The sequence below is a fragment of the Pseudoalteromonas rubra genome, assembly GCF_005887095.1.
In the GTDB taxonomy this organism is placed as follows: Bacteria; Pseudomonadota; Gammaproteobacteria; order Enterobacterales; family Alteromonadaceae; genus Pseudoalteromonas; species Pseudoalteromonas rubra_E.
In genome coordinates this window covers 1-54387 of sequence record NZ_PNCI01000023.1, presented here as the reverse complement: position 1 = coordinate 54387, position 54387 = coordinate 1, and the positions used below count along the sequence as shown (strand labels likewise).

General features: G+C 47.3%; 46 protein-coding genes, 7 tRNA genes and 1 other RNA gene. 22 read left to right on the top strand and 32 right to left on the bottom strand.

The genetic code is table 11. From position 1 onward, the window contains the following. Positions 1-145: 145 nt before the first annotated feature. The 9 genes from CWB99_RS11150 to CWB99_RS11110 form a co-directional block, all read right to left on the bottom strand. A tRNA-Leu gene (locus tag CWB99_RS11150) sits at positions 146-232 on the bottom strand. A gap of 32 nt (positions 233-264) precedes the next feature. Then, positions 265-340: transfer RNA gene (locus tag CWB99_RS11145), tRNA-Gly, on the bottom strand. 125 nt (positions 341-465) lie between these two features. Then, a tRNA-Leu gene (locus tag CWB99_RS11140) sits at positions 466-552 on the bottom strand. Between the two features lie 37 nt (positions 553-589). Further along, positions 590-663, bottom strand: a tRNA-Cys gene (locus CWB99_RS11135). Between the two features lie 33 nt (positions 664-696). Beyond that, positions 697-772, bottom strand: a tRNA-Gly gene (locus CWB99_RS11130). A gap of 214 nt (positions 773-986) precedes the next feature. After that, on the bottom strand, positions 987-1532 hold the full coding sequence (pgsA, locus tag CWB99_RS11125) for a CDP-diacylglycerol--glycerol-3-phosphate 3-phosphatidyltransferase (protein WP_138552443.1): 546 nt from the start codon (positions 1530-1532) through the stop codon (positions 987-989). 43 nt (positions 1533-1575) lie between these two features. Next, the gene (gene uvrC / locus CWB99_RS11120; protein ID WP_138552442.1) at positions 1576-3399 is read right to left on the bottom strand and encodes an excinuclease ABC subunit UvrC; all 1824 of its coding nucleotides are present in this window, start codon (positions 3397-3399) and stop codon (positions 1576-1578) included. A gap of 39 nt (positions 3400-3438) precedes the next feature. Continuing rightward, on the bottom strand, positions 3439-4089 hold the full coding sequence (uvrY, locus tag CWB99_RS11115; RefSeq protein WP_010385932.1) for a UvrY/SirA/GacA family response regulator transcription factor: 651 nt from the start codon (positions 4087-4089) through the stop codon (positions 3439-3441). 182 nt (positions 4090-4271) lie between these two features. Next, positions 4272-5438 (bottom strand): dicarboxylate/amino acid:cation symporter, encoded by a 1167-nt coding sequence (locus tag CWB99_RS11110; RefSeq protein WP_138552441.1) that lies wholly within the window; start codon positions 5436-5438, stop codon positions 4272-4274. Positions 5439-5652: 214 nt separating this feature from the next. Between CWB99_RS11110 and CWB99_RS11105 the strand changes: the two genes are divergently transcribed. From CWB99_RS11105 to CWB99_RS11085, 5 genes are all read left to right on the top strand, one after another. Continuing rightward, the gene (locus tag CWB99_RS11105; protein ID WP_138552440.1) at positions 5653-7962 is read left to right on the top strand and encodes a carbohydrate binding family 9 domain-containing protein; all 2310 of its coding nucleotides are present in this window, start codon (positions 5653-5655) and stop codon (positions 7960-7962) included. A gap of 198 nt (positions 7963-8160) precedes the next feature. Beyond that, complete coding sequence (gene cysK / locus CWB99_RS11100; protein WP_138552439.1) at positions 8161-9129, top strand: cysteine synthase A; 969 nt, start codon at positions 8161-8163, stop codon at positions 9127-9129. A gap of 193 nt (positions 9130-9322) precedes the next feature. Continuing rightward, complete coding sequence (locus tag CWB99_RS11095; RefSeq protein ID WP_171045318.1) at positions 9323-10228, top strand: substrate-binding periplasmic protein; 906 nt, start codon at positions 9323-9325, stop codon at positions 10226-10228. A gap of 100 nt (positions 10229-10328) precedes the next feature. Beyond that, positions 10329-11708, top strand: coding sequence for an MATE family efflux transporter (locus tag CWB99_RS11090; RefSeq protein ID WP_138552438.1), 1380 nt, complete (start codon positions 10329-10331; stop codon positions 11706-11708). After that, positions 11695-12669 carry an AraC family transcriptional regulator gene (locus tag CWB99_RS11085; protein WP_138552437.1) on the top strand — a complete coding sequence of 325 codons (975 nt, stop codon included), beginning with the start codon at positions 11695-11697 and terminating at the stop codon, positions 12667-12669. Before CWB99_RS11090 ends, CWB99_RS11085 begins: the two co-directional genes overlap by 14 nt. Here the strand turns inward: CWB99_RS11085 and queE are convergent, their stop codons facing one another. Continuing rightward, positions 12670-13335, bottom strand: a complete 666-nt coding sequence (gene queE / locus CWB99_RS11080) for a 7-carboxy-7-deazaguanine synthase QueE (protein WP_138552436.1) — start codon at positions 13333-13335, stop codon at positions 12670-12672. It abuts the gene before it with no gap. 230 nt (positions 13336-13565) lie between these two features. Here queE and queC point away from each other — a divergent pair, with 230 nt between their 5' ends. Both queC and CWB99_RS11070 read left to right on the top strand, forming a co-directional pair. Next, a complete protein-coding gene (gene queC, locus CWB99_RS11075; protein WP_138552435.1) occupies positions 13566-14222 on the top strand; it encodes a 7-cyano-7-deazaguanine synthase QueC in 657 nt (218 codons plus the stop codon). 125 nt (positions 14223-14347) lie between these two features. Continuing rightward, positions 14348-14578 (top strand): hypothetical protein, encoded by a 231-nt coding sequence (locus tag CWB99_RS11070; protein WP_046005768.1) that lies wholly within the window; start codon positions 14348-14350, stop codon positions 14576-14578. 54 nt (positions 14579-14632) lie between these two features. Here the strand turns inward: CWB99_RS11070 and CWB99_RS11065 are convergent, their stop codons facing one another. The 10 genes from CWB99_RS11065 to rlmE form a co-directional block, all read right to left on the bottom strand. Next, entirely contained in the window at positions 14633-15613 is a 981-nt protein-coding gene (locus CWB99_RS11065) for an ATP-grasp domain-containing protein (protein ID WP_138552448.1), read from the bottom strand. A 129-nt stretch (positions 15614-15742) separates the two neighbouring features. Further along, a complete protein-coding gene (locus CWB99_RS11060; RefSeq protein WP_171045317.1) occupies positions 15743-17536 on the bottom strand; it encodes a UvrD-helicase domain-containing protein in 1794 nt (597 codons plus the stop codon). 309 nt (positions 17537-17845) lie between these two features. Next, positions 17846-17931: transfer RNA gene (locus CWB99_RS11055), tRNA-Leu, on the bottom strand. Positions 17932-18014: 83 nt separating this feature from the next. Continuing rightward, positions 18015-18100: transfer RNA gene (locus tag CWB99_RS11050), tRNA-Leu, on the bottom strand. A gap of 12 nt (positions 18101-18112) precedes the next feature. After that, entirely contained in the window at positions 18113-18460 is a 348-nt protein-coding gene (gene secG, locus CWB99_RS11045; protein WP_138552433.1) for a preprotein translocase subunit SecG, read from the bottom strand. Between the two features lie 4 nt (positions 18461-18464). Beyond that, on the bottom strand, positions 18465-19208 hold the full coding sequence (gene tpiA / locus CWB99_RS11040; RefSeq protein ID WP_138552432.1) for a triose-phosphate isomerase: 744 nt from the start codon (positions 19206-19208) through the stop codon (positions 18465-18467). Positions 19209-19287: 79 nt separating this feature from the next. Next, complete coding sequence (gene glmM / locus CWB99_RS11035) at positions 19288-20628, bottom strand: phosphoglucosamine mutase (protein WP_138552431.1); 1341 nt, start codon at positions 20626-20628, stop codon at positions 19288-19290. Further along, positions 20625-21470: a dihydropteroate synthase gene (gene folP, locus CWB99_RS11030; protein WP_138552430.1), complete on the bottom strand. Its 846-nt coding sequence runs from the start codon at positions 21468-21470 to the stop codon at positions 20625-20627. Before folP ends, glmM begins: the two co-directional genes overlap by 4 nt. Positions 21471-21770: 300 nt before the next feature. After that, positions 21771-23705 carry an ATP-dependent zinc metalloprotease FtsH gene (gene ftsH / locus CWB99_RS11025; RefSeq protein ID WP_138552429.1) on the bottom strand — a complete coding sequence of 645 codons (1935 nt, stop codon included), beginning with the start codon at positions 23703-23705 and terminating at the stop codon, positions 21771-21773. A gap of 68 nt (positions 23706-23773) precedes the next feature. Next, positions 23774-24403 (bottom strand): 23S rRNA (uridine(2552)-2'-O)-methyltransferase RlmE, encoded by a 630-nt coding sequence (rlmE, locus tag CWB99_RS11020; RefSeq protein WP_138552428.1) that lies wholly within the window; start codon positions 24401-24403, stop codon positions 23774-23776. A gap of 83 nt (positions 24404-24486) precedes the next feature. Between rlmE and yhbY the strand changes: the two genes are divergently transcribed. Further along, positions 24487-24783: a ribosome assembly RNA-binding protein YhbY gene (gene yhbY, locus CWB99_RS11015; protein ID WP_054017088.1), complete on the top strand. Its 297-nt coding sequence runs from the start codon at positions 24487-24489 to the stop codon at positions 24781-24783. A 20-nt stretch (positions 24784-24803) separates the two neighbouring features. Here the strand turns inward: yhbY and CWB99_RS11010 are convergent, their stop codons facing one another. After that, on the bottom strand, positions 24804-25964 hold the full coding sequence (locus CWB99_RS11010; RefSeq protein WP_249331844.1) for a serine hydrolase domain-containing protein: 1161 nt from the start codon (positions 25962-25964) through the stop codon (positions 24804-24806). Between the two features lie 180 nt (positions 25965-26144). Between CWB99_RS11010 and CWB99_RS11005 the strand changes: the two genes are divergently transcribed. The 4 genes from CWB99_RS11005 (at position 26145) to CWB99_RS10990 (ending at position 30749) form a co-directional block, all read left to right on the top strand. Then, a complete protein-coding gene (locus CWB99_RS11005) occupies positions 26145-26951 on the top strand; it encodes a hypothetical protein (RefSeq protein ID WP_138552426.1) in 807 nt (268 codons plus the stop codon). Between the two features lie 145 nt (positions 26952-27096). After that, positions 27097-27804: a response regulator transcription factor gene (locus tag CWB99_RS11000; RefSeq protein WP_054017090.1), complete on the top strand. Its 708-nt coding sequence runs from the start codon at positions 27097-27099 to the stop codon at positions 27802-27804. Between the two features lie 98 nt (positions 27805-27902). Then, positions 27903-29213, top strand: a complete 1311-nt coding sequence (locus CWB99_RS10995) for a sensor histidine kinase (RefSeq protein ID WP_138552425.1) — start codon at positions 27903-27905, stop codon at positions 29211-29213. 189 nt (positions 29214-29402) lie between these two features. Next, entirely contained in the window at positions 29403-30749 is a 1347-nt protein-coding gene (locus CWB99_RS10990; protein ID WP_138552424.1) for a sodium-dependent transporter, read from the top strand. 142 nt (positions 30750-30891) lie between these two features. On the opposite strand, the gene pgl is transcribed toward CWB99_RS10990, so the two are convergent. From pgl to pgi, 3 genes are all read right to left on the bottom strand, one after another. Further along, positions 30892-31602 (bottom strand): 6-phosphogluconolactonase, encoded by a 711-nt coding sequence (pgl, locus tag CWB99_RS10985; RefSeq protein WP_138552423.1) that lies wholly within the window; start codon positions 31600-31602, stop codon positions 30892-30894. Further along, the gene (gene zwf / locus CWB99_RS10980) at positions 31602-33074 is read right to left on the bottom strand and encodes a glucose-6-phosphate dehydrogenase (protein ID WP_138552422.1); all 1473 of its coding nucleotides are present in this window, start codon (positions 33072-33074) and stop codon (positions 31602-31604) included. Before zwf ends, pgl begins: the two co-directional genes overlap by 1 nt. Before the next feature lie 488 nt (positions 33075-33562). Beyond that, positions 33563-35206, bottom strand: a complete 1644-nt coding sequence (gene pgi / locus CWB99_RS10975; RefSeq protein ID WP_138552421.1) for a glucose-6-phosphate isomerase — start codon at positions 35204-35206, stop codon at positions 33563-33565. 389 nt (positions 35207-35595) lie between these two features. Between pgi and CWB99_RS10970 the strand changes: the two genes are divergently transcribed. Further along, positions 35596-36630, top strand: a complete 1035-nt coding sequence (locus tag CWB99_RS10970) for a LacI family DNA-binding transcriptional regulator (protein ID WP_138552420.1) — start codon at positions 35596-35598, stop codon at positions 36628-36630. Between the two features lie 34 nt (positions 36631-36664). Here CWB99_RS10970 and CWB99_RS10965 read toward each other — a convergent pair whose 3' ends face one another. Further along, positions 36665-38941, bottom strand: a complete 2277-nt coding sequence (locus CWB99_RS10965) for an aminotransferase class V-fold PLP-dependent enzyme (protein WP_138552419.1) — start codon at positions 38939-38941, stop codon at positions 36665-36667. Between the two features lie 149 nt (positions 38942-39090). Beyond that, the gene (locus tag CWB99_RS10960; RefSeq protein WP_138552418.1) at positions 39091-40167 is read right to left on the bottom strand and encodes an AI-2E family transporter; all 1077 of its coding nucleotides are present in this window, start codon (positions 40165-40167) and stop codon (positions 39091-39093) included. Between the two features lie 373 nt (positions 40168-40540). On the opposite strand from CWB99_RS10960, the gene CWB99_RS10955 reads away from it, so the two are divergent. The 5 genes from CWB99_RS10955 to CWB99_RS10935 all read left to right on the top strand — a co-directional run bounded on the left by CWB99_RS10955 (position 40541) and on the right by CWB99_RS10935 (position 44227). Further along, positions 40541-41206: a hypothetical protein gene (locus tag CWB99_RS10955; protein ID WP_138552417.1), complete on the top strand. Its 666-nt coding sequence runs from the start codon at positions 40541-40543 to the stop codon at positions 41204-41206. 1 nt (position 41207) lies between these two features. Continuing rightward, positions 41208-42659, top strand: a complete 1452-nt coding sequence (locus tag CWB99_RS10950) for a M48 family metalloprotease (protein ID WP_138552416.1) — start codon at positions 41208-41210, stop codon at positions 42657-42659. 215 nt (positions 42660-42874) lie between these two features. After that, on the top strand, positions 42875-43222 hold the full coding sequence (arsC, locus tag CWB99_RS10945) for an arsenate reductase (glutaredoxin) (protein WP_138552415.1): 348 nt from the start codon (positions 42875-42877) through the stop codon (positions 43220-43222). Positions 43223-43226: 4 nt separating this feature from the next. Continuing rightward, positions 43227-43778: an NAD(P)H:quinone oxidoreductase gene (wrbA, locus tag CWB99_RS10940; protein ID WP_054017103.1), complete on the top strand. Its 552-nt coding sequence runs from the start codon at positions 43227-43229 to the stop codon at positions 43776-43778. Then, entirely contained in the window at positions 43775-44227 is a 453-nt protein-coding gene (locus tag CWB99_RS10935) for a DUF2069 domain-containing protein (protein ID WP_138552414.1), read from the top strand. The genes wrbA and CWB99_RS10935 overlap by 4 nt, the downstream gene beginning before the upstream one ends. Positions 44228-44289: 62 nt before the next feature. Here the strand turns inward: CWB99_RS10935 and CWB99_RS10930 are convergent, their stop codons facing one another. Then, the gene (locus CWB99_RS10930; protein WP_138552413.1) at positions 44290-44613 is read right to left on the bottom strand and encodes an RnfH family protein; all 324 of its coding nucleotides are present in this window, start codon (positions 44611-44613) and stop codon (positions 44290-44292) included. Next, positions 44610-45047, bottom strand: coding sequence for an SRPBCC family protein (locus CWB99_RS10925; protein WP_046004233.1), 438 nt, complete (start codon positions 45045-45047; stop codon positions 44610-44612). Before CWB99_RS10925 ends, CWB99_RS10930 begins: the two co-directional genes overlap by 4 nt. A gap of 129 nt (positions 45048-45176) precedes the next feature. Between CWB99_RS10925 and smpB the strand changes: the two genes are divergently transcribed. Next, positions 45177-45656, top strand: coding sequence for an SsrA-binding protein SmpB (smpB, locus tag CWB99_RS10920; protein WP_046004234.1), 480 nt, complete (start codon positions 45177-45179; stop codon positions 45654-45656). Positions 45657-45721: 65 nt separating this feature from the next. Here smpB and fabB read toward each other — a convergent pair whose 3' ends face one another. Continuing rightward, positions 45722-46936 (bottom strand): beta-ketoacyl-ACP synthase I, encoded by a 1215-nt coding sequence (gene fabB, locus CWB99_RS10915; RefSeq protein ID WP_138552412.1) that lies wholly within the window; start codon positions 46934-46936, stop codon positions 45722-45724. A gap of 180 nt (positions 46937-47116) precedes the next feature. Between fabB and mnmC the strand changes: the two genes are divergently transcribed. After that, a complete protein-coding gene (mnmC, locus tag CWB99_RS10910) occupies positions 47117-49102 on the top strand; it encodes a bifunctional tRNA (5-methylaminomethyl-2-thiouridine)(34)-methyltransferase MnmD/FAD-dependent 5-carboxymethylaminomethyl-2-thiouridine(34) oxidoreductase MnmC (protein ID WP_138552411.1) in 1986 nt (661 codons plus the stop codon). Between the two features lie 44 nt (positions 49103-49146). Here mnmC and CWB99_RS10905 read toward each other — a convergent pair whose 3' ends face one another. Next, positions 49147-50022, bottom strand: a complete 876-nt coding sequence (locus CWB99_RS10905) for a flagellar protein MotY (protein ID WP_138546393.1) — start codon at positions 50020-50022, stop codon at positions 49147-49149. A 278-nt stretch (positions 50023-50300) separates the two neighbouring features. Here CWB99_RS10905 and rnt point away from each other — a divergent pair, with 278 nt between their 5' ends. Continuing rightward, entirely contained in the window at positions 50301-50966 is a 666-nt protein-coding gene (gene rnt / locus CWB99_RS10900) for a ribonuclease T (RefSeq protein ID WP_138552410.1), read from the top strand. A gap of 49 nt (positions 50967-51015) precedes the next feature. Here rnt and CWB99_RS10895 read toward each other — a convergent pair whose 3' ends face one another. Next, complete coding sequence (locus CWB99_RS10895) at positions 51016-52650, bottom strand: DUF342 domain-containing protein (protein ID WP_138552409.1); 1635 nt, start codon at positions 52648-52650, stop codon at positions 51016-51018. Positions 52651-53237: 587 nt separating this feature from the next. On the opposite strand from CWB99_RS10895, the gene ssrA reads away from it, so the two are divergent. Continuing rightward, positions 53238-53594: a transfer-messenger RNA gene (gene ssrA, locus CWB99_RS10890) on the top strand. 194 nt (positions 53595-53788) lie between these two features. Here ssrA and CWB99_RS10885 read toward each other — a convergent pair. Continuing rightward, a partial coding sequence (locus tag CWB99_RS10885) for an IS5 family transposase (protein WP_138686209.1) occupies positions 53789-54387 on the bottom strand: 599 nt, incomplete at its 5' end.

The window sequence follows — 54387 nt, the reverse complement described above, 5'->3', positions numbered from 1 at the left end:
ATATTGCTTTTTAACTTAGTGGCTAAATGTAAGAGGTAATGTTGCTTCTTTCCATTCATCCAGTTGAGCTATACTTGCGTTCCATAATGTTGCTACTTTAACTTAATCTTTCTGTCATATCAAGCGATTAAGCTGTCTGTAACAATGGTGCCCGGGGCCGGACTTGAACCGGCACGCTGTTACCAGCGAGGGATTTTAAATCCCTTGTGTCTACCAATTCCACCACCCGGGCATCGGGTTTGCTAAAGCACCAGTTGTTTAAATTGGAGCGAGTAACGAGGTTCGAACTCGTGACCTCAACCTTGGCAAGGTTGCGCTCTACCAGCTGAGCTATACTCGCGTTCCGGGAACTTTCTAACTTCTAGGTAAAATGTAAGAAGCAAAGTTGCGTCTTTCCATTCATCCAGCTTAGCTATACTTGCGTTCCATAAGCAATTTAACCATTAAGTTAATTACTCTAAACAATGGTGCCCGGGGCCGGACTTGAACCGGCACGCTGTTACCAGCGAGGGATTTTAAATCCCTTGTGTCTACCAATTCCACCACCCGGGCATCGGGCTGCTTTCGCATGTGGAGTTTGTTGAGAAAATGGAGGCGGAACCCGGAGTCGAACCGAGGTAGACGGATTTGCAATCCGCTGCATGGCCACTCTGCCATTCCGCCACACTACTCTGACTAAGTCAGATAAAGAGAAATTGGAGCGAGTAACGAGGTTCGAACTCGTGACCTCAACCTTGGCAAGGTTGCGCTCTACCAGCTGAGCTATACTCGCGTTACTAGAAATTTAAAATTTCAGTTTTAAACCCTAGTTAAATTCAAAACTTTCAAGATATTGACGCGTTTTGAACTTCTCTTTTTGTTAGGCTGTTGCCTCTCAACACGGACGCATTCTACAGAAGTTCCGGGAGGCGTCAACATAAAAAATGAAGCTTTTTAATCGTTTGCTTATTTTTTATCTAAAACGCTTTGTATTCAGCCAAAGAATACTAAGATTTAATCAATTCAGTACGGGCAGCATAGAAATACTGCACCATAGAGACCACAGTCAGTAAAGTCGCAATGGCTAACAATGCATAACTTAGCGTCACCATCCAGGGTTCAAACTGCCAGATCAAACCAATGATGGCCAGCATTTGCGCAGCAGTTTTAAACTTCCCCATCCAGGATACCGCCACATGACCGCGCTTGCCCTGCTCTGCCATCCACTCTCTGAGTGCCGAAATGACAATTTCACGACTGATAATGACAATGGTAGCAATTGTCATAAACATATTTTGATAATGGGTTGCCAGTACCACCAGTGCCACACTGACCATGACTTTGTCGGCCACGGGATCCAGAAATGCACCAAATGGCGTTGACTGTTCCAGCTTGCGTGCCAGATAGCCATCCAGAATATCGGTCACAGATGCCAGCCAGAAAATAAAAGCGGCAGCAAAAAATGCCCATGAATAAGGCAAATAAAAGATCACTGCAAAAACAGGAATAAGTAACAACCTAAATGTTGTGAGCGTGTTTGGAATGTTCCACATAACTACTAAGAGAGACTCTTTTTTACTATGTTCGCATGAACGCTTAAGCTTTGTCATGCAAATGGTTAAATATCTTTTCAGCCAACTGAGGGCTGATCCCCGGCACTTGTTTTAGTTGTTGTATATTAGCGGCTTTTACGCCCTGCATTCCTCCAAGATATTTGAGCAGTGCCTGGCGTCGCTTCAGACCAACGCCTTCTATTTCTTCCAGAACGGATTGCGTGCGTTGTTTTTGACGCTTACTTCTGTGTCCCGCTATCGCGAAACGGTGAGATTCATCACGGATGTGCTGGATCAAATGCAATGCAGGTGAGTCACTTTCCAGATTAATGGTTTTACGCCCGCCATCGATCAGTAAAGTTTCTAAGCCTGGCTTACGGCTGGTGCCTTTCGCCACACCTATCAACATAGGTAGCTTATCCAGCGTCCAGGATTCAAAGAATGATTCTGCTCGCGATAATTGGCCCTTACCGCCATCTATAAAGATAATGTCTGGCACCTTGTCAGGGTCTGTGACCTTGCCATATCGTTTATTCAATGCAAATGCCATGGCCGCATAGTCATCACCAGGTGTAATACCGGTAACATTATAACGGCGATATTCCCGATTGTTAGGCCCCTGACCATCAAACACCACGCATGATGCCACGGTGTTTTCACCCATGGTATGACTGATATCAAAACATTCCATACGGTTGATATCCGACACGCCCAGCGCCGCCTTTAATTTGGCATATCGTTTATCAATAGAGTCCTGCGCATTTTGCTTCACCATAATGCTGTTCAGGGCGTTCTTATTAGCGAGCTCGAGGTACTGCGCTCGCTCTGAGCGCACATTCACCCTCAGCTGAACTTTACGCTCTGCAACCTGAGTAAGGGCTGCCGCCAGATCGTCCAGCTCTGCAATATCAAACGGCAATACAATATCTTTGGCTATCCGGCCATGACTGCCAGTCGACACATAATACTGGCCGACAAAGCTGGTCAGGATCTCTTCTCGACTCGAATCTTTGGGTATTTTTGGGAAAAAGGTTTTAGACCCCAAAACTTTATGCTCTCTGATCATCAACATGTGAATGGCACTCAGGCCATTGCGTTGCGCAAAGCCGATTACATCCATTTCAGCAAAATTGCCCGCAACAGATTGTTGCTCCTGCATTTGACGTAACAAGGCGATTTGATCCCGGAACTTCGCCGCAGCTTCAAAATTGAGCGCCATACTCGCCTGCTCCATTTTGTCCACTAAAGTAGCGATGACCTGATGAGATTTACCGCTCAGAAACTGGCGCACCATATCAACCTGCTCAGCGTAGTCATCGTCACTGACTTTCGCTACACAAGGTGCGGAGCAGCGTCTCAATTGATATTGTAAACAAGGTCGGCTTCGCGCCCGGTAATAGGCGTCTTCGCATTGTCTGACAGGAAAAATCTTCTGCATCAAGCGTAAACTTTCCGACACCGCAGCACTGCTGGGGAAAGGGCCGAAGTACTCGCCTTTCTTCTTTCTGGAGCCACGATGAAACGCTAAGCGAGGGTGACGGTGATCGGTCAATAAGATGTAGGGATAAGACTTGTCGTCACGCAGCAGGATATTGTACCTGGGTTGGTACTTTTTGATCAGGTTGTTTTCCAGCAATAGAGCTTCGGTCTCAGTATTCGTCAGCGTCACTTCAATATGACAAATATTGCTCACCAGGACCCGAGTTTTAGCATCTGGTATATTGCTGCGAAAATAGCTACTGACCCGCTTTTTAAGGTTTTTTGCTTTACCGACATAAATAACCTGATGATCTTCGTCGTACATACGATAAACACCAGGTTCTGTGGTCAGCGTTTTGAGAAACGCCTGACTGTCAAACACTGCCATGGTCGAAAACTGCTTCTAACTTAGAACAACGCGCTCATCCTAATGAGAGCTGTCGATGTCGATCATTTTGTGGCGAATCGCCAGGTGAGTTAATTCCACATCACCACTGACGTTCAGCTTTTCAAACATGCGGTAACGGTAACTGTTTACCGTTTTGGAACTCAGATTTAGCCGGTCTGCGATGTCCTGTGCTTTTTCACCTTTGGTGATCATCAACATGATTTGCAGTTCACGATCCGACAATGACTGGAAAGGGTTTTCATCGACTTTGCCGCTAAATTGAGCCAGCGCTATCTGCTGCGCTATTTCCGGCGCAATGTAACGTTGACCAGCGTTCACAGCACGGATCGCATTGATCATCTCATCCGGACCTGCACTTTTGGTTAAATAACCATGTGCGCCAATCTGCATAACCTTGCTCGGAAACGGATCTTCACAATGCACGGTCAAAACAATGACTTTCACATCCGGACAGTATCGACAAATTTTCTTAGTCGCTTCCAGACCGCCAATACCTGGCATATTCATATCCATTAACACGATATCGGGTTCGCTCTGACGGCAGTAGCTCACTGCCTCTTCACCCGTTTTAGCCTCTCCGACCACTTTAAACCCGCGCACATCATCCAGAATGCGTTTTATACCGGTTCTGACAAGTTCATGATCATCAACTAAAAGTACGTTAATCAACGGGTAACCCTCACACTAGCCTTGGTAATGGCAATTACTGCCAAATGTCATTTATTCAATCGTCTGATAATGCATGTATTATGCGCGCATTATGCTTTGCAAGAGTAACACAGAAAATTGCAAAGCATAATCAATTCGAGTTTCCACTTTAGGTAAAAACAGCCTTTAGTATTAGAGTTAGACTATGATTTACCATGCAATTTCAGATCCTGCTCAGAGAAACGGTCGACCCATAATGCAATCACACCGTCGCCAGTTACATTACAGGCAGTTCCGAAGCTATCTTGTGCCAGATATAGCGCTATCATCAGAGCCACTGCACTTTCATCAAAACCCAGCATAGTGCTAAGCAGACCCAAAGCAGACATAACAGCGCCGCCGGGTGCCCCTGGTGCTGCAATCATGACAATACCCAGCATAAAAATAAAGGGCAGCATTTGTGTCAACGAGGGCAATGTCATTTCAGGTGACAACAACATTACGGCCATAGTACAGGTAACAATCGTGATTGTTGACCCTGACAGGTGAATGGTGGCACACAAAGGGACAGTGAAGTTTGCAACTTCCTCTTTCACTTTATTAGATTTACTGGCACGCAGAGAAACAGGAATGGTTGCCGCACTGGACATAGTTCCGATTGCGGTAAAATAGGCTGGCAGCATGTTTTTAATGAGTTCCACAGGGTTGCGCTTTAGCAATACACCGGAAGTAATATACAAAAACGCCAGCCACAGCCAGTGCATGGCAACAGCTGCCAGTAACACCACACCAAACGTGCTCAGCGTATCTGCCACTGTGCCCGCAACAGCCATTTCTGCGAACACACCAGCAATGTAGAATGGTAAGGCAGGAATGATCACTTTAGCCAGCAGCGCATCAATCACATCACGACCCTGGTCAACCACTTGCTTGAGCTGAGTCAGGTGAAGTTGACTGATCCCAATACCAAACACAAAAGCCGTTGCCAGTGCCGTCATAACGCCCATCAGCGGTGGGACTTGAAGCTTAATAAGGCTTTCTACCTTAGTGGCCTCAGCAGCCTGATAAGCAACACTGCCCTCAAACAGGGGCACAGCCAAACTGACTAAGAGTACAGCCAAAGTTCCCGCAATGACCGTCGACCCGTATGCGAAACCAACAGTTTTGCCTAACAAATGGCCGGATGCCTTTGGCAACCCTGCGATCCCGGATGCGATATAAAACAGAATAATAAGTGGAATAGTAAAAGAAATCAGTTGTCCGATAATCACCTTAACGGTGTAGAGCAATTCGACCAGGAACATTGGCAGATAGAACCCCGCCAGTACACCGGCGAAAATACCAGCGACAAGTTTTAAAATAAGAGACATACAACACGCCTGAGTAAAAAACAGATGCGCCTTTTTACCATGGAATGACAATGCAGGTACATAGTTGTGCGATATGACTTGACTAACTGTTCACAAAATATAAATAAAATACCACTTAACTTGACCACCTTGCCGTTAAACGCTAAACAATTGTTCACACACCATCTCTGGTATTTAATGCGCCATCAAAGTTGTGCTATCAAACCCGATAATAATGTTAAATAAAGTTTTAAGCTCACTCTCATTCCTAGCGCCGTGCTTGTGGTTCAGCGCGACCAGCCAGGCAGCCGAACCAAGCATCCCTTATATCAATGCCAGCGTAAATATCGACGGAAAAATAGATGAGTCAGTGTGGCAACAGGCAAAACATATTGCCATCGACAATGTAACCTGGCCATATGAAAATACGAAAAGCCCGGTATCAACCTCTGTACGAGTGTTTGAAAATGGCCAGTCCCTGTTTCTTGCCTTCGATGCCAAAGATCCGGACCCCAGTCAGATAAGGGCGTTTTTCCGCGACCGTGACCGTAACTGGAATGACGATCTGGTTGGGATAAAGGTCGACTCCTTTAATACTGGCCGCAGTGCTTATCAGTTTTTTATCAATCCCCTTGGCGTCCAGCAGGATTCCATAGAAAACGTACTCAGTGGCAGCGAAGACAGCTCCTGGAACGGTATCTGGGACTCCGCAGGCCAGATTAATGACACAGGCTATGTGGTTGAAGTAGAGATCCCACTGCGTGTGCTCAACTTTGACGACAGTCAGGACACCAAAACCATGGCCATGGAATTTTTGCGTTTTTATCCGCGCAGTGAGCGACTGCGGATTTCCAGCATGCAAATTGCCCATGAAAATCAATGCTGGGTATGCCAGATGCCCGCTTACACCGGCTTTTCCGATGCCAGGCAAAGCAGCAACCTTGCGGTGATCCCCTCCATGGTGATCAGTCGCCAGCAAACTCGAGATATTGACGGCAGTACTATCCCGGACTGGGAGAACGACACTAACTATGAGCCGGGACTGGACGTTAAGTGGGCCATTACACCGGACACCACTTTAAACGCCACACTTAATCCGGACTTTTCTCAGGTAGAAGCCGACAATGGTCAGCTCAGTGTTAACAACAGTTTTAGTTTATTCTTCCCGGAAAAACGCGCATTCTTCCTTGATAACGCGGATTATTTTTCCTCCCATATCAACCTTTTGCACACCCGTAACATTGCTGCGCCGGACTATGGTGCTAAGTTAACGGGCAGCAAACAGGGCCATACCTATGCTGCCTTTGTGACTAACGATGAATTTACCAATGTCATGGTGCCAGGTAATCTGGGGTCAAGCGTGGTCTCGTTGGAGCAAAAAAGTGAAAATGCGGCACTGCGCTATCGATATGATGCCGATGAAACTTTGTCTGTAGGCGCTTTAACGACAACCCGGCAAAGTAACGACTACAGAAACCAGGTGTTTAGCCTGGATGGCAAATACGAGCCCACCGCAAATGATACCTTTAAAGCACAGATCCTGACCTCAAAAACGGACTACGACCCGGCCATGGTGAAAGAGCTGTGTGATGACGAAACCCTCGATGACTGTGAGATAGATGAAAGTGTGCTTCGCACCCAGCTGCAGGATGATAATCAGGGCCTGGGCTATATGCTTGACTACCGTCATAACCAAAAGCATTGGAAAGCCTTTGCGAGTTATCGCAACTACGATGCCGCATTAAGAACAGACATGGGGTTCTTGTCACAAGTCGACTTCAATAAGTTCATCACTGGTTTTGAATATCGCTGGTATGGTGATGACCAGACCTGGTGGAATCGCACTCGCTGGTATACTGACTGGGATATCAGCCACAATGAAAATGGAGAGCTGCTGGAAAAAGAAGTTCAGAGCAACATCGCCATCAGCGGTCCACTGCAGAGCACCATTGATTTTGGTGTCGATCATCGCAAGCGAACCGGCCTGCGTCATGACGAAACCAGCCTGGCCATAGATGGAAACACCGATCTGTTCACGGAAAATACCCAATGGATTTATCTGGAAAGTAAACCGGCTCCGGGCGTGTTCAGTGGGTTAACACTGCGTAGAGGCAACCGCGTCGATTTAGCCAATAACCGCATGGCTGATGAGCGTTATATTCGCCCTATGCTGGACTTTTATCTGGGCAAGCATTTTGAGATACGTCTGCGGCACACCTATCAAAAACTCACCGCCGATGGCATGGATGTATTTACCGCTAACCTCAGTGATGTGCGCTTTACCTATCAGTTTAACATCAATAGCTACCTGAGACTGGCGTTCATCAAAACGGACATTCGCCGTAATCAAGCGAATTACGTCGACGACGTGGACAGCCGATACAAGCGCCTAAGCACACAGCTGCTCTATGCCTACAAGCTTAACCCACAAACGGTGTTTTTCGCAGGATACTCGGACAATGGCTATCAGGATGATGACTTGACCAAGATAAGCAAAGACAACAAGACATTCTTTGCCAAGTTTAGTTACGCCTGGCTGATGTAAGCCCCTTCATTAGCCCAGTCAGGCGCGCAGAATCTGACTGGGTTTATATTGCTCTTTTATTATACATATTTATTTTTTATTCCATCAAGGCATAAGCCTTTTTAATATATCTTATAGCCATTCTTTCCTTTTGTTTTGCTACAACCCCAGTAAAGTGTGACTAGTATTAAATATCCTTAGCTCATTCAAGGGAAAATTATGTCGAACGTTTTTGCAGATAACAGCCTGTCTATTGGCAACACCCCAATTGTTAAACTTAACCGCGTGACCGGTGGCAACGTCTTTGCCAAAATCGAATCTCGTAACCCGAGTTTCAGCGTAAAATGCCGCATCGGTGCTTCTATGATTTGGGAAGCTGAGAAAGCCGGCTTGCTAAGCGAAGGCAAAGAACTTATCGAGCCTACCTCTGGTAACACAGGTATTGCATTGGCTTTTGTTGCTGCATCTCGTGGTTACAAATTGACACTGACAATGCCAAACACAATGAGCCTTGAGCGCCGCAAGCTACTTAAAGCCTTAGGTGCTAACCTGGTACTGACCGAAGGTGCCAAGGGTATGAAAGGCGCCATTGAAAAAGCGAATGAAATCCTGGCTGGCGACCCTGACAAATATGTTTTATTACAACAGTTTGAAAACCCGGCTAACCCGAAAATTCACGAAGAGACCACAGGCCCTGAGATTTTCGAAGCGATGGAAGGTGCGATTGACTATTTCGTTGCTGGCGTAGGGACTGGCGGTACTATTTCTGGTGTGACGCGCTACCTGAAAAAAGAAAAAGGCCTGAATGTAAAATCGATTGCTGTTGAACCAGTTGATTCAGCCGTTATTTCTCAAGCTTTAGCAGGCGAAGAACTGAAGCCTGGTCCACACAAAATTCAGGGGATTGGCGCAGGTTTCATTCCTGGCAACCTGGATCTTGAGTTGCTTGACGGCACTGAGCAAGTATCAAACGAAGATGCAATTGCGATGGCCCACCAGTTAATGAAAGACGAAGGTATCTTAGTCGGTATTTCTTCAGGTGCTGCCGTTGTTGCTGCGAAACGGCTGGCAGAAAAGCCTGAAAACGCAGACAAGAATATCGTTGTTATTCTGCCAAGTGCAACAGAGCGTTACTTGTCTAGCCCGCTGTTTGCCGATGAGTTCTCAGAGCAGGAGTTAGTTCAGTAATCTGGTAGTGCCAGCTCTTATTAGACTAATTGTTTAGAACAAGGCCAGCAAAATGCTGGCCTTGTTGTCTTCTTCCCTTCCTTTTAGCGTGATACTGTCTAGACTTAGTGGATAATCGATGTGGTCTCAAAACAAACTCATCGTTTTATTTTTAAACGCTTTTATCTAAACTGTGCGCACCGGGAAACACCTTATGAACACACTTACCAGGGTAGTATTGTTGCTGTTACTGTGCAGCGCTTCACTGACCACCCATGCTAGTCTGAATGTTGGCTACTTTAAGCAGGGCAAGTACGTCATGGTACAGGGTGAGCAATACCGTAATGGCTATTTGTATAACAAAAGTGGTGACAAGCCGCTACTGCATCTGGTAACACTCGACTGGCCGCCTTATATCGGCGATCAACTGTGTAATAAAGGTTGGGTATTTCAATTTACCATTTCCTTACTGGCCGATCAGGATTATCCGGTTTATGTCGAATTCCTGCCCTGGGCGAGAGCGGTCAAAGCTGTTGAATCCGGTCGCGCAGATATCCTCTTCCCCGAGTACTTTATCGAAGATGCGTCACCTTCCGATAACTATCAGGGTAAAACACGTCGTGAGCTGCTGGCACTGTCTAACGCTTACCCTGGCGGCGAGATAGCGTTACTAAAACGTCGCGGTGAGTCTGATAGCTTTGAAGGCAACCTCAATGCGCTAAAAGGCGCCACCATAGGAGTTGTACGCGGTTATCAAAATACCCCTGAGTTCGACGCTATGATGGACAACAATGAGTTTGTGATTGTGGAGGCCGTCGATGATCTGCAACTGGTAAAATTGCTGGTTGGCAAACGTGTTGACCTGATTATTGGTGACCCTAAGGTGCTGCGTTTTACCGTGAGTTACTCTGATCTGGCCAAGTCTGAAAAGGTCACTTTGCTCAGAGGCCTTGAAAATGTTGAACCCGCCTTGCGATACAACAACCTTTACTTTGCACTCAGTAAAGCCAAGCCTAACTGGCGGGGCGTGCTCAATGACATCAATAAAGGCCTGTATTTATTCAAAAATAGTGGTGAAACCGAGCGGATTATTGAAATGGGTAGCTCTGAGTGCTATTGACTGATCTGCGCGGTCACTCCCAACTGCGCAAGATTTGAATATTCTCTGTGATTCGGGGTCAATAAAATAGCCTGAAGTTAAATACGACAGGACATTTTTGATGGCCGTAAATAATAAAACCTCGCTACACAGCACTGGACACTTGGCAGTAGAGCCAGTTGTCACCTTGTTTTTTAAGCACTTTTTCCCTATTTGTTTTGGTATGCTCGTTGTTGGCCTGTTCAACTTTATTGATGGGCTCTTTATCAGCCATTTTGTGGGTGAACTGGCTTTGGGTGCCGTGGCAGTCGCTTTTCCAATACAAATGGTGATTGCTGCAGTGGCCGCCATGTTATCTTCAGGTATGGCCACCCTGGTAACACGTCAACTGGCTGCTGGCATGCGAAAAAAAGCAGGATTGATCATCGGTCATACCCTCCAGATTGCCTTTGTATTGAGTCTTATTCTGTTGCTTTTGGGCTGGCTTTATCCGTTGGAGATAATCAACTGGCTCAGTGTAGCCCCCTTGTTTAAAGCTGATGCCTATGCCTACCTTCGTCCCATCGTCTTGTTTAGCTTTGTGGCGATTCTGTTGCCCGTGCTTGGCGACATTTTTCGTGCCGAGGGGCAGCCGCATAAGCTTATGTTATTGATGTTAACCGCCTCGGGGCTAAACATCTTGCTGGATTACCTGTTTATTGCGGTGTTTAACTGGGGGGTAGCTGGTGCAGCAAAGGCGACAGTGATATCACAGGCAGTCACAATAGTGCTGGCTATACACATGCTAAAAAACAAAGACAGAGATACACCTATCCTCTTCACTGCTGACTGTAGAGCCTGGTTATCTATTCTGGCAATCGGAACCCCTATCCTAATCACTCAGCTGTGTCTTGGCTGGCAAACCGCCATCATGAACATTCAGCTGATGAAGACGGCGGGTGAAAACTGGGTGATTGCTTACGGTATGCTGGGCCGTGTACTCACCTTTGCAATTTTGCCGATGATTGCCATGTTGATCACCTTTCAGACAATCTGCGCTTATAATCTCGCCGCACAGAAAACAACACGCGTGCGAAAAATAGTGAAAGTGGCCTTAGTCGCTATGATGTTGTACGCAACACTCTTAGTATTGATGCTGGTCTTTTTTGCATCCGGCATTATGGCCTGGTTTACAGAGCAGTCTTTACTGATTAATCAAGGCCGGACAATGATACAATCGGCTTTATGGGGGTTACCACTGATAGCTATTGTGTTGATCGCCAGCGGCTTTTATCAGTCTATCGGCGACGCCCGCCGGGCAAGCTTTTATAGTGCGCTCAGAGTCATATTTGTGTTTACTCCTTTACTTTTGGTGTTGCCAGTGTGGTTTGATCTTCAGGGAATTTTTATGGCTATCGTCAGTGCTGACATCATCGCAGCCTTAGCAACCTGCGTTTTATGCTGGCTTCACTACAACAAGCACAACTTATCCAGGTTAGAAGGTCTCAATGCAAACCAGTAAACAGCAAGACAAACATCGTGAGCAGTACTATCAACGCCTGAAGCCAGTGCTTGCTTATATCCACAGTCAACAGGGTCAGCCGCTGACACTGGATAGCGCCGCAGCGCTCAGCCATTTTTCCCGGTTTCATTTTCAGCGTATTTTTTCTGCACTGATGGGGGAATCTCTCACACAATATAGTAACCGGGTAAGGCTTGAACGCGCTGCGTCTTTGTTATTTTTCCATCCCGACAAAAACGTGACAGAAATAGCACTGGATTGCGGTTACTCAAGTAGCGCTAACTTCGCTCGCTCTTTCAAAGATCACTATGGTATTACGCCGGTTAGCGTGAGAAAAACTGAACGACTGAGACAACAGCTTGCGCAGCACATGGCACCACAAAAGTTAAATATTGAGTTACTCCTGCAACTGCAAGCACAACGAATGTCGGCACACATACCGGACGAGACTCCCGTGCCCACCCGAATCATGAACGTCGACACCCGGGACTTGTGTACGCTGAGAGCATCAGAGGGTTATCATCTTGAGGGGATCTGGCAATGTTGGGAGCAGCTCCATCAATGGGCCAAATTACAAGGTCTCGACTCTGAATGCGTCACTAAGCTCGGATTTGGTCATGATAACCCGCTTTTTACCCCTCTGGATAAAGCGAGATACGACGGTGCACTGGTGATCCCGGCAACATTAAAAACAGCTGTCAGAGAGCCGTTTAGGCTTAGCACATTGAATAGTGGGCAGTACGCTGTTTTTAACTATGACGATTTAGCCGGTAACCTGCTAACTTTTCAGCTGGCACTATATTCGGCCTGGTTACCACACAGTGGTTATGAGCCGGACGATGCGCCCCTCATTGAGCACTACAACCGGCCGATATCAGACAGAAATGCTGAAGACCCGGCAACTCGCAGCATCGCACTGGAAATATGGCTAAAGGTGAAACCGCTGCGAGCCGGTGTCTGACTAACTTATACCAATATACTTGTGTACCTGTACTGACAGGCGCCAGTTTTTTTGTTTACAGGTATCAATAGCCAGCTTGGTCGCCTTCGCTTTTTGGCTAATTGGTTGCAAATACACCAACTTAGGGTGCACACCGGTTTTTTCAAACAAAGCTTCTAACTCTTCGATGTGTTTTTCCATTGCCACTGGGTGCTTAATTTCATCGGCTCTGCGCATGGCACTCGCCAGCACTTCATACCCGCCACGCATATTAATTTTAGGCGAAACAGTAACCCAGGTTTCAGCTGGCACCAGGATCTCAAATGTTCCACTGGTTTCAACCTGTGTGTCGTACCCCTCAGCGTGAAGCTTGTCACAAAGCGGGGTTAGGTCATACATGCAGGGCTCTCCACCCGTAATAACCACATGTTTGGCAGTGTAACCCCGCTCTTTAAATAAGGTCAGTAATTGCTCTGGCATCGCATTGGCCCAGTAATCTGAATCGGCCTTCTTCTCCACCGTTTGCTCCAGACTGACAAGATAAACCGGATCCACCTCCCAGGTCTGCTTGGTGTCACACCAGGCACACCCCACTGGGCATCCCTGTAGCCGCACGAAAATAGAAGGCACGCCAGTGTGGCTTGCTTCACCCTGGATGGTTTCAAACACTTCATTAATCTTGTACAAAACAGCTCCGAACTCACTTTACTTCCCGGGCTCAGCCCGGATAAGTGGCAATTATCTAACGTTTACAATTCACATTGACTACAGCAACTGCGCTGAAAAACTGGCATTATCTGACCCGTCGGATTGTCATTTTTTCAGCGGCCGTGTAGTATATCGCGCCCTGACACAAACCTCTATTAAAATCGAGGCCAATGTCAGTGAGTATTCGAGCACATAAACGAGGCAAACCAATGAGCGAAAAAGTCGTTGTTATTTATTCCGGTGGTATGGATTCATATACGGTCCTGAACAAAGCACTTAAGTCAGGCTATGAGGTCTATGCACTGTCTTTTAACTATGGCCAGCGCCATGTAAAAGAGCTCGAAGTTGCCCGCCAGGCCTGTGATGAACTTGGGGTAGCGCATAAAGTTGTCGATATCTCCGCTATTAACCAGTTGATCGGCGGCTCCTCTTTGACCGACGATATCGAAGTGCCTGAAGGCCACTACGAAGAAGAAAGCATGAAAAGCACGGTTGTGCCGAACCGCAATATGATTTTACTGTCTCTTGCGGTGGGTTACGCGGTTTCTCTCAAAGCCAGTAAAGTCTTTTATGGCGCCCACTCAGGCGATCACGCAATTTATCCGGATTGTCGTCCTGAGTTTGTTAAGAAAATGGATGATGTCTGTCGCATCGCAAACTACGAAGAAATCGAGATTGTTTGTCCTTATCTGAACAATACTAAGATTGAGATCCTCACAGACGGCCTGAAAATGGGACTGGACTACAGTAAAACCTGGACCTGTTATAACGGCCGTGAGAAAGCATGCGGCAAATGTGGCGCTTGTCAGGAGCGCCTGGAAGCCTTTGAATTAAACCAGGCCAGTGATCCTTTACCATACGAATAAGCCCTCCCCTGTGGGCGCATAAGTCGTCCACATTCTAAATCACATCTTGAAACAGATACGCCACAGATCTCTGCTGTATAATTTGCTACGATTGGAGTACCAAAATTAGAAATGGAGTAATACGTATGCCCGGTACCACAATGGTGTTTTTGATTGTCTTAATTGCAGTAGGATTTGGCACAGTCAGGGAAATCTATGCTAAACGCCTGGAAATGAAAAAGCTCGATGGAATGAATCAGTCTGAGAAGCAGGCTATGCAAGAAGAAATCAAACAACTTAAGTCACGGGTTGCGACACTGGAACAGATCATCACCGACGATGGTTACCAAGTTGCCAAAGAAATCAACAAACTGTGATACCAGACTGGATTTACCAGCTGGTATCTTAGTTGAACTGAGTCGTAGTAAAGGTTAAGCGGTGGTGGCAGCTACTGAGTCTGCTTTAGCAGTCGACTTTTTGGCCTCTAAAGGCTTAGACTTTTTCTTATCGAAAATCCCTAACCGAATACGGATAAAGTGTAGAATTTCCCGCGCAACATCCACATCAACAGCAGCTTCGAGCCCTTCAAAGCCTGGGCTTGAATTGGCTTCACAGATCTTAAAATGCTCTTCATCAAACAACAGGTCAATGCCCGCCATATCCAGGTTCAGGATATTTGCCGTTTGGGTAGCCAGCCATTCAATCTCAGGGGTGATCGGATGAGACGAACCTTTCGCACCGGCGCTGACATTGGCTTTGAAATTTGCACCACCCGAGTTTCTTTCCATACACGCCACGACACGTCCCCCTATGGTCAGTACTCGCAGATCGCGGCCATGACTCGATTTAATGAATTTCTGCAAAATGATATTGGCTTTCGGGCTGGTCGCTTCAATCAGTTGCATTAAATCATCGAACTCGCTACGTGTTTTTGACAGGAAAACCCCACTGCCTTGCGATCCGGACAGGGTTTTTACCACCACAGGAAATCCGATCTGCTTTTCAACCAAGTCAATATTAACCGGAAACTTCACCAGCATCGTCTTTGGTGTAGGTAAATTCTGCTGCGCCAGTATCTGTTGTGCAAACAGCTTATCCTTTACTGTTTCCGTGGCCTCTGAACTGTTAAAGCAATGTACACCAAGACGCTCCAGGTGACGAATAATTGCCAGTGCAAAGTAGGTGGTGCCAGCCCCCATACGCGGAAGTACAAAGTCTGGTAATGAAACCGGCTCGCCATCAATCAATACGCTCTGATCATCTTCGCGAGAGACGAGCAAATCAAACTGATCAGGGGAGTAAACCTGCAGATCAATGTTCTCTTCCTGAGCGGCCTCTAACAGTCGTTTGATCTCGTAAGTTTCAGGTTTTAAAAGGGTTGCTGAGTCTTTGTATATGATCCATCCACGCATCTGTGTTTCTCGTTTATCGATTGCGTTAAAACGCGGATTATGATGAGCGAGCCAGATGAAGTACAACAAAATAATTTTGTCGTCAGGATGAATCATTTGGAACCAGTCTAAGCCCAGTAAACACTGCAATCACGACTCGTTTACCAGTGCCAAGACTTCCTCGATAAAGGGGCTAGGGTCCTCAGGTACTATTAAGCAAGTCTGTAATCTGGCGCGTGTCAATGCAACATAGAACAAGCGACGCTCTTCTGCATCCGGGTACAGTTCGGACTCGGGCAAAAGCGCCTCTGTAATAGCAGCATTATGCGCTCTGGCCGGCACACTACCCTGATGCAAGCCGAGTAAAATACTGAAATCCGCCTCTTTCCCCTTGGCACCATGAAATGTCAGTGCCGTTATGCGAACTCTGGGGAAGCGCTGAGCAAAGCTTGCTATCTCCTCAGGGGATGGCAAAAATTTGTGGTTGCGTGCCAGTAAAAGCAGGCTACACGGCTCTGCGGTCAGGTCTAAAAAAGCTTCTATTGCTGTGCTAAGTGCGTCATTTCCATCTGGATGCGCCACCAGAGCCGGGCAGGTCGCCATATTGCTGGCATTGACCCTTTTAACGAGTTGACTGGGGTTCTGACAAACAAACTCGCTGGCAACATCCAGCAACTGTTGTGGATAACGAAAGGTCATATCCAGCTGTTGGATAGTGGCCTGTCCGAAGTGCTCAGCAAAGTGCGTGATCATCGACACATCTCCCCCGCTGAAGCGGTAAATCGCCTGCCAGTCGTCACCGACTGCGAACAGCGCATTTTTATCATTTTGCGCAAGCAGGGTTTTAATAAGCAGAGCCCTCAGAGGTGAGATATCCTGAAATTCATCAACCAACACATAGTGCCAGGGGCTACAAAACTGACCGCTGCGCACATAATCAATCGCGCGCGTGATCATATCGTCAAAGTCGATACACTGCTCTTTTTGCAGATAAAGCTGATAGTCAGCCAGTACGGGCCTAAAGCAGTTAGTCCAGAGCACAAATTCTTGACTTAATGCTTGTGTTTTACCCAAAAACAGAGCCTGTTTGTAAAAGCTGAGTGCTTCAGAAAACTGTCGAATGAGTTTTTTGGCCGCACGTCCCCCAAAATCGATCTCCTGGCTTTGTTGTGGATCAGCAAACTCATTTTTTAGTAGGGCGAGTAAATCTCTTTGATACTGAGGGTCCTGACACAAAGACGTCAAGGTGTCAGCAATAAACCGCTCTCTCGCACTATCATTCAGACACAATGCGGACAGTTTGGGCTTATGACCCTCAACTTGTGCAATGATCCCTAACCCGAGGCTGTGAAACGTGGCGCACTCTATGGTTACCCTGCTATGTTTGAGCCTTTGCTGCATCTCATCTGCGGCTTCTTTGCCGTAAGCCAGCATCAATACTTGCTCGGCTTCAGCCTGCTTTGAATGCAGCAGATAAGCCGCTTTTGCAACCATCACACTGGTTTTTCCAGTACCGGCTCCGGCTAATAATAGCTGACGTTCATCCTGAACAACACATGCACGACGCTGCGACTGCGTCAGCGGATGACCGCACACTGTATCAAAGAAGGCTTCATAGCGAGATAACTGCGCCTGCACAAACGCCTCTCTGAACTGAGCTAGATCTTCTTCTTGCCAAACGTGTAGCTCATTGACGGTACACTGGGCTTGCTTTAGTGTCTTGTGCATTTGAGCCTGACTTGTCCAGCCGCTCCAGCGCTTTGCCAATTCAGCTACCACAGAGCGGATTGCAGCCCAGTTACGCACCGAAAGGTAACGGCACTGCAGGAGTTGTTCTATTGCCCTGACTGACGAAAGCAGACGTGCTTTGTGAGTATTTATCCAGAGTATCTCGAGGTGGTGCTGCAACTGGAGGTGACAATGCCCCCGTAATCGAAGTTTCAAGGTCGTATCCTGTTGAAAACAGTCGATACGGGTCCCCAACCAGTCTGTCACGAGCACGGGAGGCCGAGATTGTTCAACCCAGCTAAGTAACTCTGTGCCGCCTGAGCGTCGAACGCTTATCCCTTGCGGTCCCACGTCAACGGATTTGGTGTTATGAAATACTCGTGAAATAAAGTGAGCAGGAAAAAGCATAAAGAAAAATACAGGCCAGTTTCTTATAGTGTAACTCAATGTACAGCCAATAGTGCAGCTAAGTGATTTAAATTTAGAAGCTTTTGGAAAGTAATTATGAGATATAAGATAACCGATTGGTGCGAATGGGGGGACTTGAACCCCCACGAGCTATGCTCACCACCCCCTCAAGATGGCGTGTCTACCAATTCCACCACATTCGCAATTCGGTGTAATGCATTCTGACCCGGATGGTCAGTGATTCTCGATTTAATGAGAGAGCCAGTGCATTGCTGGCTCTGAGATTTGGTGCGAACGGGGGGACTTGAACCCCCACGAGCTATGCTCACCACCCCCTCAAGATGGCGTGTCTACCAATTCCACCACGTTCGCTAAGTAATAATATTAGTTTGGTACGTCTGAGTTGTTTTGAGACTCTTCTGAAGCGGGTACATCGTCGCTAGAAGGTGCTACTGTTGCCGCTGGTGCTTCCAGGTTTTCCCACTGATCAGCTTGCTTAATTTGGCTTGCTGTCATGCTACCTAACACAATACTTAGTACAAAAAATACTGTTGCAAGTATTGTTGTTGTCTTAGTCATAAAGTTACCAGCACCTGATGACCCGAACACGGTTGCCGACGCGCCAGCACCGAATGAAGAGCCCATATCTGCGCCTTTACCTTGCTGGATCAAGATCATGCCGATCAATGACAGCGAGACAACCAAATAAATAACCAAAAGAATCTCGTACATTTACTTATCCCTTTGCACTTTCACAGATAGCCTTAAAGCTTTGTGGTTTGAGGCTTGCTCCGCCAATCAGGCCACCATCAATATCTGCTTGTGCGAATAATAATTCACTATTACTTTCATTGACACTACCGCCATAAAGAATGCGTAGTGCCTCTGCAACCTGTTCATCATAACTGCGTAACAAGTCACGTATATACTTATGTGTTTCCTGAGCTTGTTCTGGTGTGGCTGTTAAACCGGTACCTATAGCCCAGACTGGCTCGTATGCTATCACAGAATTAACCAGTGATGCTATGCCTAATTTTTCGATTACAGACACAAGCTGTTGTTTGACAACTTCTTCTGTTTTACCTTCTGTTCTCTGCTCCTGGGTTTCACCAATGCACAGAATAGGTATCAAGCCGTTCTTTTGCGCTTGTGCGAATTTATCGGCAACGTCTTCATTTGACTCGCCGTAAATGCTGCGTCTTTCTGAATGGCCGACCAAGGTATAATTTGCGCCCAGAGATTTGACTAAGGAAGCTTGAATCTCACCTGTGTAGGCACCGGCATCGAACTCTGACACAGTTTGTGTGCCACACTCTAAACCCGCTGAGATTGCTTCATAAAGCAGAACTGCCGGAGGAAAAATCAATACCTCACGCTGTTCGCCTGTGACTTGCGCATTCACCGCTGCAATTTCTTTTATCAGCTCTGGCGAGCCGTTCATTTTCCAGTTGCCTGCGACGATTGGCTTTCTCTGTCCCATGTATTACTCCGCGTCAGAAAGCGGGTGAGATACTAACGCCACTCACCCTAAGTTACAAGAAAAAATTGTGGTTTTTTGTCTAGTTGCTCACAGATTCAACGACTTGAGCTATTTTGGTGGCAAAGTCAATAACTTGCTTTTCTTGCTCTGCCTCAACCATGACGCGAACAACCGGCTCTGTGCCTGACTTTCTCAGTAACACCCGACCCTTGTCGCCCAGGTCAGATTCAACGTCTCTTACCGCTTGCTGAACAGCTTCTGCAGAGACCGGATCGGTGCCTTTGGCATACCGTACGTTGATCATTTTCATCGGGTATTTTACAAACCCAGCGCCCAAATCTTTTAGAGTTTGATTTTGCGCAACCATCGCTGCCAACACCTGAAGACTTGATACAATCCCATCCCCAGTTGGAATAAGATCCAGATTTAGTACGTGACCAGAGCTTTCACCACCAATCGTCCAGCCGTGCTCCTGAAGCTTGCTTAGTACATAGCGGTCACCAACTTTACTGCGCTCAAAGGGGATGCCCTTCTTTTTAAGCGCGTTTTCTAACCCCATATTAGACATCACAGTGCCAACGACACCGCCTTTTAATTGTCCACTGCATTGTGCCTGAGCTGCGATGATGTAAACAATGTCATCGCCGTCGAATACGCGGCCATTGTGGTCTACCATCATAACTCGGTCACCATCGCCATCATATGCGATCCCGACGTCAGCCTGGTGCTCCAACACGTGGCGTTTTAGTGCATCAACGTGCGTTGCACCGCACTTTTCGTTGATATTTACACCATTAGGTTCACAAGCCGTACATATAACCTCAGCCCCCAGTTCACGCATAACAGCAGGCGCAATGTGGTAAGTCGCGCCATTAGCGCAGTCTAAGACAATCTTGAGTCCCTCTAGAGACAGCTCGTTAGGGAATTGCCCTTTACAGAATTCGATATAACGACCATCCGCATTTTCGAGACGTCTTGCTTTACCCAGTTTATCTGAGGCAACACATGTCATTGGTTCGTCAAGCATGGCTTCAATTTCCAGCTCAACCTCATCAGGTAGTTTCTTTCCGTCACCGCCGAAGAATTTAATGCCATTGTCATGATAAGGGTTATGAGATGCACTAATCACAATCCCGGCTTCAGCACGGAAAGTCTGTGTTAAATAGGCAACAGCGGGGGTCGGCATAGGACCCAGCAGTACGACGTTGATACCCGCAGCAATTAGACCGGCCTCCAAAGACGTTTCCAATAAATACCCTGAAATGCGCGTGTCTTTTCCTATGATCACTTTTTTAGTGCCAGACTTGGATAATACCTTACCCGCTGCCCAGCCTAATTTGAGTGCAAATTCTGGCGTGATAGGAAACTCTCCTACCATTCCTCGTACACCGTCGGTACCAAAATATTTTCTTGTTGTCATTCATTTACTCCATGCGTTGCTGCGCGCCAAACCCGCAGCACATCATTGGTTTCTTTTACATCATGAACACGTATGATCTGCGCCCCCTGCTGAGCACATAATAATGCTCCACTAAGGCTTGCAGCCAGGCGCTCATCTGTATCCCGATTAAGTAATTTGCCAAACATAGATTTCCGGGATAACCCGGCCAGAACAGGAAGTTCTAGTTCAGCAAAATATGATAGCTTCCCTAACAGTAAAAAGTTATGCTCCAGCGTTTTGCCAAAACCAAAGCCTGGATCAATAATAAGGCGGTCACGTGCGACTCCAGCTTCTTCACAGCTAGCAATACGTGACTCAAAGAAAGTGCGAATATCCGCAAACAGGTCCTGATAGGTCGGGTCGATTTGCATCGTTCTGGGCTGACCCTGCATATGCATCAGGCAAACAGCAACATTGTCATAACGCGCTGCAACCTCGAGCGCATCAGGCGCTTGTAAAGCTCGGACGTCATTAATGATATCTGCACCAGCTGCTATCGCTGCGGCCATCACCTCAGCTTTGCTGGTATCAATCGAAATAACACAATCGGACTGCGCACGCAGCTTTTCTATCACTGGGATAACCCGGTCAAGTTCCTGTTCTAGCGATACATCTGGCGCCCCCGGTCGGGTTGACTCGCCACCAATATCCAGGATATCCGCGCCCTGCTCTAACAAAGCCAGGCCATGGTTGACAGCGCTGTCAGACTGAGAATACTTGCCGCCATCTGAGAATGAATCAGGAGTTACATTGACTATCCCCATTATCCGGGGCGTCGTTAGGTCAAGCCTACGACCACGAGGAAGTTTAAGCTGAAGCATAATTCGCCTGTTGAAATGCCTGTATATAAGCACATTTTAAAAAAAACTGCCACTTAAGATAGTGAGCACTCGCGGTGGAGAGCCTAACCGACACTATCTGAATGGCTGCTTACTCATACCAATGCATCTATTTTGATTATACCAATTTCACGTAAGACAGCCTGAAGGTGAAAGCAGTGTTCGTACTAATACACTAAATCACTCAGCTCTGTTACAGGCGAATTGGCATAAAGTTTTATTCTTAAAATATAAAAAACCCCAGCTAAGGCCGGGGTTTCAATCTGTTAATTCTAACTCAGGTTATGACTTGTCATCAAGCTCTGAACCCGGTGTTGATGCAGTTTCGCACTTATCATCATTACTGTTGGCACTTGCCTGGCTATCTGCATTGCCATTGTCTGATGGCTTACGATCATGGGCATCTCTGGGTGGACGCACTTCTTTTCGCTCCATCAAATCGTCAATCTGACCAGCATCGATTGTTTCATACTTCATCAATGCGTCTTTCATCGCATGCAGGATATCCATGTTATCCTTAAGAATTTGCTCCGCTCTATCGTAATTACGGGTTACAAAGTCCTTAATTTCAGCATCAATGAGCTTAGCCGTTTCATCAGATACGCCCGCCATACGAGACGACCCACCACCCATGAACATTTCACCCTGCTCTTCCATGTACATTTGCGGGCCCAGCTTAGGGCTCAAGCCCCACTGCGTTACCATCTTACGAGCAATGTCAGTAGCTCGTTCAATGTCATTGCTAGCGCCAGTTGTTACCTTGTCATCACCATAAATGATGGCTTCAGCAATACGACCACCGTAAAGGCTAGAAAGCATAGACTCAAGATGTTCTTTTGAGTGACTGACTCTATCTTGCTCAGGCAGATACATAGTGACACCCAGCGCTCGTCCACGCGGAATAATAGACACTTTATAGACCGGATCATGTTCCGGTACCAAACGACCTACAATAGCGTGACCCGCTTCATGGTAGGCAGTCATTTCTTTCTCTTTCTCAGACATGACCATAGACTTGCGCTCTGCGCCCATCATGATTTTGTCTTTTGCCGCATCGAACTCGGCCATACTCACTTTGCGTTTATTACCACGCGCAGCAAATAAGGCAGCTTCGTTTACCAGGTTAGCCAAGTCGGCACCCGAGAAACCGGGCGTACCTCGGGCAATCACTGATGCTTCGACGTTTTCATCTAGCGGCACTTTACGCATGTGTACATTCAGGATTTGCTCACGGCCACGTACATCTGGCAATCCAACAACAACCTGACGGTCAAAACGTCCAGGACGAAGTAACGCAGGGTCAAGTACATCAGGGCGGTTAGTTGCAGCAATAACTATGATACCTTCATTGCCTTCAAAGCCATCCATTTCTACTAGCATTTGGTTTAGGGTCTGTTCACGTTCATCATGACCGCCCCCCATGCCAGCACCACGTTTGCGGCCCACGGCATCGATTTCGTCGATGAAGATGATACAAGGCGCTGCTTTTTTAGCCTGCTCAAACATATCACGTACACGTGATGCGCCTACACCCACGAACATTTCTACGAAGTCCGAACCTGAAATAGTGAAAAATGGGACTTTCGCTTCGCCTGCAACCGCCTTGGCCAGCAAGGTTTTACCAGTACCAGGAGGGCCAACCATTAACACGCCTTTCGGGATGTTGCCACCTAGCTTCTGGAACTTAGATGGATCTCGTAAGAAGTCAACCAGCTCAGTCACGTCTTCTTTTGCCTCGTCACAGCCTGCAACGTCAGCAAATGTAGTTTTGACCTGATCCTCACCCATGAGGCGAGCTTTGCTTTTACCAAATGACATAGCGCCTTTGCCGCCGCCCCCTTGCATCTGACGCATGAAGAATATCCATACACCAATGAGCAGGAGCATTGGGAACCAAGATATAAAGATATTGGCCAGGAATGACTGCTCTTCTGGCGCAACGCCTTTAACGTTTACATCGTTCTTAAGTAAGTCGTTGATCAGATCATCATCGTACAATGGCATAATAGTTTGGAAACGCTCACCATTGTTTTTGATCCCTGTAATCGTGCCAGCTGTCCGGTCGATGTTTACATCGCGGACAACACCGCTGCGCACTTCGTTCACAAACTGAGTGTAACTAGTTTGGCGATCTGCTTGTTCGCCACCATTGAAGCTCTGAAATACGGTCATTAGCACGACAGCTATTACCAACCAGAGTATTAAGTTCTTCGCCATATCGCTCAAGGGGTTAACCTCTTGTATCTAAAATAATTCAAATTCGTCTTAAAAGCGTTTCAACTGTACTACAGTTTGTAACCCGTCGCCACTATATATACTTCACGAGATCGGGGGCGTGACGCTTTAGGCTTGCGGATCTTAACCACTTTAAAGGCATTACGCACGTCTTGTACAAATTGATCAAAGCCTTCGCCCTGAAACACCTTCACGGCAAAAGCACCGTTAGGCTTGAGTACCTGATGACACATGTCGAACGCCAGTTCCACCAGATACATGCTGCCCGCCTGGTCTATCACATTGTTACCGCTCATATTAGGTGCCATGTCTGAACATACCACATCAATATTTTTGCCGCCAATTCGGTCCAGCAATGCGTTCAAAACAGCTTCCTCACGAAAGTCGCCCTGAAGAAATGCAACGCCAGGCAAGGAATCCATCGGCAAAATATCACATGCGATCACTTCTCCCTTATCACCCACCTGCTCTGCAAGGTATTGTGACCAGCTTCCCGGTGCAGCGCCGAGGTCAACAACATGCATGCCCGGCCTAAACAATTTGTCTTTTTGTTGGATCTCCTCAAGTTTGAAGACAGCACGAGAGCGATAGCCCCGCTTTTGTGCCTCATGAACATAAGGATCTTCAACATGTTCTTTTAACCAGCGTTTGGAGCTCGCTGAGTGCTTTTTATTTGCCATATTAACTGCAACTCATTAGTAATATTCTTTAGATGGCGTTAGAATAGCGGTAATTCAAGCCTTAATTAGTAAATTGTATCAATATGACATTATCAAATAAACAGAAGCAGTACCTAAAAGGGTTAGCACACGACCTAAAACCTGTTGTTTTGCTCGGCGGTAACGGGCTGACAGAAGGGGTTCTGTTAGAGATTGAGCAATGTTTAGACATTCACGAGCTCATTAAAGTTAAAGTACCGACCAATGACCGTGAAACCAAACAGCTTATCTTCGATGCCATTGTTCGTGAGACAGGCGCTCATAAAGTGCAGGTGATCGGACATATCATCGTGCTGTACCGTCAAAGCGAAGACAAAAAAATTCAGCTTCCTCGTCAGTAGCAGACGGCCTGCAGGACTGACTATCCATCAGCCTGCGTGTCAGCTGTTCTACTAAATTCAATGGCCTGACGAATAAACTCCGTGCTCAGGCCATTGATCACGCCGCTTTCTGCATTTAAAAGCAGACTAAACCCAATCCCTAATTCAGGTAACACCGCCACATCCGTCCGGTACCCCTGCACCCAGCCACTGTGGTAGTACATTAATTCACCAGAAAAACTATATATACGCCACCCCAGACCATAATGGGCTTGTTCAACGTAATTACGCCATACACGTCTACGCAGTTCACGCTTTGTGCGCGTATATGGGCGAGACTGAATGGTCAGTGCGTCCAATGACAGTACCGATGGATAAATACCCAGTTGCGCTTTTAACCATTGGCGCATATCCGCAGCACTGGCATTCACACCCGCAGCGGGTGCTACTTTATAGTAATGGGGTTTCAACTTTGCAGTATGCCAGCGTCTTTTACCCCGGACATGAGGCGCTGCAAAATTATCGTCTTTGGTCATATGTGCATGTCCCAAACCTGCATCTTTCATACCCAATGGCACAAAGAAAAAGTGCTCAAGCCAGGACTCGTAACTTAGCTGAGTGCTTTGCTTAATCACATCCCCGATGAGACTGAACATGACATTCTGATAACCATAACAAATACCAGGTCTGCAAATGTGCTCCACATCAACGAGTTTTGGATAAATTTTGTCATAACTCATCCTGGACTCTATCAGGTTGTCATACGCATTTGGCACCAAACCACTAGAATGGCTCAGCAGGTGGTATAGCTTCGCTTCACCATATGCACTTTTGGTGAAGATAGGCAGGTGCTCGGCAACCGTATCTTCAATGTCGAGCAGGCCCTGCGCAGCCAGCTTGGCGGTCAGGGAACCTGCAAATGTTTTAGACACAGATGCTAAACGAAAACGCGTACTGGCAGTGACTTTTTGCCCTTTTCTGACTTTGGTCAGGCCTATTCCGGCAATATGATCACCATGCTCACGGTGCACAATGCTCAATGCCGCGCCCGGTATCGATTTTTCTTTTAGTTTTTGTTTGAGTTGCTTAGAATATGCGTTCACAAATTGCTCCCAGCGCTGCTGCTCGCTGCCTGGGTTAGCCTGAACGACCGAAGTCGTCAGTGCGAATGCAATAACAATAAGATGATGCAGTGACTTCATAATGATCCGATTCATTAACACGCTGCACATAATATCATGAAGTTTGGCACTGCTCACGCGGACAATCTCTGTTGGCGATAGAATTTCTTCTGCTCGGCCACTGAGATAATGCCAACGAATTTGTCGTGTTTTAATGCAGCTAAGTGCTGAACTATAAAACTAAATTTAGAGGTATAAGTCATGCGCTGCTTGCTTTCAATTATTGCCTTGGCCGGACTGACAGGGTGTATTACAACACCGCCAATGGCACCCAAACTGAACGTGCCGGCTAAGCCGTTGTTAACCAAATCAGTATATCAGCTGTCATACAGTACAGAACTAGAATCTGCACGGATCAAATCCGTTCAACTGCCTGCTCACCCCGTCAAAAGTGGTAATACGGTGTATATCGATACCAGTAAAGTGAGCATGACGGACACATTACGCAAACAGATTATCCAGCTTTTAAAAGACAAAGGCTTGACAGTCGTGGCACAGAAAAGCAGCGACTATCATTTGGTCGTTCAACAACTTGATCTGTCCTTTGGGAAGGACAAGGTGTATGTGTTGAACAAACCCGAAGACCCGCATCCCTACATTGCAGAGCTAGCTCAAACTATTCCGAGTAAGCAGTGTAGTAATATCATCGCCTCATTGAGTATGCGATTGACGCACAAATCATCATCTGATGTCATTTGGTTTGCTAAATCGTCTATTAATAGCGCTGGGTACCAAGGCATCCCACTGCAGTATACGTTCACAGAAACTGAGAAAGTGACCAACGAACACGCGGTAATATCGTTTATTGTTGAACAAAACCAGGAAGAAGCTCGTCGAGCCAGATACAACCAGGCTGTGGAGATCCCACCCTACCACGTGGAACCGCAAATCTCTCCGCTTGTAAAAACAGCCGGAGCCTGTAATAAAACAGAAGTCAGCGCCCTGACCAGTGACATGATGCACCACTTAAGTCGCGGCCTCATAGAAAAGCTTAATGTATTGCTTTAACAAAAGTTCTAAAACAAGAACACACACTTAATTACACTTTTTACGCGATTCGTACTTATAATTGCAGTCAAGAACATAATTAAAGCAAAGTAAACGTAGCCTTGTCTGTCAGTAACGCAGGCAAGCGCAATTAAGGAGAAGTCAAATGGAGCAATACGGCACGATTTTGTTGGTTGAAGATGACGAGTCGCTCGCACAGTGGGTTGCCGACTACCTGAATAATCAAGGTTATACCACAGAATGTTGTTATCGCGGTGATCAGGTTGTCAGTATGGTCAAACAACACGAGCCGGATCTGGTGTTGCTGGATATCATGTTACCGGGGCAAGACGGTATCAGTGTTTGCCGCGAACTGCGTCAGTTTTACAGCAAGCCTATCATTATGCTCACAGCCAAAGACGAAGAAATGGATGAGGTGATTGGCTTAGAAGTCGGTGCCAGTGATTATGTCATCAAGCCAGTTCGCCCCCGCGCGCTACTGGCAAGGATCAAGGCCAACATGCGCGTAGCTCAGGATAGTGAGTCTAACTCAGACACCAATGCCGTCATGCTTAATGTCGGGAACCTGCGTATTGATACACAAGCACGCAAAGTCATTGTGTCTGATCAAGAAGTCAATGTGTCCAGTGCCGAGTACCTGTTACTGCATTTTTTGGCCAGCAATGCCGGAGAAGTGGTTTCTCGCGACGCCGTGTTTAAGGCAACTAAAGGGCGTGAATATGATGGTCTGGACCGCAGCGTAGATGTGCTCATTTCGGCACTGCGCAAGAAGTTTGGTGATGATCCTCAGAACCCTGAAAAAATAAAAACAATTTGGGGAAAAGGCTATTTGCTTGTGCCTTCAGCCTGGTAAACCACAGGTTTTGGTCTCTCACAGTCCGCGCATTCAGGTGCGGACTTTGCCCCTCTTCGCATCGCCTGATGTAGTCATGCCTATCTCTGGAGTAGTGAATGAAAAAGCTCTATCTTTATCTTTTAGCTAGCGCCCTTATCTCAATCGTTGTACTGGGCTGGCTGCTTGATACCCTGAGCCAACAAGCTGAACCTGCCGAAGATGCCTTTGCCTGGCAGGCAAAGTTGCTGTATGGCGTAACTAATCAAAGCGCCTCTATTCCCGAAACGTTGCGACCAGCATATATGGAGCAGGTCAGTAAAGACTTTGACTTACCCATTACCTATAGCTCTGGCGATTCACTGGCGCTCCCTGTAGAGTTAAAAAACCAGATGATGCAGCCTGAAGGATTACTGCTGGAGGATGACATGGGCTATTACTTGCTAAAATCGGCCCCTTCATTGGCACCAGACTACCTTGAGCTCAGATTAGAGAAACCACCTGAACAGTACGACTCCGACGTCTTTCTCACCTTAGCGTTTTATGCGGGCATTTGTACCTTCATGTGGGTAATCTTGGCACCACTGGCCAAGCGACTTACCGTCTTGGTCAGCGCAGCGAAACAATTTGCCAGCGGCGACTTAAGTGCCCGAATAGAGGTCAATCATTTCACCTATATAAAGGACTTAGAACTCACTTTTAACCGCATGGCCAATCAAATAGAAAAGCTGCTGGCTGAAAACAAGCTCATGGCCTCCAGTTTATCTCATGACATTCGTACCCCGGTAGCCTGTTTGCGCTTTGGTTTCGATGCAGCTTTTGAGGAAGACGACATTGAGCAGGTGCACGCCCTGATGCACAGAATGGAAAAAGATCTTGACCAGATGGAAGACATGCTGGCGAGCTATTTGTCCTTTGCCACACTCGAACAAAAATCGCACCTGCTCAAGTTCGCGCCCACTCAACTGGACGGCTACATCCGTCATGTAGTTGAACAAATGACGCCCAAATTGACTAACAAACAAATCAATGCCAGTGTCTCGGTCCCTGCACACTTACAGTTAGATGCCGATCCCCACTGGCTGGCGAGAGCCATCTCCAATTTACTCAGCAATGCCTGTGACTTTGCCAACAAGCAGATTATCGTCAGCGCCCAGCAATTGGATCATCAGATTGAAATACGAGTAGAAGATGATGGCCCGGGTATAGAAGAAGAGAACTGGGATAAAGTGTTTAACCCGTTTTTCCAGGAGCAGGGCCACCGTAATCGCGCAGGGAAAAGCTATGGTCTGGGCTTAGCAATCGTTGCAAAAGTGGTTGACTGGCACCACGGCCAGGCCAGTGTCAGCAGATCCGATCTGCTAGGCGGTGCTAAATTCACACTGACTTTTCCCTGTAAAGCACCGAGAAATACTGTCAAGGCTGACTGACAAGCGTTAGATTTATGCTATAAATCAGCTAGATACTAAACAAACGCGAACAACGTACTGGATTTTTCAGATTACGCTCAGGATTTAAGCAAAAACTTGTGTTAGATCAATGCAATTTAGGCCTTTTTATTTCCTTTTAATTACAGTAGATTGTTGCCGCCGTCTTTAAAAAAAGAGAAGTATAACAATATGAGCACTGTGCGCGGAGAGTTCAGCTCTCGCTTCGGATTCATTATGGCTGCAGCAGGCTCTGCTGTTGGCCTGGGAAACATTTGGGGTTTCCCGACTCAAACCGCCAGTAATGGGGGTGCCGCTTTTGTATTAATGTATTTGATCCTGGCGTTTTGTCTGGCTTACCCCGCATTGATGGCCGAGCTGGTGATTGGTCGTCATGGCCAGGCAAATGCAGTCTCGTCTTTGCAAAAGCTTGGAAATAACCCAATACAAAAAAAATTCGCGTTTTTCGTCGGCTTTGGCGGCATCATTTGTGCCGGACTGATCCTGAGCTTTTACGCCATTGTGGCAGGCTGGATGCTCAGTGCCACCATAGAGCCTGTTGCTAACACAGTGGGTGCCACAAATGCCGCTCAATGGTTATCAGAGCAATCTCTGGTAAGAGATCTCAGCTTTACCTTAATTTTCGTCGCACTGACTATCTCAATCATTAGTAAAGGGGTCGAAAATGGCATTGAGAAATGGTCTAAACGTCTGATGCCAGCCTTGTTACTTATTCTCTTCTCCTTGATTGCGTACGTACTTACGCAGGAAGGCGCGACTACTGGCTTAAAGGCCTATCTTGTCCCTGACTTTTCTTCTTTGCTCGACCCGGGATTACTTGTCAGTGCACTAGGTCAGGCGTTCTTCTCTCTGTCGCTGGGTACCAGTGTGATGATCATTTATGGCTCATATATCAGTAAACAGGAAAACCTGGTTTCTCTGGGTGCCTATGTCACTCTAATCGATGTCTTTATTGCCTTTGTTGCTGGCTTACTTATTATCCCAGCTATGTATGTGGCACAGGCTCAGGGGGTTGAGATCTTCTCAGCTACAGGCCAGCTTTTATCAGAGGACACCTTAGTCTTTCAGGTTCTGCCAGCCTTATTTGAAGGTATGGGCGGTGTGGGCGTATTCGTTGGGTTTGCTTTCTTTGCTCTAATGAGCATCGCCGCGCTTACCAGCTCTATTTCTATGCTGGAGGCTCCGGTGTCTTATGCGGTAGAGAAGTTTGCCCTGGCCAGAACACAAGCGACCTGGATCATTGGCGGCATTATTGCTACCGTGAGCGTAACCATCATCCTCAATTTCTCTGCCCTGTTTGGTCTGGTTGTTAAACTGACAACGCAATTCGGTCAGCCATTGCTGGGAATGTTCTGCTGTATTTTCGTTGGCTGGATCTGGCACCGCCAGAAACTACTGAGCGAAATCCAGGAAGGTCATCCGGAAGTGGCATCGTCTCTGTTCTGGCGGATCTGGCCGCTGTACATCAAATTCGTCTGCCCGCTGGCAATTGCGCTGGTCTTTATCAATTCTCTGTAACAAGCGGGCAAGCCAAAACTAATGAATAGAGAGGCAGCATCGCCTCTCTTTTTTTGGTCGCCTCTTTTGACAATTATTTTCCGGACATTAAAAAAGCACGCCCGGGCGTGCTTTTTTCAATCTTACGATTCTTTTTGGCAGATTAAGGACACCAGAAAACGCTGAGCTCAAGCTGTGGGTGATTTAGCACAGCTCGCAATGGAATATCGAGTTCGGAGCCAGATTGCTTGGCCTCTTCATACACGGCGCGCTTTGCCTCTCCACTGATAAGTAACACAGCATGCTTTGTATGAGCAATCCCTGCCAGTGTCAGGCTCATACGTTCGGTGATACTGCCGGTAACTTCACTTTGTTTAGCATTGATTGCACAAACAAGATCAGACGTTTGTAATGCCTGCTCAAGCCCTTCTGCATGAGGGAACAAAGAGGCAGTATGACCATCCGGGCCCATACCGAGAATGGTAATATCGAAAGGCGCTTTCAGTGCGGCATAAGCTTTTTCACACGTAGCCTGACCTGCCTGTGCCGTGGCTTCGGCGTTTTTCATGGTCACAAACTCAGCACAGCTTGCTTCGTTTTGTAACAAAGTCGCCTTGATAAAAGCTTCGTTAGATTTTTCATGATCTGCATCGACCCAGCGCTCATCAACCATCGCCACTGTAACCTTATCCCATGACAGTGGCAGATTTGACAAGTGTTTGTAGGCCGGTGCCGGTGACGAGCCACCTGATACCAGCATAGTTGCACGACCATCTGACTCAATGGCATCACTCAGTGTGCTACTTAAAAGCTCAGCCAGTTTTTCGGTCATTGCCTCTTTGCTATCAAAAAACGCTTCGTTAAGCTGTGCCATTATGCTTTTTCTCCCACATTGAACCAGGCATGGTTGTTTTCTTCCAGTAATTCATCAGCCGCTTCAGGACCCCAGGAACCCGCACGATAAAGTGAAGGTGTGCCCTTTTCCTGCCAACGAGCGACGATCGGGTCGATCCATTGCCAGGCCTGACGTACTTCATCACGGTGAATAAACAATGCCGGGTTATTTGCTGCTGCATCCAACATCAGACGCTTATACGCATCTGAGTGAAAACCCTTGCTGTACTGCTGACTTAGCTCGATGTTCAACGTAACCGGTTGTAGCTGCATTTCCAGGTTATCAAGACGCTTTGACATCAAAGTTAATTGGATACTTTCTTCAGGTTGCAGGCGGATCTCAAGGCGGTTTGGCTGGATCGGACCCACACTTGGATCGTAAACGTTGTGAGATACCGGCTTGTATTCAACCACTATCTCTGCACAACGTTTTTTCATCCGCTTACCTGTTCTGAGATAAAATGGCACACCAGCCCAACGCCAGTTATCAATATGCGCCTTAATAGCCACAAACGTTTCTGTTTTACTTGAACCTTCACCCAGCTCTTCAAGGTAGCCAGGTACCAATTTACCGTTCAGATCGCCCGGTACGTATTGACCACGTACCACGTTGTCATCAACATCTTGGCCAATCAAAGGACGTAGTGCTTCTAGCACCTTGAGCTTTTCGGCACGAATGCTATTGGCATTTAACTTTGACGGAGATTCCATTGCAACGAGGCATAGCAGCTGCAATAAGTGGTTTTGAACCATATCGCGTAATGCGCCGGCCTTATCGTAAAAGCCTGCACGGCTCTCCAGACCAACAGTTTCTGAAATGCTGATCTGAATATTGTCAATTGACTTGGCGTCCCAGAGGTTTTCAAATAATGCGTTAGCAAAACGCAAAGCCATCAGGTTCTGTACGGTTTCTTTACCTAAGTAGTGGTCGATACGGAAGATCTGGCTCTCTTCAAAAAACTGCGCAATCTTACCGTTTATTTCTTCCGCCGATTTGCCACAATAACCAATTGGCTTCTCCACCACAACGCGAGAATTTTCAGTGATCAGATTCTTCTGCGACAACAACTCACAACAGGTGCCATATACCGCAGGAGGCAAAGATAAATAGAAGACGCGAGATTTTTCCTCACCATCTGTGTCCAAAATATCTTTCAGGACATCCCAGTTATCATCTGCCGCTGTTACATTGACAACCACAGGTACTAAGAATTGCGAAAAGGCTTGCCAGTCTTTGACGTTGAATTCCCCTTCGCTGAGGTGAGATTGAAGTGCCTGCTCTGCCGTGGCGAGGTATTGTTCTCTTTGTTCTTGTGCACGGACGGTAGGCAATACGCGTGAGCCTTCAGGTAAATTACCTTCTTGATACGCACGATACATTGCAGGTAACAACTTTCGTAACGCTAAGTCGCCGCCTCCACCAAAAATTACGATATCAAAAGGATTAAGCATAATTATGTCTCACAAGGTTAGGCGCGTAGCACATCAGTGCATCACACGCTCGTTAGTTAAAACCGTTTTCCAGTCTGACTGTAGACTAGCAAACATTGCTTTCATGCTGGGTTTGAATTCGATTGCACAACATAGCGGTACTGCTGATGATACCTGGTTTGTTGTGCCGAAATTCCGTTGGGATGATAACGTATTGCCGATTTGATACGTCTGTATGTACTTCGTCGTGACGACTACGTCATACATCCCCAATAAGAGTCTGTTCCGTCACTGCTTGTTGGTTCTGTTGAAACCAGTTTACCCGCTTGCCCATGATAAGTTATGACAAAGCGAATAAATTTGAAAAAATGAGCCTTAGGGGCACTGTAATTCCTCTCACAAAAATACAGGCCCTAAGCACTCCAGCGCTACCCGTTCAAAGGTATTCTTTCCATTTGTGTCCTGGTAGCAATCGGACACCTGACACTAGGTTGTCTAGTTGTCAGTTTTTATGATCTATGCTGTTTATAGTACGCAATCAATCCGGCTGTGGAGCTGTCGTGTGGGTGCTCTACTCCGTCTTGCGTAAGCTCGGCCTCAATGGCGCTGGCTAACCCTTTACCCAGCTCAACACCCCACTGATCAAAGGAGCAAATCTCCAGTATAATGCCTTGGCAGAATATTTTATGTTCATACAATGCTATCAGGCGACCAACCGCTTTGGCATCGATTTCATTCAGCATCATCGACGTTGTAGGTCGGTTTCCTTCGTGGATTTTATGCGGCAGCAGGCGCTCAATTTCAGCGTCCGACTTACCTTTTTTCGCCAAGTCTGCGCGTACCTGTTGTTCATTCACACCCGCCATCAGCGCTTCTGTCTGAGCAAAGAAATTAGACAGTAAAATATCATGGTGTTTATCAACGTTGCGCTGTGGTTTCACAGAGGCGATAAAATCAGCAGGTACAATCACGTTCCCCTGATGTAGACACTGATAAAATGCGTGCTGACCATTAATGCCCGTCATGCCCCAGATCAGTGGTACGGTTGTGTAAGGTACCGTTTGTCCGTCAAAGGTGACATGTTTACCGTTACTTTCCATCTCACCCTGCTGTAGGTAAGCAGGCAGCATGTGTAAAGCCTGATCATAAGGTAAAATAGCTTGCGACTGATAACCAAGAAAGCTGGTATTCCAGACGCTCAACAGCGCCATAATCAACGGAATATTTTGCTCAAGCGGTGCGTTTTTAAAGTGTTCGTCTACCTCAAAGGCACCTTCTAAAATGGCCTCGAACTTGTCGTAGCCCAGGTATAACGCGATGGGTAACCCGATTGCACTCCACAAAGAGAAACGACCACCCACCCAGTCCCACATAGTGAACACGTTTTCGTCGGCGATACCGAATGCTCGGGTCTTCTCAAGATTTGTACTGACTGCCACAAAGTGCTTAGCCACTTCGGCCTCGTCTTGCGCCGCATCCAAAAACCAGGCAACAGCAGAACGTGCATTGGTCATGGTTTCCGATGTTGTGAACGTCTTCGACGAAATAACAAATAGAGTCGTTTCAGGGGACACTTTGCCCAAGACATGGGCCAACTGGACACCGTCGACATTAGACACATAATGGACGTTAAGCGTATCGTCGGCATAAGAGCTAAGCGCTTCTGTGACCATCTGAGGGCCCAGGTTTGAACCACCTACTCCAATTGCCACCACATCTTTAACTGACTTACCAGTATAACCACGCCAATCGCCACTACGTACCTTATGGCTGAAAGCTTTGATTTTCTCGAGCTCAGTATTCACCTGGTCCATGACGTTTTCGCCATCAACATAAATCGGTGTATTAGCTCGGTTACGCAAAGCAACATGCAAAACAGCACGATCTTCGGTGATATTAATCTTCTCACCCGCAAACAACTTGTCTCGCCACTGAGCCAGATCACATTCCTGCGCTAATTTAATAAGTTGTGCAAATGTGTCTTTGTCTATGAGTTGCTTAGAAAAATCAAACAACAAGCCCGGGATCTGACGAGAAAACAATTCAAATCTGTCTGGGTCTTGCTCAAACAAAGATTTAAGATGTTGTGTCTTCAGCTGCTCTGATGCTGTTGTTAAAGCCTGCCAACTCTGTCGTTGTGTACGGCAACTCATAAAAATTCCCCTAGTGACGATGCGTTTTCAAAACAATAAAAATTGTAATTATCACAAGTGTTAAACGGTGTATTGCGTTAAACATAAGTTAAAATGACAACGCTGTCAAATAGCTAATAATCAATTTTACACTGCGCATAATACCCGAATTTTGACTTTTTGACACCGGTATCATTAATTTATTTGGTAGATTTTTTGCTGCTAATTTGAGAGTAAATTGGATAGACTAGAAGCATCAAATGATCATTTTATGAAATCAAGGCACGGACTATACCGAGTAAAAACCCAACTGCGAGTCATCAGGAATGCGCAATGATCGCGCTATAAAGTACGCAGTTAGTCACTTGTACACAATATAGTACCACCTTCTCTCACAGAAGAAAAACAAGATGAAAGTAACCATCAACGATGTAGCAAAACACGCAGGCGTGTCGATGAAAACCGTATCGCGCGTGATCAACAAGGAACCATCGGTACGCAAAAAAACCTATGATCAGGTGATGCAAGCCGTCAAAGAGCTGAACTACCAACCCAATACCGCCGCACGGAATCTGGCCGGTACTTCTTCATTCGCCATTGGGCTGGTTTATGATAATCCCAATGCCTACTATATTATAGACATGCAAAATGGTGTGTTGTCTCGGTGTAAAGAAGAAGGATACGAGTTGGTGATCCATCCTTGCAACGCACAGCACAAAGATATGCAGACAGAAATTGCGACCATGATCAAGCGTTCACGCCTTGCCGGACTGGTACTCACTCCGCCTTTGTCAGAGCAGCAACCTATCATTGATATGCTGGATGAACTGGGCGTGAGCTATGTTCGCTTATTGTCTGGTCACAACGAGCAGGAAGAAAATTCCAAAAACTGTATTTATGTTGATGACTTTGCAGCCGCTTATGAGATTACTGAGCATCTGATTACTTTGGGGCACAAACATATTGCCTTTGTCTGTGGTGATGAAGAGCACAAATCTACGACTGAACGACTGGCAGGTTACAAACAAGCCTTAGCAGATCATCGAATAGCCTTTAACGAAAACTTTATACATAAGGGGACTTATTCTTTCGAATCCGGTGTTAATGGTGCAAAAGCATTACTCAAAGATGGTAACCCAAATCAGATCACCGCAATTTTAGGCGGTAACGATGAGGTGGCCGCGGGCGCGTTATTTGCTGCGCGTTTGATGAATATAGAGATTCCCGCTCAGCTTTCCATTTCCGGGTTTGAGGACTCCCCTTTCTCACGCCAGACCTGGCCAAAATTAACGACGGCACACCAGGCCAATAACGTGATATCTGAACATGCTGCGCGGCTGTTGTTTTCTAAAACCCGCGGTAGCCGTAATCACGATAAAGACGTCATTACCACATTTACACCAAGTATGGTGGTACGAGAAAGTACCGGCCCGGCACCTCGCTAAACAGCATGCCCCGGCAGGCCGGGGCAAATATACATCAATTCAGCGCCAACCCGCCCGCCAAATTGGCTACCTTGTCAAAACCAAGTAGAGCAAGCGTGTTACCTGCTTGCATTGAGCGGTTGCCTGTTCGACATACCAGCAGATAATGCTGCGATGAATTCAAAGCATCATTTCTCAGCACGTCCGTCATTCTGCTCAACGGAATATTCAACACCCGGCCAGAGGCCAGATCACCGAACAACTCTGTGATACCTCGTCTCGACACATCCGATTCATAAGGTTCGCGACAGTCAATAATCACACCCTGATGGGATTGCAACCAATCTTCAGCAGCCGTTTTGTTGAGCGACTGAACCGATGGTACTGCCGCGTCCATGAGTGCACCAAGGAAACGTTCTCTGAATGTGGTTGAGTCGCGATCAATACTAGCTTTTTGCTTCACAAACTCATCCGTAGAGCATGCCCCATTCAGCAAACGCCCCAGGAGCGGGCTGATCTGCACCTGAGCATGCCAGTTGATAGCAAAACACTGCTGATAGTCCAGTGCACTACATATCAGGCTGTTGTCATCAAGCTGCTCGTTGAGACGTAGCAGCGTTGCCGCCATTGACATCGCACGTGAGGTTTCACCCTGACTATCTCCCAATCCCTGAGGTAATAACAGCTTACCAACAAAGCAAGCCGAGACATCTTCACCCTGCATAAGTAGGTAGCAGCACTCTTGAGTATCATTATCTGCCAGAGAGAGCTTTTTCAACGTCCCCTGCAACAAGCCGCCAGACTCGCCTTCGGGCCAACCAAACTCATCTACCGCTCTATTATCTGTCAGATTGTGGACCAACAGGTTCACGGCATCAGCAGCTTGTTCACTCAAGTGCGTCTTAAGTAATGCACTGCAACCCAGCCCCTGCTTGTCGAGTAAACGCTGCAATCTGGGTACCAACTCCGGAACCGGATCAACGATCACCGCTTGTTTATCGGTCGTCACATACAGCCAGCAGCAAGCGCCCTGATGACGTAGCTGAGTTAACCCAACCGCACATGCTTCCTGCTCCGGTGCAGTGCTATCCGACACCACCAGGCAATTGTTCTCTAATATTGGCTTGAGACTTTTCAGCGTATCGCATGCATGACGGATCTGGGCTTCACTGTCAGCAGGTCCAAATGAGAGCCGAATGGCATTCTCGCTTTGCCAGTCAGGCGCATTCATCGCATCCAGAACAAAGCTTCGACTGGAACCCGAACTACAGGCGGAGCCACCACTGACACGAATACCCGCCGCATCCAGCAGGTCAATCACCTCTTTGCTGGTCAGGTGATCTACCGAAAAATTCAATGTTGTCGGGACCGAGAGCGCAAAATCATGATGAAAGGTGACTTGTTTAAACGTTGTCTCCACGGCTTCAGCCAGCATACTGCGGTGTTTTTCAAGCTGCGCAACCGGATTAAAGGGAGAATTATCTTTGTCGAGCAACATATCAAACAGCTTACTGAGCGCAGCGATACCCGGGATATTCTCTGTACCAGAACGCATGCCTGATTCCTGACCGCCTCCTGCGATAAAGGGAGTATAGGGACTACCGCTACGAATATATAAAAACCCAATCCCTTTAGGTGCATAGAGTTTGTGTCCTGAAAACGGGGCGTAATCGATCGTAGTTTGAGACAGCTTAAGCGGCAGTTTCCCCAGCGCCTGTACACAATCCACCATCCAGGCCGTTTGTGTGTTACCCTCGCGGATCACCTGCTCCAGACAAGCCAGATCCTGCTTAACCCCGGTTTCATTATTCGCAGCCATGGTACAAATCATCACGGCCTGCTCGATATGCTCAGCGATAAAGTCCAGATCCAGTAAACCTCTCGAATCTACCGGGATCTCCAGGATCTGCGCATTCAGACCAAGTAAGCGATTCCAGTGCTTTAGCGTATTTGGCACCGCCTTATGCTCTGTCGCGCCGTACATCAGAACGGGTTGTGCATATTGCTTGTGACTTTGCTGAACGTAATCACTTAGCGCAGACACAATGGCAGTCTGTATTCCTTCTGTTGCGCCTGAGGTAAAGAGCAATTCACCACTCGTTGCCCCAATCACCTCCCGACCTTTATTTCTGGCCTCTTCCATCAGGTGCTTAGCTTGTACACCCGTAATATGGGCACTGGAAGGATTACCAAAACAAACTTGCATGGTATGTACCACGACTTTGGCAATCTCGGGCAATACCGGCGTAGTGGCATTAGCATCGAGGTAGATTAATTGGTCTTGTTCAGACTGGATCACACGGCGCTCCTTTATAACAATATAGAATATCATATTCCATTCTACACAAAAGGCAGAGCAAGCATAATAATCATTTGCTGTATAAATGAAGATCGTTATTCCAAAATGGTACAAGATAACATTCGGGAAGGAGCACAAAAGCAACAGGTGACGCGAATTCGCCACCTGTCAGATGAGAGAGATTAGTCAGCCTCAGAGGCCAGATATTCCTGATGCTGAGTTGACCAGGCATTAAGAAGTGCTTTTACCAGCGAGGCCAAAGGAATTGCAAAAAACACCCCCCAGAACCCCCACAGACCGCCAAAAAATAACACGGCAACTATGATATAGACGGGATTCAGATCAACCGCTTCTGAAAACAGCAAAGGCACCAGGACATTGCCATCTAATGCCTGGATCACACCGTAGACCACTAATACAGTCCAGAATTCAGGTGCGACCCCAAACTGAAACAGCGCAACCGCAGCAACGGGCAAAGTGACCACCGCAGCTCCAATAAAGGGAATTAAAACCGAGAAACCAACCAAAGTGCCGAGTAAAGCTGCATAACGCAGATCCAAAATGGTGAACGCCACAAAGCTGGATAAGCCCACTATGATGATCTCAAAGACTTTGCCCCGAATGTAGTTCATGATTTGGTGGTCCATTTCTTCCCAAACCTGATTAATAAGGCGCCTTTCTTTTGGCACCAGTTGCAGCAGTCCTGTCGTTAGCTGGCTCTTATCTTTGAGCATAAAAAACACTAACAGGGGCACCAGTACCAGATAAATCAGCCAGGCCACCACGTCTTTAATCGATGTCAAAGACGCAGAGACCACCTGCTGGCCAAATTCAAATAACTTAGTTTCAACCGTCCCAACCAGGTTTTGCACTTGCTCCGCAGAAATAAGGTTCGGATAGGTATCGGGCAAATGCAACAAATAGTACTTGCCTTCTTCAATCATAGTCGGCGCCTCTTGCACCAGGTTGCTGGTTTGCGCCCATAACACCGGTAAAATGCCGAACATCAGCGCCAGCATGACACTCACAAACACCAGCATTACAATGTTGGTCGCCATCTGCCGGCTAGGCACCAGCCGCTGCAGACGAGTTACGGGCCAGTCCAACAGGTAGGCTATCACTATCGCCACTAATACAGGGATGATAAAAGTCCCAAAGAAATACAGCAGCGCGGCCATTGCCAGTAACATCAGCAACAGTGTCACTGAGTTAGGGTCTGAAAACTTGGCCCGATACCAGGACTTAATGAGTTCAATCATTTACACACTCCACTTGTATAAAAAATGGTTCTGACTGTTGATTATGCTGAAATACCATATCTTGACTGTCTAAATAGCGCATTATATCTCGCAGGTCTTGTTCTTTTGTGTAAAAAAACCGCACGGCATCCGTTTGAAGTCTTGCTTGCTTAAGCTGCCACTTAAACTGAACAAATAGCTGCGGACACCGCAAAGGGCGTAAATCATATTCTATCACTCTGCTAGGGCCTTATTTAATTCTACTTTCAACCTATTACAACTCTTTTGCTGTACCTTAGCACATTTCAGATTTACTCTGTCTGCAAACCGTATAGCCTGAACTCGGTCAATGCGTTATCCTTATAACAGAGATAGTGTTTTTTCGGATTTTCACATGCCTGGTGCAAACAACAAGGCGCGTTTGCCTGACAACCCAACCTTAAAAGAAATAAACTGGTTTAAAAAACAAATTAACTGGGGTGAGTTGCCACCATTTTATCATCTTGTCGCCTCTTCGGTTAGCGAAGGCGAAGGGATTTTTCAACATGGATTTGATCATGCCGTTAAACGTTTATTAGACAAACGGAACTGGAACTTATCTTTGCTTGGTGGATATGAAGATCAAAATGGTCTTATTCACTGTGATAAAGCGCCCGCTTTATCTCTTCATCAGGTATTTACAGACCGCGGTTTTGAGTTGTGGGCTTATCCCATTGCCAAGGGGGTCAAAGTAGACAGATACCTTAAAGACAATAAATATCTTGAGTTTAACGTCTGGGACCCACATACCATGAAAGTCCTGTTGCGTTTCAACCAGCTGCATAAATTTATCGCTTTTTATTTCGACCGGGGCGATACCGCAGACAAAGCGCTGATCCTGCATGCGCACAAAGTGGTACATAAAACATTGACCATGCTGCAACGAGAATTGAACGTTATTAAGGTTGATGGGGTCTCAATAAAAGACTTTTATATGTTATGCGAAAAAGACGCCCGGGCATGCAGCGATGAAGTGGACATTGCCAAGATCATGCTCGGCGATGATATAAATAAGGATTAGAATGCAGTTAAAAAAACTGTTTCAGGCATCTGTGTGTGCCCTGTCACTGACTGTTTCGACCTCAGGCTTCACTCAGTCCTCATTGAAATTACCTGATTTGGGCACTTCTGCGGTACAAGTGCTCCCCATAGATAAAGAACAAGCCATCGGCGAAATCATGATGATGCAGATCCGCTCAGGCTCTAAGCTTGTGCAGGATCCAGTGCTTGATGAATACCTCTCAGCGCTGGGGAATAAACTGGTTGCCAACGCCAATGATGTACGCTTTCCCTTTTCATTTTTCTGGATTGATAATAAAGATATAAACGCCTTTGCGTTTTATGGTGGGCATGTTGGCGTACACACCGGGCTGATGGCACAGGCCGACAACGAAAGTCAATTTGCGTCTGTATTAGGCCACGAGATAGCCCACGTTACCCAACGCCACCTGGCTCGGAGGATCCAGCAAGCCAAAGACAACAGCGCTTTGACAATTGCGGGTATGATCACCGGTATTCTGGCCACCGTGATCGCCCCCGACGCAGGTATGGCGATTTTGTCGGCCAGTTCAACTCAGTCAGCGCTAAGTCAGCTAACGCACAGCCGAAAAGCCGAACAAGAAGCCGACCGATTTGGCATGCAGACATTGTATAATGCGGGCTTTGACCCAAATGCATCCAGTGAGTTTTTGAGCAAATTGGCCGCCCAGGTGCGTTTCAAAAACAAAGCGCCGGTCTTTTTAATGTCTCACCCACTGCCCGACTCCCGGGTGTCGGATGTTCGCCTGCGTGCGCAGCAATATCAACAAAGGTATGTGCCAAAAAGCCAACAGTTCCAGCTGGCTAAAAGTCGGGTTATCGCCAGATACCAACTGGAGGGTAAAGCAGCACAAGCTTATTTTGAACAGGCGTTAAGACAATCTTCCGACCTGGACAAAAGTGCGCTTGAATATGGACTGGCGATCACTTATCTGGATCAGAAAAAGTTGGACAAGGCACAAAGCATAATGGACAAGCTATTAAATGCCGAGCCAAACAACCTCTTCTACCTTGACGTATACACAGATCTGCTGCTGGCAAAAAAAGACTATACAGCGATCACTAAGCTGCTAGGCGAGAAACATGAGCTTAGGCCCAACAATCAGGTTATCACGCTCAACTATGCCAACGTCGCCATTAAAAGCGAGCAATATAAATTGGCCGAGCAACTTCTGAAAGTTTTTCTACTGGAAAAGCCAGGGCATGTGCTGGCGCGGCAGCTGCTCACGGATACCTATAAAAAAATGGAATCCAAAGCGGACTATCATGAAAGCCAGGCCAGCTTGTTGAGCCACTATGGCGCCTTTATGCGGGCAGCGGACGAAATTCAGAAGGCACTTAATCACGTCGAAAAGGAAGAAACCGTGCGCCGGCTGCGCTTAAAAGCGTTACTGACTCAGTACCGGGATATGCAAAAAGAGCTGGCTAAACTCTAAATCTGTCGGCCCCCCCTGAGCGTAAACTGGAAAAGTAATACGCTCAGGGTATCCATTCAAGCACCGACTCACCTCACCACTAAAAGCTGGGCAAGAGGCCGCTCTGTTTTACTTCATGCAGCAGAGACTCGACCTGAAAAACGTAGGCATGGCTTGCAGGATACGGTACAATTTGCGCTGAATCAGATAAATATTAATACCGTAAAGGATCTTATATGTCAGTTACGATTTACCACAACCCACGCTGTTCAAAATCTCGTGAAACTCTGGCTCTACTGGAGTCACGTGACATTCAACCTGAGGTTGTCGAATATCTTAAAACACCTATTAATGAAGACACCCTGAGTGCTCTGCTACAAAAGTTAGGCTTTACCTCTGCACATCAGTTGGTACGCAGCAAAGAAACACTCTACAAAGAGCTGGGCCTGAGCAAAGACAGCGATGAAGCGCGTATTCGTCAGGCAATGCTGGAAAACCCAAAGTTGCTCGAAAGACCAATCGTAGTGAAAGGTGACAAAGCCGCCATTGGTCGCCCACCTGAATCCGTTCTGGATATTCTGTGATCCTATGCCTGAGATCTTAGTTTTATATCATTCCAGCCATGGCTCTGTTGCAGCCATGGCACATGAAATTGCAGAAACTCTGGAATTTCATGGTGCACAAGTCAGACTACGCACTTTTGTTGCAAAACAAGCCCATGACATTGTGGTGTCTAAGCAAGATCTCATAGACTGCGATGCGCTGGCCTTTGGCACACCAACGCGCTTTGGGATGATGGCATCGCAGGCGAAAACCTTCTGGGAAACAACCAGTGATATCTGGCTCAAAGGCCAGCTTATCGACAAACCAGCGTGTGTGTTTTCTTCTTCAAGCAGCATGCATGGCGGCAATGAAGCAACTCTGCTCAATCTGTCCTTGCCACTGCTACACCATGGTATGCTGTTGATGGGTGTGCCTTACGATGTGCCAGAGTTACTGTCGACCACCAGTGGTGGCACGCCGTATGGCGCAACCCATGTAGCCGGCATGGACAATAGCAGCGAACTGACAGACACAGAGCTGAAAATCTGTCGGGCACTTGCAAAACGACTGTTTACCATTAGCAATAAATTATCATGAGCCAGATCCCCAAAAAATCCGTTACAAAACGCTTTCAGGCCTCAGCCCTTATTGGGTATGTGGGCTTATTAATTCTCATGCCCTTGTGGTTGTTTGTGTTGGCACCGCGTGAAGGCTACAGCACAGGCTTTGTATTTGCAGTGTATATTTTACCCCTGCTGTTACCACTGAAAGGCATTATTCAGGACAAGCCCTACACTTATGCCTGGGCCAACTTCATCGTGTTGATCTACTTTACACACGGGCTAACCTTGTTATGGGTGTCTCCTGAAGAAATGCCCTTGATCTTACTCGAGTTGTTTTTTGCCACCTGTATGTTTATTGGCTGTACGTACTATGCCAGACACAGGGGCCAGGAGCTGGGGCTAAAGATCCGTAAGCTGAAGCAAGACCTGGCAGATGAAAAAGCAGCCTACGAACAGGGTGAACAGAAGGACGAAGAGAAATAAATCGTACAGGCCACGCCAGTGAATATAACCCACTAACTCGGTGGCCTGCTCATATTTGAGCCTTAGTTAGACAGTGGGCGGCCACCTGTGATTTTATTGGCCCGACCTTCTTCTTTGGCCTTTTCTGCACGGCGACGACGCGCTTCTTTAGGGTCGGCTATCAGCGGACGATACACCTCAACCCGGTCCCCGGCTCGGACAACATGATTCAGCTTGACCGTTCTATTCCAGATCCCCAGACTCAAATTGGTTGGGTCTATTTCAGGGCAGCGCTCTAAAATACCACTTTGCAGCACCACTTGCTCCACCGATGTCCCTTCAGCTACATCAACACTGAGCGTTGTGGCTTTGTCGGGCAAGGCAAATACCACTTCAACCTGGATCATGAACGTACTCCGTATACTATTTTGGCTCTTTGTGTAAAGGCCGATACCATGTTCTTCGCAACTTCATTGAAGATGCGGCCAAATGCCAGCTCAATTAGTTTGTTGGCAAATTCAAACTCAAGCTTTAAACACACTTTACAGGCCTGTTCGTCCAGTTCGATAAACTCCCAATATCCATGTAAGGATTTAAACGGACCGTCTACCAGCTGCATTCTGACCCGGTTGCCTTCGTACTGGTTCTTAGTGGTAAACCATTTGGTCAGGCCCGCCTTGGAGATTTCAAGGCTTGCTGTCATGCCCTGATCGGAAGTATCAATCACCCGTGCCCCAGAGCAATGAGGCAAAAAAGCGGGGTAAGCGTCAACATCATTGACCAAGTTAAACATCTCTTGTGTGCTGTACATCACTAACGCACTTTTTTCTACTTGTGGCATACGCTCTCCAAACTCTAACAAAGCGATTTTACCAAGGTTTTCAAGATTTATCTTGTTTGTGACAGGCGACTGGGGGAAAATAACCACAATTTTTGATCCGCGCCGATATACAAGGTAGACTACGCCATTATGGCAAAGAAAAAACCAAACAAATCAAATAGCAATACCATAGCGCTGAATAAAAAGGCGCGTCATGAGTATTTTTTACACGACAAGTTCGAAGCAGGTATTGAACTCCAGGGCTGGGAAGTAAAAAGCATCCGCGCCGGCAAGGTCAATATCACCGATACCTATATTCACCTTAAAGACGGCGAAGCTTTTTTGCTTGCCAGTCAAATTCAGCCATTAAACAGCGCCTCAACGCACGTCATTTGTGACCCGATGCGTTATCGCAAGCTGCTGCTTAAAAAGCGCGAAATTGACCGCCTGATCGGTGCAACCGAGCGTGATGGCTTTTCACTGGTGGCCACCGCCATGTACTGGAAAAAGTGCTGGGTAAAACTTGAATTCCACCTGGCCAAAGGTAAAAAGATGCACGACAAACGCGCCGACATCAAAGACAGAGACTGGTCGCGCGACAAAGAACGTCTGATGAAACATAAAGCTTAATTGCTGTCAGACACCCATAAAAAAACCGCCTTTTGGCGGTTTTTTTGGGTTAATGGCAAAAGCCATTAACCTTTATACTTTTGCATCACCAAAGTTGCGTTAGTGCCGCCAAAACCGAAGCTGTTTGACATCACAGTGTTCAGCTCGCGCTCGCGCATTTCAGTTACAATATCCAGGCCTTGTGCCTGCTCATCCAGCTCATCAATGTTGATAGATGGTGCAATGAAGTTATTTTCCAGCATCAGCACTGAGTAAATCGCTTCGTGAACACCAGCAGCACCCAGAGCGTGACCTGTCATTGCTTTAGTCGCACTGATAGCCGGAGAGTTGTCACCAAACAGCTCCTGGATAGCACCCAGCTCTTTCACATCACCAACCGGCGTTGAAGTGCCATGGGTGTTCAGGTAGTCGATTGGACCTTCGAGATCCTGCATTGCCTGCTTCATACATCTCACTGCGCCTTCGCCTGACGGTGCAACCATGTCATAGCCATCTGATGTCGCACCGTAACCTACGATTTCAGCATAGATGTGTGCACCACGTGCCAGTGCGTGCTCAAGTTCTTCAACCACCACGATACCGCCACCGCCAGAGATAACAAAGCCGTCACGGTTTGCATCGTACGTACGTGAAGCCGTTTCTGGTGCTTCGTTATACTTGGTAGACAATGCACCCATCGCATCGAATTCCATAGCCAGGGTCCAGTGCAGCTCTTCACCACCACCGGCAAAGATCACATCTTGTTTGCCCAACTGAATTTGCTCTACCGCATTACCAATACAGTGTGCTGACGTTGCACACGCAGAGCTGATTGAATAGTTAACACCTTTGATTTTAAACGGTGTTGCAAGACAGGCAGACGCCGTACTGGCCATCGTACGCGGTACCATATAAGGACCAACGCGCTTAACGCCTTTCTCGCGCAGAATGTCTGCGGCTTCAACCTGGTACTTAGATGAACCACCGCCAGAACCGACGATAAGACCCGTGCGCTCATTAGAAACCTGCTCAGGGGCCAGACCTGAGTCTTCAATCGCTTGCGCCATTGAAATATAAGAAAATGCAGCTGCATCTCCCATAAAGCGATGTGCTTTACGGTCAACCAGAGACTTAACGTCAATATCCAGCTTGCCCGATACCTGGCTACGCAGATTCATATCTGCGAACTCTTGGTTAAAAGCGATACCACTTTTACCCGCTTTCAAAGAATCTAGTACTTCTTGCTTGTTGTTACCGATGCTTGACACTACACCGATACCCGTAATAACGGCTCTTCTCATGGGTAATTCCCTTAGGACTTTTTAAATTTACGCGTATTCTACGCTGAAACCAGGCACCAAGTGGTCAGCTTTCCAGCGTACACACGTACTCTGAACTGATATTTGTTAAAATGCAACGGACGAACGCAAATAAAATCCGTAAAATAGACGCCAATTCAGTAGCGAACTTTTAGACACATTATGATACGCAACGCCCAGATACACTTTAACGACGCAGGCACACCGGTCGCAGACAGCTTTGACGATGTCTACTTTTCGAACGACGACGGTCAGGCAGAATCGGATTATGTTTTTTATACACAGAACAAGCTCAATACCCGATTACTCAACCATGACAGGGACCACTTTGTGGTTGCCGAAACCGGATTTGGCACAGGGCTGAATTTTCTTAATACCTGGGCTCAGTTTCAGCGCCTGAAAACACAGCGCAACGTTCAGCGTCTTTATTTTATTTCATTTGAAAAATACCCCATCAAGATTGAAGATTTACGACAAGCCTTAAAAGCATGGCCAGATTTGTCGGATCAAGCACACCAATTGTGCGCACAATACCCGGATGCCGTTGAGGGCTGTCATCGCCTTGAGTTTGATGGCGGTGAAGTCATTCTGGATCTGTGGTTTGGCGATGTACATACCTCCTTACCTAAACTCTCGTATGCGCCCAGTGGCCTGGTGGATGCCTGGTATCTGGATGGCTTTGCCCCTAGTAAAAACCCGGATATGTGGCAACAATCTCTGTTTGATGCCATGGCAGCACTGAGCCGTACCAATGCCACCTTCGCCACCTTTACCGCTGCGGGCTTTGTACGCCGGGGCTTGCAACAGGCGGGGTTTGATTGTCAAAAAGTCAAAGGTTACGGTCGTAAGCGGGAAATGGTGATCGGTCAGTTTAACGAGGCGAATCCTCAGGCAACCAACCCTGAATACTATCGTCACTCTGCTCGCAAGCTTGAGCGTGTTGCCGTCATTGGGGGTGGGATTGGCTCTGCCTGTTTAAGCTACCAGCTTGCCAAGCGCAACATCAGCACCACCTTGTTTTGTAAAGATGAAACCCTCGCCGGCGGTGCATCACACAATCGCCAGGGCGCCGTTTACCCTAACCTGCAGGCCGAGTACAGCACCACCAGTGAGCTGTATGCCCTAAGCTTTTTGTACGCGCGGCGTTTTTATCAGCACATTGAAGCGGCTGGCTTTAACTACGACCATGACTGGTGTGGTGTATTGCTGCAAAGTGTGACCGATGGCAAACGGACACAGCATCAGAAAATTGCCAGCAGTGAGCTGTTTCCAGAATCATTAATACGCTATGTCTCGGTAACAGAAGCACAAAATCTGGCCAATATAGACACCCCGTTTGACGGCCTGTTTATCGAACAGGCCGGCTGGGTAAGTCCCCCTCAGTTGACCGAAGCCGTCCACAACGCAGCACAGGCTAAGTGCCCGGGTCAGCAGCACTTTAATGCTGATGTCAGCGAACTCGACAAACGTGAAGATGGCTGGTATCTGCTCGTTAATACTCAGTGGCAGGGGCCGTTTTCTGACGTCTTTGTATGTGGTGGTGAGCACAGCGATGGGTTTTCTCAGACACAGCATTTAGGGTTGCATGGTGTGCGGGGCCAGGTTTCTCATATCCAGGCCGGTGAAGCCTCTTCAGAGCTCACCACAGTGTTATGCCACAAAGGCTACTTTACACCCAGCCTGCAGGGCGAACATTGTATGGGGGCGACTTTTGAAAAATACAGCAAGGGCCGGGAAGTCACCGAGCAGGATAATGCCACCAACCGTGCTCAGTTACAGGGCTTTTATGGTGATACACAGTTTGATCAGAGCCTGGGAGAAATAACGGGGGCCAAAGCGGCGGTACGTTGCTGCTTTAACGATCACTTCCCCATGATAGGTCAGGTACCGGATCCAACCAGTCTGTGCGACGCTTTTGCGAACCTGCGCCGGGGCAAACATCATGATTTTGAACCACTAACGCAACCCCATGAAGGTCTACATGTAGTGACCGGATTTGGCGCACGCGGATTGTGTAGTGCGCCTTTGGTGACAGAGCACTTGGTGGCAGCGCTATGTGACGAGCCCCGCCCGTTCAGCGAGCGGCTGAATCAGGCACTGCACCCTGCCCGCTTTGTGGTCCGGGATTTGATCAGGAATAAAATCTAAATAATGTGTAATGCCATCAGGCTCCCAAAACGGGAGCCTTGCTATTATGGTTTGGAGATTTGGATCACCACGCGGCGGTTTTTATCACGCCCGATGGGTGTATCGTTTGGTGCAACATGACGCTTTTCACCAAAGCCGTCAGTGACTATCTTATCTTCCGGTATGCCTTTTGACGCCATGTAAGTTTTAATGGCTTCCGCCCGTTTTTTCGACATCGCCATATTAACCGAGCGGCCGCCGTAGCTGTCTGTGTAAGCCGAAATATAAATCGACTCAATTTCAGGGTCGTTATTGAGGTATTCCCCGATCATATCCAGGCGTTTGCGCGACGACTTGGTGAGCTCGCTGCTGTTAAACTTATAATTCATCACAGTAAAGGCAATATCTTCAAAGCTGTATGGCAATAAATTGTCGCGGCACTGCAAAAACTCCCAGTAGGCGTTTTTAAAATTCACCGAAGACAGCGCCACTGAGATTTGGTCGTGCTGGTTTTGCCAGTCCTGATAATAAAAAGTGGGATAATAACCCTTTTCAAGCTCAGTCAGCATTTCCCAGGAAATGTCGTTAGTCAGTTCACCATCAAATTTCTTCAACAACTTCATCTGACCCATTACCCGGGCCGGCATACCCGCGCGCCAGGCAGGCGGCACCGATTCCAGCCCGGCAAAGTCGTAACTATCGGGCCTTACAACCATATCCAGATTAAAGGTCAGGTCTTTGTTTTTACTTGCGGTTGCAGAGAAAATTGCTTCACCATAATAAGGAACTTCGTGTGATAACGCGCACGACAACCGGGTGGTCCTGTCGACAAACCATTGCGAGCTGTCTGCCGTGGCAGAGTATTGCCGCATTGCGCCCTGCGCCTGAAGCGTCAGGATACTCAATGTCGTGGCAATGATCAGGTTTGTATTAAACTTCACGCTTTTACTCCGCTTTGAACAAAAATACCGAACGAGACGCGGCGACCGCAAACAGGGCAGCCTTTCGTTGGCGTCTTACTGAAAGTCAAAGCAATAATCGTGCCTTAAATCCAAGCTCCTGAACGGCAGAGTTCTGACACCAGAGCCTTAAACGGTACACCTGATATGACGGCTGTACTGCTACCTATGCACACAGAAGCAGGAAACGCGCCACTAAGTTCGCATCTTTAATTCTGATCAGTATAATAGGCCGCTCAAATTAGTAAACCAAGCAGATTATGGCAGAACAAGAGCAAACCCTATTCGCAAAGCGCTTTCGCGGCTTTTTTCCCGTCGTCATTGACGTTGAAACCGCAGGCTTTAATAAAGACACCGATGCACTGCTGGAAATTGCCGTCAGCATGCTCAAGATGGACGACCAGGGCCTGCTCAGCCTGGACCACACGGTTCATTTTCATGTTGCGCCTTTTGAGGGTGCCAATATTGAACAATCAGCGATAGACTTCAATGGCATAGACCCCTTCAGTGCCTTACGCGGCGCAGTAGACGAAGAAGAAGCAATCAAAGAGATCTGTAAAGCAGTACGCAAAGCCCAAAAGGCCGCAGGCTGTCAGCGCACGGTGGTGGTGGCCCACAATGCTGCGTTTGATCACGGCTTTTTAAATGCCGCCATCGAGCGCTGCAAAATCAAGCGTACCCCGTTTCATCCGTTCGTAAGTTTCGATACCACCTCGCTGGCCGGGCTGGCATTGGGACAGACGGTATTGGCTAAAGCCTGTCGTACCGCGGGAATTGAGTTTGACAACAGTCAGGCACACTCTGCACTGTATGATACCGAACGCACCGCAGAGCTGTTTTGTCATATCGTAAATAAGTGGCAGGCACTGGGTGGCTGGCCTTTACCTGACATGTCGGATGAAGAGGGTGACGAGCCGGCTCAATAGCCGAGAGATGACATCATGTGCGATACCTGCCACAGGTATCGCAACAACATTACTGTGTAGCAAATTCCTGAGTGATCTTGCCCTCGTCCAGCAATACCGAATGCGGCGGATAAATCCGCGAGAATGACTTGCTGTCTCTGGCAATGGTGAGTTCGATACCCGGATGCATTAACTCGTTGATTTTGATCCGGCTCATCTTTAATAGTCTTGCCAGCTTGTGCTGTACCAGCTTCATATTGCGTTGATTACGCGCGTAGTGTTTACTGAGTTGCTGCTCATTCACAGCCAGTTTACTGAGATAGGCGTCCCGTTTGGTGGAAGCCGGTGCTTTCTGCGCTTTGATCTGGGCCCGTTTCAGGGCAAGGGTTTTATCGGTAAGGCGCTTTTCAAGATCTTTGAATTCTTGTTGTTTTTTCTTCAGCATATGCCAGTCCTGCGCCAGCGTAATACGCGTTCGGGTTCCCGACGGTGCACCCACTTCACCCGCTTCAATACGCATGGCATCGAATACAGTACCGCCTATCAGTTTGCCTCTGGGCGTATCGCCTTTTCCGACCCGGATCATGCGCTTGGCTCTGAGATCGCAATGTAACACCTGACGCTCAATTAACAGATCCTGCTCAGATTCAATATGGCAATACTGTGCATAACCAATTGAAACGGTGCGTTTTGCTTTTATACAACAACTGAAATCTTCACCCTCTTCGCGCTTACGACCTATTACGCCCAGCATAACTGTCACCGCGCCATTGCTTTCAAGGTGTGCAGATTCAACAAAGCCAATCACTGTGATATCGCCAGACGCTTTGATTTTCATGCCATCTTTAACATCACCACTGACAATCACACTGCCATCAAACTCAATGTGGCCCGTCGTAACATCCACCTGGTCGTAACACAGCACGTCATCCACTCGAATACCGCGTGGGATAGCCACGGGTACCCCTTTGGAGTCAGCAATTAACAGGTTAGGATCATCGGGAGAAATTTTGGTACCTTCCGGTACTTCCAGCGCAAAGTCTTTGCCCTGTTTGGGCTCAAGCACATCACCAAATACAGAATACCCTTCTTCGCCTGGCGTTGGCGGCACACGCTTCATCAGCGGGCTGCCGGGGCTGACGGTAATGATGGCCCCCAGGTCACGCATATCAACCTTACCACCGTCTTTTTGTTGCGGGCTTAGAACTCTGTCCTGCGCTGTCATACATAAACGGACAAATCTGGCGTCAGTGCCATCTTTGGCACGCTGACCGTGGGCAACAATACCGCTATAGACACTACCAGGAGACTGCTCAAACTGCTGACCTAAGAAGGTATCCAATGCTTGCTTGCTGATCCCGCGTTTTACCCCGGCCGATTTTAGCGCTTCACGGGCCTGCTCCATGGTCACCATTTTGCCGCCCCGCGCTGTCGTCAGTCGTGCTTCGGCCATCATATTGTTGTCGTCAACCCGAATAGACAGCTCGGCGTCAACCGCCTTAGCAACAATTAAGGAATCCTTTTCTCTATCGTCCGACGGCGAAAACAACTGCCCGATATTGGCATGTATGATATCAAAGTCGGCATAAGGAGAGCTTTCCAGCGCTTCAACAAGCTGCGCGGAACTGGCCGGAAATCCGGTATTTGCAGGGTGTTCGTTAATTGTAACGTACCCTGACTCCTCATCAAAATGAAACAAAGACATCACTTACTTCCCGAAAATTATGCATGATGTTATTAAATTTATTATGCACTACCAGGTCTATACATAGGACAAGGGCCGCTGTGTAACCTCTGATACTGTATTGCATCCTTGCTGACAATCTGTATAGAGTCTAAACAGAAAACAGCTTGTTATGCCGTCGCCATAAAAGCACGCATGCTTTTTAGTGCACCAGCATCAAGTCCCATCATTTTACAGTTGCACCTGCCTATGCAAGCTAATCTTGGCAAACAACAAAAATAATTTGGAAAAAATACAACCAAAGTGCTATATTTCCCATAATCTAAGATGCAGCCAAAATTCGAACCTAGCTAAAACAGGTACGAACCGGTCAAACTGACTTACAGCGACAAGTTAAAACAACCATCGCCTTGCCTTATTTGAGCACAACCTTCCCTAATTGTTAAGCCCAACCAGCCGCTCAACTACACAAAATATAAACGATTGTAAATGAGACTTGAGTATAAAACCGCCAAGTAGTTCTTATCACTATACTTATCGGCAAACTTAGCTTGAGCTTTAGGGATTTTATTGGGTATAATCACACTTACTGACTGAAAGAGATTTCAGGGGCTGATTAGGATTCGACAGGATTCATGAAGCCTGAGGTGCATGTCGAGGGGCGGTTGGCCTCGTAAAAAAGCCGCATTTAAAGTAATCGCAAACGACGATAACTACGCTCTAGCGGCATAATAGCCCGCTAGCACTCCTCCATGAAATGCTTGTGGTTCTGGTTCTGGAGTGTCACCCTACACAAGATCGCTACGGAAACCCTGGCCGGGGTTGAAGGGCTAAAACTAAGCGGCCTCGCCTTTACTTATCGTGTTCGTCCGAGACTTAAAGGTTAACCAAAAGACGATACTAAACATGTAGGACCGAAGGTCGACGCTTTCTGGACGGGGGTTCAAATCCCCCCAGCTCCACCACATAGCAACACAAAAACCCCATCAAAACACTGTTTTTGATGGGGTTTTTGTTTTAAGGGGTGTTTCTATAGTGGTTACAGTGTGCTGAAAATGTGATACGAAATAGCACGTTTTCAGCACGTGATATTGGTGTACTTTTACGCCCTATAGGGCCTTGTTGATCAAATCCAAATAGCTTAGGAAACGCTGCGACTTCAGCTGTTTCCCTGATATTCAGGCATACCTAGCCCAGCCATTCTGTTGAGCACTTTCACTTTGATCATCGCTTCAGTGTGCTGCTGATTGAATCCACGACTGACCAGCTTGTCACCCATTAGCTGTTTATACCGGTACATTGCTGTTTCCGCCAGAGAGCATTGATGGTAGTTCCCACACTTTTTCCACTCACTGCTACCTATATGCTTTGTTAAAATAACCGCGCTGTTTCGAGCATGTCCATCCTCCCACAACTGCGCGTTGCACCTCGGTGGGATCACCGCGTCGGCCTTTTTGGCTGCCACTTCGGCATAACAGCCTCGGGTATCATAAGCGCCATCCGCTTTTACCGAGCTGATCTTCCTGCGCAGTGGTCTGAGTAAATCACCCAGAACTTCTGAATCAGCTACGGAGATTGTAGACAACTCAGCGCCTATTATTTGGTGTGTATTTGCATCAACGGCCAGATGCAGCTTTCGCCATGTCCGGCGTTTGTTTGCGCCGTGTTTTCTTGCGTGCCACTCGCCGTTCCCGAATACTTTCAAACCGGTGCTATCAACCACGATATCAATGCCTACGGAAGTACTGGTATTTGGTC

Excerpts from the sequence above, each read along its gene's own strand:
- CWB99_RS10955 (WP_138552417.1), top strand. The coding sequence starts at position 40,541 with ATGCCTGGTGCAAACAACAAGGCGCGTTTGCCTGACAACCCAACCTTA.
- fabB (WP_138552412.1), bottom strand. The coding sequence starts at position 46,936 with ATGAGAAGAGCCGTTATTACGGGTATCGGTGTAGTGTCAAGCATCGGT.
- CWB99_RS10990 (WP_138552424.1), top strand. The coding sequence starts at position 29,403 with ATGAGCACTGTGCGCGGAGAGTTCAGCTCTCGCTTCGGATTCATTATG.
- pgl (WP_138552423.1), bottom strand. The coding sequence starts at position 31,602 with ATGGCACAGCTTAACGAAGCGTTTTTTGATAGCAAAGAGGCAATGACC.
- wrbA (WP_054017103.1), top strand. The coding sequence starts at position 43,227 with ATGCCTGAGATCTTAGTTTTATATCATTCCAGCCATGGCTCTGTTGCA.
- CWB99_RS10935 (WP_138552414.1), top strand. The coding sequence starts at position 43,775 with ATGAGCCAGATCCCCAAAAAATCCGTTACAAAACGCTTTCAGGCCTCA.
- CWB99_RS10965 (WP_138552419.1), bottom strand. The coding sequence starts at position 38,941 with ATGATATTCTATATTGTTATAAAGGAGCGCCGTGTGATCCAGTCTGAA.
- CWB99_RS11070 (WP_046005768.1), top strand. The coding sequence starts at position 14,348 with ATGCCCGGTACCACAATGGTGTTTTTGATTGTCTTAATTGCAGTAGGA.
- CWB99_RS11090 (WP_138552438.1), top strand. The coding sequence starts at position 10,329 with ATGGCCGTAAATAATAAAACCTCGCTACACAGCACTGGACACTTGGCA.
- CWB99_RS11085 (WP_138552437.1), top strand. The coding sequence starts at position 11,695 with ATGCAAACCAGTAAACAGCAAGACAAACATCGTGAGCAGTACTATCAA.
- CWB99_RS11105 (WP_138552440.1), top strand. The coding sequence starts at position 5,653 with ATGTTAAATAAAGTTTTAAGCTCACTCTCATTCCTAGCGCCGTGCTTG.
- CWB99_RS11000 (WP_054017090.1), top strand. The coding sequence starts at position 27,097 with ATGGAGCAATACGGCACGATTTTGTTGGTTGAAGATGACGAGTCGCTC.
- rnt (WP_138552410.1), top strand. The coding sequence starts at position 50,301 with ATGGCAGAACAAGAGCAAACCCTATTCGCAAAGCGCTTTCGCGGCTTT.
- CWB99_RS10960 (WP_138552418.1), bottom strand. The coding sequence starts at position 40,167 with ATGATTGAACTCATTAAGTCCTGGTATCGGGCCAAGTTTTCAGACCCT.
- zwf (WP_138552422.1), bottom strand. The coding sequence starts at position 33,074 with ATGCTTAATCCTTTTGATATCGTAATTTTTGGTGGAGGCGGCGACTTA.
- CWB99_RS11065 (WP_138552448.1), bottom strand. The coding sequence starts at position 15,613 with ATGCGTGGATGGATCATATACAAAGACTCAGCAACCCTTTTAAAACCT.
- tpiA (WP_138552432.1), bottom strand. The coding sequence starts at position 19,208 with ATGGGACAGAGAAAGCCAATCGTCGCAGGCAACTGGAAAATGAACGGC.
- mnmC (WP_138552411.1), top strand. The coding sequence starts at position 47,117 with ATGATACGCAACGCCCAGATACACTTTAACGACGCAGGCACACCGGTC.
- CWB99_RS10930 (WP_138552413.1), bottom strand. The coding sequence starts at position 44,613 with ATGATCCAGGTTGAAGTGGTATTTGCCTTGCCCGACAAAGCCACAACG.
- CWB99_RS10950 (WP_138552416.1), top strand. The coding sequence starts at position 41,208 with ATGCAGTTAAAAAAACTGTTTCAGGCATCTGTGTGTGCCCTGTCACTG.
- ftsH (WP_138552429.1), bottom strand. The coding sequence starts at position 23,705 with ATGGCGAAGAACTTAATACTCTGGTTGGTAATAGCTGTCGTGCTAATG.
- folP (WP_138552430.1), bottom strand. The coding sequence starts at position 21,470 with ATGCTTCAGCTTAAACTTCCTCGTGGTCGTAGGCTTGACCTAACGACG.
- CWB99_RS10925 (WP_046004233.1), bottom strand. The coding sequence starts at position 45,047 with ATGCCACAAGTAGAAAAAAGTGCGTTAGTGATGTACAGCACACAAGAG.
- CWB99_RS11005 (WP_138552426.1), top strand. The coding sequence starts at position 26,145 with ATGCGCTGCTTGCTTTCAATTATTGCCTTGGCCGGACTGACAGGGTGT.
- secG (WP_138552433.1), bottom strand. The coding sequence starts at position 18,460 with ATGTACGAGATTCTTTTGGTTATTTATTTGGTTGTCTCGCTGTCATTG.
- rlmE (WP_138552428.1), bottom strand. The coding sequence starts at position 24,403 with ATGGCAAATAAAAAGCACTCAGCGAGCTCCAAACGCTGGTTAAAAGAA.
- uvrC (WP_138552442.1), bottom strand. The coding sequence starts at position 3,399 with ATGGCAGTGTTTGACAGTCAGGCGTTTCTCAAAACGCTGACCACAGAA.
- queC (WP_138552435.1), top strand. The coding sequence starts at position 13,566 with ATGAGCGAAAAAGTCGTTGTTATTTATTCCGGTGGTATGGATTCATAT.
- pgsA (WP_138552443.1), bottom strand. The coding sequence starts at position 1,532 with ATGTGGAACATTCCAAACACGCTCACAACATTTAGGTTGTTACTTATT.
- smpB (WP_046004234.1), top strand. The coding sequence starts at position 45,177 with ATGGCAAAGAAAAAACCAAACAAATCAAATAGCAATACCATAGCGCTG.
- pgi (WP_138552421.1), bottom strand. The coding sequence starts at position 35,206 with ATGAGTTGCCGTACACAACGACAGAGTTGGCAGGCTTTAACAACAGCA.
- CWB99_RS10970 (WP_138552420.1), top strand. The coding sequence starts at position 35,596 with ATGAAAGTAACCATCAACGATGTAGCAAAACACGCAGGCGTGTCGATG.
- yhbY (WP_054017088.1), top strand. The coding sequence starts at position 24,487 with ATGACATTATCAAATAAACAGAAGCAGTACCTAAAAGGGTTAGCACAC.
- arsC (WP_138552415.1), top strand. The coding sequence starts at position 42,875 with ATGTCAGTTACGATTTACCACAACCCACGCTGTTCAAAATCTCGTGAA.
- CWB99_RS10895 (WP_138552409.1), bottom strand. The coding sequence starts at position 52,650 with ATGTCTTTGTTTCATTTTGATGAGGAGTCAGGGTACGTTACAATTAAC.
- glmM (WP_138552431.1), bottom strand. The coding sequence starts at position 20,628 with ATGACAACAAGAAAATATTTTGGTACCGACGGTGTACGAGGAATGGTA.
- CWB99_RS11110 (WP_138552441.1), bottom strand. The coding sequence starts at position 5,438 with ATGTCTCTTATTTTAAAACTTGTCGCTGGTATTTTCGCCGGTGTACTG.
- cysK (WP_138552439.1), top strand. The coding sequence starts at position 8,161 with ATGTCGAACGTTTTTGCAGATAACAGCCTGTCTATTGGCAACACCCCA.
- CWB99_RS11010 (WP_249331844.1), bottom strand. The coding sequence starts at position 25,964 with ATGAAGTCACTGCATCATCTTATTGTTATTGCATTCGCACTGACGACT.
- CWB99_RS10995 (WP_138552425.1), top strand. The coding sequence starts at position 27,903 with ATGAAAAAGCTCTATCTTTATCTTTTAGCTAGCGCCCTTATCTCAATC.
- CWB99_RS11095 (WP_171045318.1), top strand. The coding sequence starts at position 9,323 with ATGAACACACTTACCAGGGTAGTATTGTTGCTGTTACTGTGCAGCGCT.